At 44.0% G+C, this 57671-nt stretch carries 47 protein-coding genes, 1 other RNA gene and 1 pseudogene (2 of these 49 cut by a window edge); 18 read left to right on the top strand and 31 right to left on the bottom strand.

Features of this window, described 5'->3' with window-relative positions:
• Both ACSLP7_RS03310 and ACSLP7_RS03305 read right to left on the bottom strand, forming a co-directional pair.
• Nucleotides 1–108, bottom strand: the beginning of a protein-coding gene (locus tag ACSLP7_RS03310; protein WP_435577995.1) for a 3-hydroxybutyryl-CoA dehydrogenase. 780 nt of this gene lie to the left of the window's left edge; 108 of the gene's 888 nt are visible here — the first part of the coding sequence; it begins with the start codon at nucleotides 106–108; the stop codon falls past the left edge of the window.
• Between the two features lie 12 nt (nucleotides 109–120).
• Nucleotides 121–1086 carry a Gfo/Idh/MocA family oxidoreductase gene (locus ACSLP7_RS03305; RefSeq protein WP_435577994.1) on the bottom strand — a complete coding sequence of 322 codons (966 nt, stop codon included), beginning with the start codon at nucleotides 1084–1086 and terminating at the stop codon, nucleotides 121–123.
• 160 nt (nucleotides 1087–1246) lie between these two features.
• Between ACSLP7_RS03305 and ACSLP7_RS03300 the strand changes: the two genes are divergently transcribed.
• Nucleotides 1247–1888, top strand: coding sequence for a protein-L-isoaspartate(D-aspartate) O-methyltransferase (locus tag ACSLP7_RS03300; RefSeq protein WP_435577993.1), 642 nt, complete (start codon nucleotides 1247–1249; stop codon nucleotides 1886–1888).
• Between the two features lie 2 nt (nucleotides 1889–1890).
• Here the strand turns inward: ACSLP7_RS03300 and ACSLP7_RS03295 are convergent, their stop codons facing one another.
• Nucleotides 1891–2655: an XRE family transcriptional regulator gene (locus ACSLP7_RS03295; protein ID WP_435577992.1), complete on the bottom strand. Its 765-nt coding sequence runs from the start codon at nucleotides 2653–2655 to the stop codon at nucleotides 1891–1893.
• Nucleotides 2656–2706: 51 nt separating this feature from the next.
• On the opposite strand from ACSLP7_RS03295, the gene ACSLP7_RS03290 reads away from it, so the two are divergent.
• Entirely contained in the window at nucleotides 2707–5676 is a 2970-nt protein-coding gene (locus ACSLP7_RS03290; protein WP_435577991.1) for a DNA polymerase III subunit alpha, read from the top strand.
• On the top strand, nucleotides 5673–6890 hold the full coding sequence (gene dinB / locus ACSLP7_RS03285) for a DNA polymerase IV (protein WP_272832024.1): 1218 nt from the start codon (nucleotides 5673–5675) through the stop codon (nucleotides 6888–6890). The genes ACSLP7_RS03290 and dinB overlap by 4 nt, the downstream gene beginning before the upstream one ends.
• Nucleotides 6891–6902: 12 nt before the next feature.
• Here the strand turns inward: dinB and ACSLP7_RS03280 are convergent, their stop codons facing one another.
• Both ACSLP7_RS03280 and smpB read right to left on the bottom strand, forming a co-directional pair.
• Complete coding sequence (locus tag ACSLP7_RS03280; protein WP_435577990.1) at nucleotides 6903–9377, bottom strand: DUF5686 and carboxypeptidase regulatory-like domain-containing protein; 2475 nt, start codon at nucleotides 9375–9377, stop codon at nucleotides 6903–6905.
• A 79-nt stretch (nucleotides 9378–9456) separates the two neighbouring features.
• Nucleotides 9457–9924 carry an SsrA-binding protein SmpB gene (smpB, locus tag ACSLP7_RS03275; protein WP_291181894.1) on the bottom strand — a complete coding sequence of 156 codons (468 nt, stop codon included), beginning with the start codon at nucleotides 9922–9924 and terminating at the stop codon, nucleotides 9457–9459.
• Nucleotides 9925–10021: 97 nt separating this feature from the next.
• Between smpB and ACSLP7_RS03270 the strand changes: the two genes are divergently transcribed.
• Nucleotides 10022–10828 carry a DUF6503 family protein gene (locus tag ACSLP7_RS03270; RefSeq protein ID WP_435577989.1) on the top strand — a complete coding sequence of 269 codons (807 nt, stop codon included), beginning with the start codon at nucleotides 10022–10024 and terminating at the stop codon, nucleotides 10826–10828.
• 89 nt (nucleotides 10829–10917) lie between these two features.
• Nucleotides 10918–11586 (top strand): DUF6503 family protein, encoded by a 669-nt coding sequence (locus ACSLP7_RS03265; RefSeq protein ID WP_435577988.1) that lies wholly within the window; start codon nucleotides 10918–10920, stop codon nucleotides 11584–11586.
• Here the strand turns inward: ACSLP7_RS03265 and ACSLP7_RS03260 are convergent.
• The 5 genes from ACSLP7_RS03260 to clpB form a co-directional block, all read right to left on the bottom strand.
• Entirely contained in the window at nucleotides 11583–12098 is a 516-nt protein-coding gene (locus ACSLP7_RS03260; RefSeq protein ID WP_435577987.1) for a SixA phosphatase family protein, read from the bottom strand. The two genes, ACSLP7_RS03265 and ACSLP7_RS03260, sit on opposite strands and share 4 nt — an antisense overlap.
• Before the next feature lie 278 nt (nucleotides 12099–12376).
• A complete protein-coding gene (locus ACSLP7_RS03255) occupies nucleotides 12377–12862 on the bottom strand; it encodes an acyl-CoA thioesterase (protein ID WP_435577986.1) in 486 nt (161 codons plus the stop codon).
• 37 nt (nucleotides 12863–12899) lie between these two features.
• Nucleotides 12900–13493, bottom strand: a complete 594-nt coding sequence (locus ACSLP7_RS03250) for a TetR/AcrR family transcriptional regulator (RefSeq protein WP_435577985.1) — start codon at nucleotides 13491–13493, stop codon at nucleotides 12900–12902.
• Nucleotides 13494–13546: 53 nt separating this feature from the next.
• The gene (locus ACSLP7_RS03245; RefSeq protein WP_435577984.1) at nucleotides 13547–14407 is read right to left on the bottom strand and encodes a TraB/GumN family protein; all 861 of its coding nucleotides are present in this window, start codon (nucleotides 14405–14407) and stop codon (nucleotides 13547–13549) included.
• An 87-nt stretch (nucleotides 14408–14494) separates the two neighbouring features.
• Nucleotides 14495–17095: an ATP-dependent chaperone ClpB gene (gene clpB, locus ACSLP7_RS03240; RefSeq protein WP_435577983.1), complete on the bottom strand. Its 2601-nt coding sequence runs from the start codon at nucleotides 17093–17095 to the stop codon at nucleotides 14495–14497.
• Nucleotides 17096–17257: 162 nt separating this feature from the next.
• Here clpB and ytxJ point away from each other — a divergent pair, with 162 nt between their 5' ends.
• Both ytxJ and ACSLP7_RS03230 read left to right on the top strand, forming a co-directional pair.
• The gene (gene ytxJ, locus ACSLP7_RS03235) at nucleotides 17258–17650 is read left to right on the top strand and encodes a bacillithiol system redox-active protein YtxJ (protein WP_435577982.1); all 393 of its coding nucleotides are present in this window, start codon (nucleotides 17258–17260) and stop codon (nucleotides 17648–17650) included.
• 53 nt (nucleotides 17651–17703) lie between these two features.
• A complete protein-coding gene (locus tag ACSLP7_RS03230; RefSeq protein WP_435577981.1) occupies nucleotides 17704–19218 on the top strand; it encodes a poly(ethylene terephthalate) hydrolase family protein in 1515 nt (504 codons plus the stop codon).
• Between the two features lie 4 nt (nucleotides 19219–19222).
• Here ACSLP7_RS03230 and fahA read toward each other — a convergent pair whose 3' ends face one another.
• Nucleotides 19223–20497, bottom strand: coding sequence for a fumarylacetoacetase (gene fahA, locus ACSLP7_RS03225; RefSeq protein WP_435577980.1), 1275 nt, complete (start codon nucleotides 20495–20497; stop codon nucleotides 19223–19225).
• Nucleotides 20498–20607: 110 nt separating this feature from the next.
• Here fahA and glyA point away from each other — a divergent pair, with 110 nt between their 5' ends.
• On the top strand, nucleotides 20608–21882 hold the full coding sequence (gene glyA, locus ACSLP7_RS03220) for a serine hydroxymethyltransferase (protein WP_435577979.1): 1275 nt from the start codon (nucleotides 20608–20610) through the stop codon (nucleotides 21880–21882).
• A gap of 19 nt (nucleotides 21883–21901) precedes the next feature.
• On the opposite strand, the gene ACSLP7_RS03215 is transcribed toward glyA, so the two are convergent.
• The 4 genes from ACSLP7_RS03215 to ACSLP7_RS03200 form a co-directional block, all read right to left on the bottom strand.
• Entirely contained in the window at nucleotides 21902–23455 is a 1554-nt protein-coding gene (locus tag ACSLP7_RS03215; RefSeq protein ID WP_435577978.1) for a hypothetical protein, read from the bottom strand.
• A gap of 60 nt (nucleotides 23456–23515) precedes the next feature.
• Nucleotides 23516–24676, bottom strand: a complete 1161-nt coding sequence (locus ACSLP7_RS03210; protein WP_435577977.1) for a carboxypeptidase-like regulatory domain-containing protein — start codon at nucleotides 24674–24676, stop codon at nucleotides 23516–23518.
• A gap of 11 nt (nucleotides 24677–24687) precedes the next feature.
• Nucleotides 24688–25950, bottom strand: a complete 1263-nt coding sequence (locus ACSLP7_RS03205) for a carboxypeptidase-like regulatory domain-containing protein (protein WP_435577976.1) — start codon at nucleotides 25948–25950, stop codon at nucleotides 24688–24690.
• Nucleotides 25951–26043: 93 nt separating this feature from the next.
• Nucleotides 26044–27111, bottom strand: coding sequence for a glutaminyl-peptide cyclotransferase (locus tag ACSLP7_RS03200; RefSeq protein ID WP_435577975.1), 1068 nt, complete (start codon nucleotides 27109–27111; stop codon nucleotides 26044–26046).
• A 108-nt stretch (nucleotides 27112–27219) separates the two neighbouring features.
• Between ACSLP7_RS03200 and ffs the strand changes: the two genes are divergently transcribed.
• From ffs to fsa, 3 genes are all read left to right on the top strand, one after another.
• An RNA gene (gene ffs / locus ACSLP7_RS03195) (signal recognition particle sRNA small type) lies at nucleotides 27220–27318 on the top strand.
• A gap of 54 nt (nucleotides 27319–27372) precedes the next feature.
• Nucleotides 27373–28176 (top strand): SDR family oxidoreductase, encoded by an 804-nt coding sequence (locus ACSLP7_RS03190; RefSeq protein WP_435577974.1) that lies wholly within the window; start codon nucleotides 27373–27375, stop codon nucleotides 28174–28176.
• Nucleotides 28177–28277: 101 nt separating this feature from the next.
• The gene (fsa, locus tag ACSLP7_RS03185; protein ID WP_291181868.1) at nucleotides 28278–28931 is read left to right on the top strand and encodes a fructose-6-phosphate aldolase; all 654 of its coding nucleotides are present in this window, start codon (nucleotides 28278–28280) and stop codon (nucleotides 28929–28931) included.
• 12 nt (nucleotides 28932–28943) lie between these two features.
• On the opposite strand, the gene ACSLP7_RS03180 is transcribed toward fsa, so the two are convergent.
• Nucleotides 28944–30350 (bottom strand): TlpA family protein disulfide reductase, encoded by a 1407-nt coding sequence (locus ACSLP7_RS03180; RefSeq protein ID WP_435577973.1) that lies wholly within the window; start codon nucleotides 30348–30350, stop codon nucleotides 28944–28946.
• A gap of 157 nt (nucleotides 30351–30507) precedes the next feature.
• On the opposite strand from ACSLP7_RS03180, the gene ACSLP7_RS03175 reads away from it, so the two are divergent.
• Nucleotides 30508–32139, top strand: a complete 1632-nt coding sequence (locus ACSLP7_RS03175) for an ABC-F family ATP-binding cassette domain-containing protein (RefSeq protein ID WP_435577972.1) — start codon at nucleotides 30508–30510, stop codon at nucleotides 32137–32139.
• Here ACSLP7_RS03175 and ACSLP7_RS03170 read toward each other — a convergent pair.
• From ACSLP7_RS03170 to hisG, 9 genes and pseudogenes are all read right to left on the bottom strand, one after another.
• Nucleotides 32136–32855: a hypothetical protein gene (locus tag ACSLP7_RS03170; protein WP_435577971.1), complete on the bottom strand. Its 720-nt coding sequence runs from the start codon at nucleotides 32853–32855 to the stop codon at nucleotides 32136–32138. The genes ACSLP7_RS03175 and ACSLP7_RS03170 overlap by 4 nt on opposite strands.
• A 186-nt stretch (nucleotides 32856–33041) precedes the next feature.
• Complete coding sequence (gene hisIE / locus ACSLP7_RS03165; protein ID WP_435577970.1) at nucleotides 33042–33635, bottom strand: bifunctional phosphoribosyl-AMP cyclohydrolase/phosphoribosyl-ATP diphosphatase HisIE; 594 nt, start codon at nucleotides 33633–33635, stop codon at nucleotides 33042–33044.
• Nucleotides 33632–34384, bottom strand: a complete 753-nt coding sequence (hisF, locus tag ACSLP7_RS03160; protein ID WP_435577969.1) for an imidazole glycerol phosphate synthase subunit HisF — start codon at nucleotides 34382–34384, stop codon at nucleotides 33632–33634. The genes hisIE and hisF overlap by 4 nt, the downstream gene beginning before the upstream one ends.
• Nucleotides 34378–35090 (bottom strand): annotated as a pseudogene (hisA, locus tag ACSLP7_RS03155) (1-(5-phosphoribosyl)-5-[(5-phosphoribosylamino)methylideneamino]imidazole-4-carboxamide isomerase). The gene hisF and the pseudogene hisA overlap by 7 nt, the downstream one beginning before the upstream one ends.
• Nucleotides 35087–35674 (bottom strand): imidazole glycerol phosphate synthase subunit HisH, encoded by a 588-nt coding sequence (gene hisH / locus ACSLP7_RS03150; RefSeq protein WP_435577968.1) that lies wholly within the window; start codon nucleotides 35672–35674, stop codon nucleotides 35087–35089. The pseudogene hisA and the gene hisH overlap by 4 nt, the downstream one beginning before the upstream one ends.
• The gene (gene hisB / locus ACSLP7_RS03145; RefSeq protein WP_435577967.1) at nucleotides 35671–36765 is read right to left on the bottom strand and encodes a bifunctional histidinol-phosphatase/imidazoleglycerol-phosphate dehydratase HisB; all 1095 of its coding nucleotides are present in this window, start codon (nucleotides 36763–36765) and stop codon (nucleotides 35671–35673) included. The genes hisH and hisB overlap by 4 nt, the downstream gene beginning before the upstream one ends.
• Nucleotides 36762–37784, bottom strand: a complete 1023-nt coding sequence (gene hisC, locus ACSLP7_RS03140) for a histidinol-phosphate transaminase (protein ID WP_435577966.1) — start codon at nucleotides 37782–37784, stop codon at nucleotides 36762–36764. Before hisC ends, hisB begins: the two co-directional genes overlap by 4 nt.
• Nucleotides 37774–39066 (bottom strand): histidinol dehydrogenase, encoded by a 1293-nt coding sequence (gene hisD, locus ACSLP7_RS03135; RefSeq protein ID WP_435577965.1) that lies wholly within the window; start codon nucleotides 39064–39066, stop codon nucleotides 37774–37776. Before hisD ends, hisC begins: the two co-directional genes overlap by 11 nt.
• Nucleotides 39066–39923, bottom strand: a complete 858-nt coding sequence (gene hisG, locus ACSLP7_RS03130; protein WP_435577964.1) for an ATP phosphoribosyltransferase — start codon at nucleotides 39921–39923, stop codon at nucleotides 39066–39068. The genes hisD and hisG overlap by 1 nt, the downstream gene beginning before the upstream one ends.
• 297 nt (nucleotides 39924–40220) lie before the next feature.
• Between hisG and ACSLP7_RS03125 the strand changes: the two genes are divergently transcribed.
• Both ACSLP7_RS03125 and ACSLP7_RS03120 read left to right on the top strand, forming a co-directional pair.
• The gene (locus ACSLP7_RS03125; protein ID WP_435577963.1) at nucleotides 40221–40790 is read left to right on the top strand and encodes a fasciclin domain-containing protein; all 570 of its coding nucleotides are present in this window, start codon (nucleotides 40221–40223) and stop codon (nucleotides 40788–40790) included.
• A complete protein-coding gene (locus ACSLP7_RS03120) occupies nucleotides 40787–42097 on the top strand; it encodes a T9SS type A sorting domain-containing protein (RefSeq protein ID WP_435577962.1) in 1311 nt (436 codons plus the stop codon). Before ACSLP7_RS03125 ends, ACSLP7_RS03120 begins: the two co-directional genes overlap by 4 nt.
• A 2-nt stretch (nucleotides 42098–42099) precedes the next feature.
• Here the strand turns inward: ACSLP7_RS03120 and pheT are convergent, their stop codons facing one another.
• A complete protein-coding gene (pheT, locus tag ACSLP7_RS03115) occupies nucleotides 42100–44529 on the bottom strand; it encodes a phenylalanine--tRNA ligase subunit beta (RefSeq protein ID WP_435577961.1) in 2430 nt (809 codons plus the stop codon).
• A 166-nt stretch (nucleotides 44530–44695) separates the two neighbouring features.
• On the opposite strand from pheT, the gene ACSLP7_RS03110 reads away from it, so the two are divergent.
• Nucleotides 44696–45904, top strand: coding sequence for a TlpA family protein disulfide reductase (locus tag ACSLP7_RS03110; RefSeq protein WP_435577960.1), 1209 nt, complete (start codon nucleotides 44696–44698; stop codon nucleotides 45902–45904).
• Nucleotides 45905–46003: 99 nt separating this feature from the next.
• Complete coding sequence (locus ACSLP7_RS03105; RefSeq protein WP_435577959.1) at nucleotides 46004–47110, top strand: DUF2911 domain-containing protein; 1107 nt, start codon at nucleotides 46004–46006, stop codon at nucleotides 47108–47110.
• A 61-nt stretch (nucleotides 47111–47171) separates the two neighbouring features.
• Here the strand turns inward: ACSLP7_RS03105 and recG are convergent, their stop codons facing one another.
• Nucleotides 47172–49277, bottom strand: coding sequence for an ATP-dependent DNA helicase RecG (gene recG, locus ACSLP7_RS03100; protein WP_435577958.1), 2106 nt, complete (start codon nucleotides 49275–49277; stop codon nucleotides 47172–47174).
• Nucleotides 49278–49393: 116 nt separating this feature from the next.
• On the opposite strand from recG, the gene ACSLP7_RS03095 reads away from it, so the two are divergent.
• Nucleotides 49394–51454 (top strand): M1 family metallopeptidase, encoded by a 2061-nt coding sequence (locus ACSLP7_RS03095; protein ID WP_435577957.1) that lies wholly within the window; start codon nucleotides 49394–49396, stop codon nucleotides 51452–51454.
• Here ACSLP7_RS03095 and ACSLP7_RS03090 read toward each other — a convergent pair.
• From ACSLP7_RS03090 to ACSLP7_RS03075, 4 genes are read right to left on the bottom strand one after another with little or no spacing between them, the layout of a single operon-like run.
• Nucleotides 51446–51967 (bottom strand): hypothetical protein, encoded by a 522-nt coding sequence (locus tag ACSLP7_RS03090; RefSeq protein ID WP_435577956.1) that lies wholly within the window; start codon nucleotides 51965–51967, stop codon nucleotides 51446–51448. The two genes, ACSLP7_RS03095 and ACSLP7_RS03090, sit on opposite strands and share 9 nt — an antisense overlap.
• Nucleotides 51968–51971: 4 nt before the next feature.
• A complete protein-coding gene (locus tag ACSLP7_RS03085; protein ID WP_435577955.1) occupies nucleotides 51972–53537 on the bottom strand; it encodes an FMN-binding glutamate synthase family protein in 1566 nt (521 codons plus the stop codon).
• A 4-nt stretch (nucleotides 53538–53541) separates the two neighbouring features.
• Nucleotides 53542–54813, bottom strand: a complete 1272-nt coding sequence (locus ACSLP7_RS03080; RefSeq protein ID WP_435577954.1) for an amidohydrolase — start codon at nucleotides 54811–54813, stop codon at nucleotides 53542–53544.
• Nucleotides 54814–54838: 25 nt separating this feature from the next.
• Nucleotides 54839–55375: a DsrE family protein gene (locus ACSLP7_RS03075; RefSeq protein WP_435577953.1), complete on the bottom strand. Its 537-nt coding sequence runs from the start codon at nucleotides 55373–55375 to the stop codon at nucleotides 54839–54841.
• A gap of 183 nt (nucleotides 55376–55558) precedes the next feature.
• Between ACSLP7_RS03075 and ACSLP7_RS03070 the strand changes: the two genes are divergently transcribed.
• Nucleotides 55559–57671 carry the 5' portion of an ATP-dependent helicase gene (locus tag ACSLP7_RS03070; RefSeq protein ID WP_435577952.1) on the top strand. The gene runs 209 nt beyond the window's last position, so 2113 of the gene's 2322 nt are visible here — the first part of the coding sequence; its start codon is at nucleotides 55559–55561; the stop codon falls past the right edge of the window.

The raw sequence follows: 57671 nt of genomic DNA, 5'->3' as shown, positions 1-57671 counted from the left end.
AGAGGCCTGAGAGATATCAATCAGCTGTACTTTATAATCGAATTGGGCAAAAGTGTGGGCAATTCCATTACCCATAGTTCCTGCACCGATTACGGCTACATTCTTCATATATACTGTATTCTAGTTGTTAAAGTTTTCAATGACTTGCATGGCCAGGCGCAAAGCCTCTGTTCCTTGATGCAAGCTTACAATTGGTGTTTTATCATCTTTGATGGCCTGTGCAAAAGTATTGAGTTCATCCAAGATGGCATTGTTAGGAGTCACCTCCGGATTATCAAAATAGATCTGCTTTTTAAGCCCATCAGCATTGGTAAGGATCATGGCAAAGTCATCTGGAGTCTCTGGGGCGTCCATCATTTTAACCACCTCACATTTCTTTTCCAAAAAGTCTACAGAGATATAAGCATCTTTTTGGAAGAAACGACTCTTACGCATATTCTTGAGTGAAATCCTACTGGCTGTTAGATTGGCGATACAACCGTTTTCAAATTCGATACGAGCGTTAGCAATATCTGGAGTAGAGCTGATCACAGAAACGCCGTTAGAGGTCACACTCTTTACCGGTGATTTTACCACACTCAAGATCACATCAATATCGTGGATCATCAAGTCGAGCACTACAGAAACGTCTGTACCTCTAGGGTTGAATTCTGCCAAGCGATGACTTTCAATGAACATAGGATTGTCAAATCGATCCACAACCGCTCTAAAGGCTGGATTGAAACGTTCTACCTGTCCAACTTGTCCACGCACCTTGTGTTTTTTTGCTAAAGCTCTTAAGGCTTCAGCTTCTTCAACGGTGGTGGTGATTGGTTTTTCAATAAACAAATGCTTTCCGGCTTCAATGACTTTTTTAGCAGTGTCAAAGTGATAGAGGGTAGGCGTTACTACATCCACCATATCGCAGTCGGCGATAAGAGCGTCTAACGAAGGATAGGCTTTGTAGCCAAATTCTTCCGCGATGGCAGCAGCCTGCTTCGGGTCTGCATCGTAGAATCCCATCAACTCGTATTGATTGGATTCTTGCAATAGTTTTAAATGGATCTTTCCCAGATGCCCAGCACCTGCAACACCGGCTTTAAGCATAGTTTTTGATTGTTGATTTTGACGGCAATTAGAGCAGATTTGATAGCCCTATTTGCCTTAACAAAAATAGCATTTATTCCCCGAACTACACAGGATAAATCGGTCGCGATTTTTGCAGGAAAGCTTTTTGTTCGTTTTCTTTGTGAGACTCAAATTAACCGTGAAAGATTCCTTCAAACATCAAGGCAAACGCAAGCAATTGGTCGATGTGATCAAGGCCAAAGGCATTACCGATCCAGCAGTATTAAATGCTATTGGCAAGATCCCGAGACATTTATTCATGGATTCCAGCTTTTTAGATCACGCATATGCCGATAAGGCTTTTCCTATTGCTGCGGATCAAACCATTTCACAACCTTATACCGTAGCGCGTCAAAGCGAGCTTTTGCAAGTCAAGCCTGGAGATAAGATCTTGGAAATTGGCACGGGCAGTGGTTATCAAACTGCTGTACTTATGGAAATGGGCGCTACGGTCTTCACCATTGAGCGTCAAAATGAACTGTTCAAAAAAACGCAGCTCTTCCTGCCTAAATTGGGCTATCGCCCCAAACGACTGATTTTTGGAGACGGTTATAAAGGCTTGCCGGAATTCGCTCCTTTTAACGGAGTGATCGTTACCGCTGGAGCTCCTTTTGTACCTAAACCACTTATGGCACAGCTCGCCATTGGAGGCCGCTTGGTGATTCCTGTAGGCGAGAAGGTACAGATCATGACGGTATACACCCGCGAATCAGAAACTAAGTTCGTGAAGAAAGAATACGGCGAGTTCCGTTTTGTGCCGCTTTTGGAGGATAAGAACTAGTATTATCTCAAACTCTGCAATTCCACTTGCAATTCGGTAAGCATCTGTGCAATGCTGCTTATTTTTAGTTCTTGAGCGTCGTATTCCTGAGTGTTGATGGAACAAGTGAATTCCCAAAGTTCAACGATCTCTACGGCTGGAACCTCAAAGGCCTCATAGGCTTTGTTGTCAGAGACTAAACGAATGCTCCCTTGAGTCTTTAAATTGTTCTCTACACGTTTATAGGTGATCCCGTTGTTTAGGGTTACTACCACATAAGTGGTTCCGTTTTTAATGTCATCCAGGCTTTCCACAAAACGCGCCACGACATAAGATCCGTCTTTAAGCGGCAGCATGGAATCTCCTTTAATAGGGAAGGCGCGGTGCTTTCCGGTAGGCAAGAAGGGCAGTTTGATCTTTTCCAGCTGTTCTATGTATTCCGGGTCATCATAGCCCAACAAATAACCCGCAGAAGCCTTTACCGGCACTACTTCAATGACGTTTTCGTTGGCCTCGTCCACCTGAATGGGAAACAGTACCCGTTGCTGCCCGATCTCAATAAAGGAGTGGTCTTGGGCACTGGTCAAGTCGTTCTTGATCAAGATATCCACGGGAATCTTAAAGAAGTCAGATAAAGCTACCAACATAGCAATGGGCGGTTCCGAACGGCCTTCTTCATAAGAGCCGATACGCGAACGCGGTACTTGCAGCTCTTCCGCGAACTGTTCTTGAGTGAGTCCGCGGAGCTTGCGCAGGTGTCTGATGTTTTTGTGAATAATTTTATTCATTTACTACAAATATAAGCAATAATTACTACAAATGATAGCTAATTTTGAAATGTGTTTCTCAATACCCATACATACTACAGTTTGCGCTACGGTACTTTTGCTCCGGAACCCTTGCTGGAAGCGGCTTCCAGTCTAGGAATACAGCAAATGGCCTTTACGGACATCAACAGTGTTTCGGCCTGCTTTGACCTGCTCAGATTGGGTCATAAATACGGTATCAGACCGGTAGTTGGCGTGGATTTTAGAAACGGAGCCGAACAGCAATTCATCGCCTTGGCCAAAAGCCACAAAGGCTTTGCGCAGATCAACTGCTATTTATCTCATTTTTTGCATGAAGATCTACAGATTCCTGCACGGGCAGCTACACTTGAAGACAGTTTTATAATCTACCCTTTTGCGAGTTTTAAGGGAACCAAATTAGCCGAGCACGAGTTTTTAGGCGTCTGCCCTCAGGATCTGAATCGATTGAAATTCTCCCCCTGGCTCAAGCGCAAACACAAGTTGGTTGCTCTTTATACGGTGAGCTTTGCAGGTAAACGCAGTTTCAATACTCACAGACTTTTGCGAGCCATAGACAACAATACGCTTTTAAGCAAGTTACCAGAATCTGAGCAAGGTCTGGAGACACATATTTTGTGTGCGCCTCAGGCTTTACAGCAGCAATATGCAGCCTTTCCGTTTTTGTTGGACAATGCCACAGCTTTGTTAGAGGCTTGCCGTTTTGAGTTTGATTTTTCTAACGAGACGCCCAACAACCAAAGGACCTATACGGGCAATGCCGAGTTGGATTTTAGACTGCTCAAAAAACTGACCTATCAAGGTTTGGCCTACCGATACGAATCCGCGGACGATAAGATCTTAGACCGTATTCAGAAGGAACTGAAAATAGTTCGCGAGATGGGCTTTGTCTCGTATTTCTTGATCAATTGGAAGATCCTAAAATACGCCCGTTCTAAAGGCTATTTCTATGTGGGTCGAGGCAGTGGTGCCAACAGTATAGTTGCCTATTTGCTGCGGATCACAGACGTAGACCCCATTGAGTTGGATCTCTACTTTGAACGATTCATAAATCTGTACCGCAAAAACCCACCCGATTTTGATATTGATTTCTCTTGGAGTGATCGGGACGATGTGACTCAGTTCATCTTTAAACGTTTCCCGAACTGTGCTTTGCTCACGGTTTACAACACCTTTAAATACAAGGCCGCTGTCCGTGAATTGGGGAAGGTCTTTGGTTTGCCCAAGGCGGAGATCGACCTGCTTTCTGCGGGCAGCTATGTCTTTGAACAATTGGATTCCCTTTCTCGTTTGGTGGTGACCTACAGCAAGCGTATTCAGGGCTTTCCTAACTATCTGGGAATCCACGCCGGAGGCATTCTCATTGCGGAAAAGCCCATACATTATTACACCGCTACTTTCATGCCGCCCAAGGGTTTTCCCACCACCCAGTTCGATATGGTAGTTGCAGAAGATGTTGGCCTGTATAAGTTTGACATTCTGAGTCAGCGCGGGCTGGGTAAGATCAAGGAGACCGTAGGTATTGTGGCTTACAATCGCCCCAAACAAAAGCCCATAGATATTCACGACATCAAAGGTTTTAAAGAGGACGAACGCATCAAATACCTGCTGCGCAATGCCAAGGCCATTGGGTGTTTCTATGTGGAATCTCCAGCCATGCGGATGCTGCTTAAAAAGCTTCGGGTGGATGATTATTTAGGATTGGTTGCTGCCAGTTCAGTGATCCGTCCCGGGGTTTCCAAATCTGGAATGATGCGGGAATACATACTGCGCTACCGTTTTCCGGAAAGGCGTAAGGATGCCCATCCGATCTTACTAGACATCATGCCAGAGACCTACGGAGTTATGGTATATCAAGAAGACGTGATCAAGGTGGCGCACTATTTTGGTGGGTTGACTTTAGGTGAGGCCGATATGCTGCGCCGCGGAATGTCTGGGAAATTCCGTTCCCGGGAAGAGTTTGCCAAGGTAAAGGATCAATTCTTTATGAACTGCCGCAATGCCGGTAAACCCGATGCTTTAATCGCAGAGATCTGGCGACAGATAGAGAGTTTTGCTGGTTATGCTTTTGCAAAAGGACACTCAGCTTCTTATGCAGTGGAGAGCTATCAGAGTCTGTATCTCAAGGCCTATTTTCCTTTGGAGTATATGGTGGCGACCATCAACAATTTTGGCGGTTTTTACCGTACGGAATTCTATGTGCACGAGGCGCGTTTGCACGGCGGAATCATTGAGCCGCCCTGCGTGAACACCAGCAAACACGAGACCATCATCAAAGGCAAGCATATTTATTTGGGCTTTATGTTTTTGCACGCCTTTGAGAGCAATACAGCTAAGGCCTTACTCAGTGAACGCGCAGCTAATGGCCCTTTTAAAAGTCTGGATGATTTTATAGAACGGGTGCCAGTAGGTATGGAGCAGCTCGCCATTTTGATCAAAATAGATGCCTTTCGTTTTACAGGAGTCAACAAACGGGAACTGCTTTGGGAAGCTCATATGAAACTGGGTAAAACGGCAGTAGCAGAACCCATGCCTTCACTCTTTAAGGCAGAGAAGGTCAACTATCAAACCCCGGAGCTCAGCACCACGGTTTTAGAAGATGCTTTTGATCAGATGGAGCTTTTGGGCTTTCCGCTGTGTTCGCCTTTTTTCTTACTGCTGAATCCGGGTGGGAATACTTTGAGGGCCCGACAACTAATGGCCTACATCAGCAAGACCATAACCATAGAAGGCTATTTGGTGACCACCAAACGCACCAACACCACAGGTGGAAAGGGGATGTTCTTTGGCAACTTCTTAGACCGTGATGGCGATTTTATTGACACCGTACATTTCCCGCCGGTGGCCAAAAGATACCCCTTTAGGGGCAAGGGAATTTACCGAATCACGGGCGTAGTGATGGAAGAATTTGGATGTGTATCGGTAGAGGTGAGTAGGATGGAGCGATTGCCCATCATTGCGGATCCGCGTTATGCCGATTCTAAAAAAGGATTGCGAATATGAACAGTGAACGCGCGATAGTACATATGGATCTGGACACCTTTTTTGTGTCCTGTGAGCGGCTATTAGACAGCCGATTGGAAGGAAAACCGGTATTGATTGGTGGAACCACAGACCGCGGAGTAGTGGCCTCTTGCAGTTATGAGGCCCGTACTTTTGGAATACATTCGGCCATGCCCATGCGGATGGCCAAACAACTTTGCCCGGAGGCGATAGTGCTGCGGGGAAATTCTGGGGTCTATTCTAAATTCTCTGATATGGTTACCGATGTGATCAAAGAGAGTGTCCCGCTTTACGAGAAGACCTCTGTAGATGAGTTTTACATTGACCTTACGGGAACAGACCGCTTTTTTGGATGTCATAAAATGGCTTCGGAGCTGCGGGATCGGATCATCAAAGAGACGGGGCTGCCCATTTCCTTTGGGCTTTCTACCAACAAAACCGTTTCTAAGATTGCTACCGGAGAGGCCAAACCCAACAATAAGATCCGCATAAAGAAAGGCAATGAAAAACCTTTCCTCTCGCCGCTTTCTGTGCGGAAGATCCCGATGGTTGGAGAGGTGACCTACCGTTCGCTTTGCGATCTGGGGATCAAGCGGATTCAAACCATTCAAGAGATGCCTTTGGATATGATGGCCAGGGTCTTTGGCAAGAACGGACAGGTGATCTGGCGCAAGGCCAATGGGATAGACCCTTCACCAGTGGTGCAATACCACGAACGCAAATCCATTTCTACAGAACGCACCTTTGATCGGGACACCACAGATCCGCAGAAATTAAAAGGAATACTGACCGCCATGGCGGAGAATCTCATCTACCAACTGCGTCGGGGGGATAAGCTTACGGCTTGTGTTACGGTAAAGATTCGCTATTCAGACTTTCAAACCTATACCATGCAAAAGCGCATTCCCTATAGTGCAGCAGACCACAAGATATTGCCGGTGATCATGGAGCTGTACAAAAAGCTCTATCAACGCAGACTTTTGGTGCGTTTGATTGGTGTGCGATTCAGCCATTTGGTCTCTGGTGGACAACAGATCGACCTGTTTCAAGACAATGACAAGATCATCAACCTCTACCAGGCCATGGATAAAATGCGTGCCCGATATGGCGATCGGGCGGTGATCAAAGCTGCTGGGATGAATGCAAAGAGTATTGGGCGCTGGAATCCTTTTACTGGGGAACCGCCGCCGCTACTAGCCAACAGAAGGCAATAGTATTTAGAGATCTTAATCCAAGAAGTCTAAGAACTTCAGGCCAAAGACGAAAATACCGTCATTAACTCCGTTAAGACTGGAGCGTACGTAATCGATCCGCAGCAAACGATACTTGCCCCAACCAATATTATCCAAACCAAAAGAATACTCGTAATAAGGCTTGTTGCCCACGGTGCTCAGTACGTGTCCGCCTACCACTAAATTAAAGTTGAGTTGATTCAAACCTGGGATCTTTCCTAAAAGCCAACCGTTAAAATGATGCTCGGCATGGAATTCCATATACGAATCGTTAGTGCTCAAAGCGTAATAGGGCAGGTTGTTGAATACATTGGTATACACCCCACCATCATTGACTCGGGTCTGATTGCCGTTAAAGTGTTGGAAGTCTACAAAGGAGATATCTTCTCCATTGACAAAGGTTCCTCCTTTTAGGTTGTAACGGAATCGGCCTTTGTTGCCAATTCTAAAGCTCTGATACAAGCCCGCACTGAATTGGTGAAAGTTGTAATTCTCATTAGAAGCCGAGAATCCGCCTTCATAGTTCAGCTGAATTCGTGGAAAACGATTGTCACCACCCACATTGAACTTAAAGTCTGGGTAGCTCATGTATTTCTGCCCAATGGTGATAAAAGCGCTCACCCCAGCCTTGACAATATTGTGTTTATCAATCGCGGCATTTTCAAAGTCTGTGGGGTCTAGCGGATTGTTGGAGGTATATGAAACTCCAGAATTCCTAAACCAAACCTGATCGGAATTATTGAACAGCGGTACCCGTTCTTCATAAGCCAAGCGGCTGGTCAAAAATAAACCGTTCACCACTTCTTGTCCGTAGTTTATGGCTCCCGAGCGCAGCTCATAGGCTTTTAAGAAGTTACGTTCAAAGGCCAAACTGCTAATCGCGTTTACAAAGGGTGAAATGGGTTCACTGCCGTTAAACTGTTCTACGGTGACACCTCCGCTCACACTGAGTCGGGCGCGGTTTTTGGCGTTGAATCTATAAGTAGCCCTGGCGTTGAATCGGAAGCGGTCATCATCTATGCCGTAATTAAAGCGCGAATTAAAACTCAACCAGCGGGTATAATTCTCATCAAAGCCTTTAAAAAAGCTCAAGCCTACTTCCGGTGCATAACCTTGAATGGTATTGAATTGAAAGCTTGGGCCATCATAAGTGACGTTCCAACGCTTATAGCTGTTTCTATAAGTATAACCCGTAAGCGGTGCTAATAGTGAAGGCCTATTGTTGCCGGCGTCAATAGAATCTAAATAGGTTTTGGATTTGCGTAAGGTCTGAATGCTGTCTTTACGCACATAGTCGGAGATCTCTTCTGGCGTTAAAGGCACAGGTCTAACTTGATTCCAATACAAAGAATCCTTTTCATTGGCATTGTCCACAAAGGTGAGTACCTCATTGGTAAAGCTGGATCTGGTGAAGCCAGGGTCAAAGTTGTAATTGCTGTAAACTGCCGTAAAACGTCCGTCTCCATTCAAACCAAAGAGTCCAAAGCTAAAGTCAATGGTTTGGGATATCTTCACCCAAAACTCCTTTTGCTTATCATAGGTGAAGTTTTGTTTGAAGACCAATTCTTTGACAAAGGGAATTTGAATGGCCGTGCCTGAGGTGGTCAAATCAATTCCGTAGAACTCCCAATCGTCCTCAACAATGTAGACGTAACCTTGCCAAACCCGGTCCTGACTGCGTTTTGGAGTCACCAAGATCTTATTGATCAGTTTCCCATCTTCATAAAAAACACCTTCTAATTTATAGCGATAGTATTCCAAAGCATTACTGGCAATGGGTGATACCAATTGCGCGTTGATCTCAATGGTGTTGTTGTAAAAGGAGAAGTTCGCATCTCCGGCGCTGTTAAAACTAAAGCCATTATCGTTACCGCTCACTTTAGAAGCGATGATCTTTTCTTTAAAGTCCTTCGGTTCTTGATAGGCAATCTCGGAGATGGTCTCAGAAAGATAAATGATTCCGGTGCGCGTAGAATCCAAAGCGCCGCCAAAGTCGCCGACTTCCTCTCCCATGATCCGCTCAGGGGCTTCAGTAACCTTCCAAAGGCCTTTGGAGTAGAAATCTGCGGTATATGCGGAAATGCGTTGACTGTTCTGTTTTCTATTGGCAATAGCAGCTCTTATAATTCGATAGGCCGGATCTTCACTGGCATCGATCACTACTTCATCCAAACTCAAACTGGTCGCCTCCAAACTCACATCCAGCGTCTGAGATCCTCCTTTATAGTTCACGGTTTTGCTCAAGGTTTCAAATCCCAAATATTGGAACACTAAAGTGTAATCTCCAGAATTAGGGAGTTCTAAGACATAATTCCCCAATTCATTAGAAGTAGTTCCCAGATAGCTGTCTTGGACAAAGATGTTTACAAAGGGCAGGGGTTCTCCGGCTTTATCAGTTACCCGTCCCTTGATTTGTGCTTGGGATAAGGTGGTGACTAAAAATAGGAGTAGGAGTAGCGGTTTTTGCATGGTCAATGTTTTGAGGCAAATAAAATCAATGGCGCGCTATACACTTCTTAAAAAAGTGTTAGCTAACATAAATTTACCATTAATTGTTAAAGTTCTTCTTGATCCTGCTAAGGTTACGCTTGTTGTCTCTGTCTTTTATAGTATCGCGTTTGTCGTAGAGTTTTTTACCTCGACATAGGGCGATCTCTAACTTGGCAAGCCCACGATCGTTAGTGAACAATAATAGGGGGATGATCGTAAGTCCAGAGTTCTTCACCTCTTTTTCGAGCTTTTTGAGCTCGTTTCTGTTTAAAAGGAGCTTGCGCTCGCTCTTGGGTTTGTGATTGAAGTGCGTCGCATGCGAATATTCCTCTATGGTCATATTGATCGCAAACAACTCTCCATGGTCATTGAACTCACAGAAACTCTCCGCAATAGAGGCTCGCCCTTCACGAATCGCTTTGATCTCCGTACCAGCCAGAACTATCCCAGCGGTATACCGATCCAAGATCTCGTATTCAAAGCGCGCTTTGCGGTTTTTGATTTGTACTTGCTTCTGTAAACTCATGCGGCAAATTTAACACTAAATCTAATTTCTAGGGGTCTTATCAAAATTTTAAGAGCGGGGAACTGCGGCAGATTGCGTGTTCTGTGTATTTTGTTTAATGACCACATCAAGAATATTCCTTTTGCTCTGTTTTGTAAGTCTGATGAGTTGCAATCAGGGCGCGAAGAATCGAGAAGAACAACAACCCGATCCCAGAACGGTTAAGCCGAATTTTACTGCCCAACAATTGGTGGATCGTGCTATTGAGTTTCACGGAGGTGACAAGTTTGAAAGTGCGGAGATGACCTTTAAATTCAGGGATTACGAGTATCGTTCCCTTCAAGAGGGAGGACAGTTTACTTTAGATCGGATTTCATACAACAAGGCCATCGGCAAGATCACGGACCGCGTCACTAATGCGGGTTATACCCAAGTTCTGAATGATGAGTTTGAGATGAATATAGTCGATTCCATGAAGGTTAAATTTACCAACAGCGTGAATTCTGTACACTATTTTGCTCGTTTGCCTTATGGCTTAAACGATGCTGCGGTTCAGAAAAAACTCCTCGGAACGGATTCAATTAAAGGGAAGACCTATCACGAAGTAGAAGTTCGCTTTAAGCAAGAAGGTGGTGGTGTGGATTTTCAGGATGTATTTGTCTACTGGTTTGATACCGAGACCGGTTCTATGGACTATTTGGCATATTCCTATGAGACCGAGGGAGGAGGAATTCGTTTTAGAGCGGCAACGAATCCTCGTGAGATCAATGGTATCCGCGTTCAAGATTATATCAACTACAAGCCAAAAGGCCTCGATGTAGCTTTAGAAGACCTGGATTACCTTTACGAGCAAGGAAGCTTAATAGAAGTGTCTAAGATCGAATTGGAAAATGTAACTGTACAAATTACGGATGAAGCAAATTAAACTTTTTATAGCAGCCCTAATTACAATGGCAGCAATGGTAAGCTGCCAAGAGGTAGAGCCCCCAACAACAAATTCAGCCCAGAGCTTTATTGGATAGCGCAATAGCTGCCCATGGGGGAGGACATTATGACGGAGCTACCATTAGTTTTGGTTTGAACAATTACGATTTTAAACTCAAGCGAGAAGGTTATACTTATGACTATGAGATGTCTCAGGAAAAAGATGGCGTCTTACACAAGGTGAATACTTATAACGGCGGATTGACCTATAAAATGGGCGATAGTCTGGTTGATCATGGCGGCCGCCAAATGACTTTGATCAGAGAGCGCGTTAATAATGTAGCCTATGACTTCTACATTCCCTATTCGCTTACAGGGAATGATGTGATCCTAGAGTACATGGGGATGGAGGACATGCGTTTAAAGCCTTATCACAAGCTAAAGGTGAGTTATAAGCAGATTCCTGGAGGCGATCCTGATCACAGAGCTTATGTGCTTTGGATCAATGAAGATACCTATGAGATCGATTTCATCGCTAAACAAAATGATGAAGCCAGTGGCAGAAAGCAATTCATGGCCGCTGCTTATAAGCGTCGTGTAAACGGCATGCTCTTTTCAGATTTTGAACTTTATCAGACCGCAGGTCGCAATAAAGACGTGCGTATTGACTCTTTAGGAATTGCTTATAATACTGGAAATATGCAACGCAAAGCGGTCACTACCTATATGGATGTGGCAGTAAGTCTTCCAGAAAACTAATTGATCTGTACTATTTGCACAGACACCGTTTCTCCAACCTTGGTGACAATATAAAGGCCGCCGTTGTTGTTGTCTGCCATCCAAGGATACTTTTCTTCTCCTAAAACAGCATTGACAAATACGGGTGTGGTATTGCTATGCCCCACAACTAGGACCGTTTTGCCGGCTGTAGCTGTGGCAAAATCATCATTGTACAGATCACTTGGGTCATAGGACAATACTTCAAGCCCTTTAGAAGCTGCTGTAGGAGCCGCTGTTTGCTGGGTTCGGTTATAATCGGTGCTGTAAACGGCATCAAAATCAACCGTAGAAAAGACTTTGGCCCAATTTTCAGAACGTAGAAGGCCTGCTTGAGTTAAGTCTGGATTTTTATTGTTTGCGTTGGAGCGGTCCTTTTCTGCGTGTCTAATGCAGTAATAAACGGTTGTGGATTCCTCTTGAGCGGATTGCATCTGCGCGCTTAAAGGGCTGCAGAGCGTCAAAAAGAGAATTAGAGAGGCAATAGATTTCATACAGTTTGCTTTACAGCATTGGAAGGTATAAAATAAAATTGCCTAAAAGAAGCGCTGTGCTTCCTTTAGGCAACCACCAATTCAGGTTCTTTCTTACAACATGCTGACAGAAAGTGAGTAGAATAGTGTTACTAGTGTAACAACCCCAACGTAAACGGCTAAGGCGTGATTGCGTCTAGGTTGTATCTTTTTGCTGATTGTAGTTTCCATGATCTTCATTTTTTGGCGTTTCGTTTTTTAATTTGATACACCCATATGACGACCGAGAAAAATCTTTGTTACACCTTTTGCGACCGAAATGTCGAAATTCGCTGCTCAAATGTCGTTTCAGGCAGCGGATTTGCTACTGCTTCGAAAAGATTCATAAATTTTTCAGAATGTTGCTCTTTTTTCTGTGTTAAGAGGTTGAAATGCACAAAGTTACTCCACATGAAGGCTTTGAGGTCTCCTTTTTTCAATCCGCTCATCCGCATCTCAACTAGCAGTGAATTGTCTGAAAATTGCAACAATTGACTGCTTATTTTGACTTCCTCCATGGTAAAGGCAGGTTTGATATAAGCGATCTGTGTGCTACCTACAACCCAGCTCTTTCCTTCTTTGCGTCCCATTTCATAAATATCGATCCCGTAATGCTCTATGAGTTGATCCTCACGAGCGTTGATCATATAGTTGAGGTATTCGGCATTGTTGAGGTGATTGAAGGGATCACAATCTTGAAATCGGATCTTACTTACACTTTCGAGTACTTTAGGTAATTTCTCCATAATAAAATACCAATCGGTATATTTTTAGTTAAAAAAATTAGGTTTCGTAGTTTTTTATCAATTGATCCAAGGCATCTACAGCAGCAACCACATAACTGTGATCGTCCATAGTTTGCATCATAAAAATTGCGCCTTGAATTCGCGTATACATGAGTTTGCCAAATTCCATTTGGGCAAATTCTTCTTTAAGATCGCCTTCAGCAACAGCTAGTTCAACCAGGCCTTGTATGTGCTGCTGACTTTTTGAGATCACGCGCTGTACTTGTGCCATAAGTGGACTCTCATTGTGATGGGCATCCACGCCAATATTTAAAATAGGGCAACCGCCTAACTTTCTGCTAAACTGATAGTAAGAACGGTAAAATTCGGTGATCTTATAAAGCGCACCCAAAGCGGAATCACTTTCTTGTTGGTGTAAACTGATCTGTTTAAACAGCTCGTTTACGTTGTATTTAAAGGCAGCAATAGCCAAGGCCTCCTTGGATTCAAAGTTGCCGTAAATGGCGCCTTTGGTCAAGCCCGTGGCTTTGGTCAAGTCGTTCATAGAAGTAGCTGCATAGCCCTGTTGATTGAAAATAGGAGCTACAGTTTCAACAATGAATTTGGACGTTCGTTCTGCCTTGGTAAGCATAATTACTGTTAATTATACTACCAAAGATAATAAAAAATACCAAACGGTATATTTTATTCTTTTAAAGGCTTCAATGTATAGCCAGCTTCACGAAGTAAATTGATCACGCCATTTTCACCACCTAAATGTCCTGCACCAACTGCGTAGAACACACTTTGATCCTTGGAAAGCATTCCCATTTTAGGAATCCAATCCATGTTTCTGTCATCTATTATGAGGGGTAAATACTCTGCCGGAAAGATTGCAGGATCATTTATGGTGTATTCATACATCCCTTGTATGTCCTGAGCATTGTAAAGCTCCACCATAGTATAAAAATCTTTCTTACAACGTTCAACGCCACGCTCAGCCATAACTAAAAGGCAACGGGCCTGATCCGCGTAAGGAATTTCATCAAAAAGATCATTTTGAAAATCGAAGGTTTCCAAACCTTCAATCTCTTTTCTTCCTCCCAGATGGTTCATCAGTTTAACTTCTACGCCTTCTATATTACAAGAGAGTAGGGCCGTGATCAAAGCAAATTGGGTGTAATAGGGCTTTACATTTTTCAGCTGCTCATAATTTAGGCCTTCAAAACCATTTACAAAGTTTTTCACTTTGGCTTCTTCTTCCTCGGAAAAGAAATCGCTTAAACTCTGATTGTCAGCCATTATAAGACTGGCTGGATCAATTTGAGCGTATGCTGGATCGTCCATGTCAACTTCAAGGACTAAAAGGTCTGTATTGTCCATGGTGTTGTAGACAAGCTCAGGGAGCTGTAGTTTACAGCCTATATGAATGGTTCCTAGTAGGTAAGAAGGTTCTTCTAGACCATTTCCAGTGATCTCCCAGAGGTTAGAATTTTCAAGATTTTGTGTTTTACAACTAGATAGAATAGTGACCGCTAGACCAAGGCCAAGTAGAAATTTTTGCATACGATGAATTTACTATGGGTTGTATATGCATAGGGGTTGTTACAAAAAAGCCCCCCATTTTGGGAGGCTTTTAACGTTCAGGTCTCATTAAGAATTGACCAAATCGTTTTGATTTCTAAAGACCAATTTGCCGTCAAAACTGTCCAACAGGATGATACTTTCTGCGGATACAGTTCCGGCTAAGATCTCTTTAGATAGCGCATTGAGCACCTCTCTTTGAATAACTCGCTTTACCGGTCGGGCTCCGAACTGCGGATCAAATCCACGTTCGGCCAAAAAGGCGATGGCCTCATCGGTAGCATCTAAAGTGATGTTTTGCTTATTGAGCATTTTGATCACTGCTTTGAGCTGCAGTCCCACAATTTGAGCAATATCAATCTTTGTAAGTGGTGTGAATAAAATGATGTCATCAATTCGATTCAAGAATTCAGGTCGCACAGCTTGTTTTAAGAGACCGAGCACATCTACCTTGGCCGCTTCCATAGCACTGTCCAGATCTTTGATCGCTTCAAATCGCTCCTGAATAATAGTACTACCCATATTGGAGGTCATGATGATAATGGTGTTCTTAAAATCAGCGACGCGCCCTTTATTATCTGTTAAACGGCCTTCATCCAACACTTGTAATAAAATGTTGAAGGTGTCGGGATGTGCCTTTTCAATTTCATCCAAAAGGACTACGGAGTAAGGTCTGCGTCTCACAGCTTCCGTGAGCTGTCCGCCTTCATCATAGCCTACATATCCTGGAGGTGCTCCCACCAAACGGCTCACGCTGTGTCTCTCCTGATATTCACTCATGTCTATTCGTGTCATGGCATTTTCATCATTGAAGAGATACTCGGCCAAAGCCTTGGCGAGCTCGGTTTTACCAACTCCTGTGGTTCCTAGAAATAAGAAGGATCCAATCGGCTTTTTAGCATCCTGAAGCCCTGCGCGTGAACGTCTAATAGCATCACTTACCGCGGTAATGGCTTCTTGCTGTCCTACCACACGTTTGTGCAGTTCTTGCTCCAATTGCAGCAGTTTTTCGCGTTCACTTTGCAGCATCTTGGTCACGGGAACTCCCGTCCATTTAGCCACTACTTCAGCGATGTCCTCATGAGTGACCTCTTCTTTGATCAAAGCAGAACCTTGCTGGGCAGCCAATTCAGCTTGTTTGATGTCTAAAGCTTCTTGGGCTTCTTTGATCTTTCCATACCGCAGTTCAGCAACCTTTCCGTAATCGCCTTCGCGTTCGGCGCGTTCGGCTTCTAACTTATAGGCTTCAATTTCAGTTTTGATCTGCTGCACGCTATCGACCACCTCTTTCTCTTGCTTCCATTTGGCGTGGATCTCGTTGCGCTCTTCTTTGAGGTTGGCCAGATCTGCTCTTAGGATCTTAAGCTTGGCTTCATCCTTTTCGCGTTTAATGGCTTCAATCTCAATTTCCAACTGCATGATCTTACGGTCGAGTACATCCAACTCTTCAGGTTTGGAGTTGATCTCCATCCGTAGCTTTGAAGCCGCTTCATCCATAAGGTCAATGGCTTTGTCCGGTAAGAATCTATTAGTGATGTAGCGTTGAGAAAGTTCCACAGCACCTATAATGGCGTCGTCTTTGATACGCACCTTGTGGTGATTTTCATATTTCTCTTTGATCCCTCTGAGGATGGAAATAGCACTCTCGGTATCGGGCTCATCTACTTGTACCTTTTGGAATCGACGCTCTAGAGCCTTGTCCTTTTCAAAATACTTTTGGTACTCATCAAGGGTAGTGGCTCCAATGGCGCGCAATTCTCCGCGGGCCAAAGCCGGTTTGAGAATATTGGCTGCATCCATGGCTCCTTGACCACCTCCGGCACCTACCAGGGTGTGAATCTCATCAATGAATAGCACGATATCGCCGTCACTAGAGGTCACTTCTTTAATAACCGCTTTGAGGCGCTCTTCAAATTCTCCTTTGAATTTGGCCCCTGCAATTAAGGCTCCCATATCCAGGCTGTAGATCTGCTTTTGTTGCAAATTCTCAGGCACATCGCCGTCCACAATGCGGTGAGCAAGGCCTTCTGCTATGGCTGTTTTACCCGTACCGGGTTCTCCAACCAACATGGGGTTGTTTTTGGTTCGACGGGAGAGGATCTGCAGAATACGTCTAATCTCTTCATCACGACCAATTACCGGGTCCAATTTACCCTCTTGAGCCAACTGATTGAGGTTTTTGGCGTATTTGGCCAAGGAATTATAGGATTCCTCTGCGGAGGCAGAGGTTACGCGTTCTCCTTTGCGCAGCTCTTCTATGGCGGCTTCTAAAGTTTTAGTTGTCACGCCTTGATCTTTCAAGGCCTGAGCTATGGTGTTTTTGCTCTCAAAAATGGCGAGCAATAAATGTTCTATAGAGACGAACTCATCATCACGCTTTTTGGCGGTGATGGATGCATCATTGAGGATCTTGGCAGTTTCTCTGCCGAGCATAATGTCGGCTCCGCTCACCTTGGCTTTTCTCTGTAATTCTTTGTCCAGAATCTGCTCCAAGGCAGTGGGATTGACATTGAGCTTTTTAAGCAGGTAAGGCAGCACGTTCTCATCCACTTCAAGCATGGCCTTAAAAAGGTGCTCGGGCTCAATATGCTGCTGCGACAACTCTTGGGTAAGTTGATGTGCTTGCTGCACGGCCTCCTGCGATTTTATAGTGTAATTATTAAAATTCATTGTCTTTCCTTTGATTTGGATTCGCAACTATAGAATCAAAACTCAGACCAGAGTGAAAAACCGTCAAATTGACGTAAAGTCCTGCATTTTAGTACGACAGAATGGCAAGATCAGCCTTATAACCACTATGGAATCCTGATCTAAAACCTTTATTTTTGTGCTATGAGTCTGTTTAAAAAAATCTTCAATAGTGAATCGACCCCAAAAGAACCTCAATTTGAGATTCCTTGGATTCCACTAACCGACATCAAACAATTGGATGAGTTGGTTGAACTTTCAAAAACAAAACCCGTATTGATCTTCAAGCATTCTACACGATGTGGAATTAGCAGTATGACCATGCGCCAGTTCACAGGTTCCTATAAATACGAGGCTGCTCAGATCCAACCTTATTATCTAGACCTATTGTCTTACAGAGACCTCTCTAATGAGATCGCTATTCGATTTCAAGTGCTTCACCAAAGCCCACAGCTCATAGTGATCAAAAACGGATCAACGGTACACGCCGCTTCCCATTATGAGATTCAAGCTGCTAGTTTAGAGCGATTTATTTAAGAGTTACTGTAACAATTTTTTACTCGTAAGCTCTGTAGGGTAACACTATCCTTATGAGTAACTATTTTCTAGCACTACTATTTTTCATTTCGATTTCCGCCAAAGGACAAACCTCTGTAGCTGACTTAAATCTCGATTATGGCCCTTTTGAAGTAGGCTACCGCTACACAGAAATTGTGGACAATAGCCGGAGCTACAGCGTTAAAGGGAATTGGACCACAACAATGGTCGCACGTCCTATCCCTCTTAGTATTTGGTATCCAGCAAAGTCAACTGCCGCTTCAACTCCTATGAAGGTAATGGATTATATGCGTGTTCTCAAGTTGGAAGAAGAATGGGAACACTTACCAGATTCTCTAATCTTGAATTGGTTCTACTATGCACCAAATGCGCAGAACAAAGCCCATCTTTTGGAAGAAGTCAAGGCCGTAAACGATCAAACTGTGCGTCAAGGGAAGTACCCAGTAGTAGTATATGCCCCAAGTTATGGTGCGGCCTCATCGGAAAATTTTGCGCTCTGCGAGTATTTAGCCAGTCATGGTTATGTGGTTATTGCCAGTCCAAGCCGTGGTGCCTACAATCGCAGTTTCACGGGAGGTACGCTACTTGATTTGGAAACTCAGGCTCGTGATATTGAGTTTATCATTGACGCTTTGGATGATTTCAGTTATATAGATACAAGTAGAATTGCAACCATGGGCTTCAGTTTTGGGGGGATGTCTAATGTACTGGCAAGTATAAGAAACAAGCAGATCAAGGCAAATGTTAGTCTAGACGGAAGTGTAAAATATCAGTTTAAAACATTAGCAGCATCTCCTTTTTATCGTCAGGATGAATTCGCCATTCCTTTCATCCATTTTTCTCAAAAGGATATACCTGCGTTGGTTTTGGAGCAAGATGGAATTGATCCTGCATTGAATACAGATTTTGAGTTCTACGACCGTTTGAGCAAGGCTCCAGCCTATCAACTCAAGATGTTGGATTTGACACATGGCAATTTTAGCAGCTTTGGGGTCTTGTTTGCTAATCGCGATCAGCGACAAGACAAATCAGATCAACTCATTATGGAGTCTTATAGTATTCTTGCAGAGTACAGTCGCTATTTTTTGGATGCTTATTTAAAGACACAGGATGCAACAACAACAAACTTTGACGAGATTTTAAATAGTACCTCTCTCAGCTCCGAGCGGTTTACCTATCAAGCTAAGGCCAAGCAGTCTCCAAAAATGAACTTAGCGCAATTCAATGAACTTGCGGCAAAGCAGAATTACTCGGATCTTTTGAATTTATACACAAGCTTAAATCTCGAACAGAAATTTCACCAAGGAGATTTAAACAATTTAGGTCTACATTTATTTTTTAATCCAGAATTCCAGCAATCGGGAATCGCAGTACTCAAGTTTGCAACCGAGTTGTACCCAGAATCTGCCAATCTCTTTGACAGTCTTGGAGAAGCCTATTTCTTATCGAATCAATATCCCGAGGCCATTACTGCCTTTGAGCGTTCTTTGGTTCTGTATCCAGAGAATGTCAATGCAAAAAATAGACTTAAGGCCATGAAGCAGTAAGTTTCTATAAAGCTGGAAGTAACTTAGTACGGCATTCGCCAAAGCCAATGCGTACCTCACTATTCTGGCAATATCCTTTAAGGATCACAGTATCGTGATCTTCAATGAAAGATCGAGTAGTGCCGTCTGGCATTTCTAGTGGGTTTTTACCACCCCAAGAAAGTTCTAACATAGACCCGTAAGAGTCTGGAGTAGGACCAGAGATGGTTCCACTTCCCATCATATCACCACTGACTACATTACAACCGTTCACTGTGTGGTGAGCCAATTGTTGTGCCATATTCCAATACATATACTTGAAGTTGGACGTAGACACTTTGTGTTCACTTCCGCCTTCAGGTTGCAGGTAAACCTCTAAGTTAATGTCGTAGCTTTTCGGGCCGGTATATTGCAAATACGGCAATTGCGGTTTCTCTGGTTTTGGACCTTCCACTTTAAAAGGTTGCAAGGCATCTAAAGTGACTATCCACGGAGAAATACTAGAGGCAAAATTCTTAGCTAAGAAGGGTCCTAGCGGTACATACTCCCACTTTTGGATATCTCGTGCACTCCAGTCATTGAATAACACCAATCCGAAGATATAATCCTCGGCTTCATCCACAGCGATTGGTTCTCCCAAATGATTGGCATCCGTAGTGATAAAAGCCATTTCCAACTCAAAGTCAACACGTTTAGAAGGACCAAAAATAGGTGTTTCTGCTCCCGGAGGCATGGTCTGGCCATTAGGTCTTCTTATGTTGATGCCACTTGGGATAATGGAGGAGCTACGTCCGTGGTAACCCACAGGAATGTGCATCCAGTTGGGTAAAAGTGCCTTGTCCGGATCGCGGAACATACTGCCCACGTTCGTGGCGTGTTCCTTACTGCTGTAAAAATCGGTGTAATCCCCAATGCTTACGGGTAATTGCATCTCGATCTCATCCATGGTGAAAATAATTACATCACGATGCTCTGCATTGTCACGAAGTTTAGGATTGCGAGATTCAAACACTTCAGAAATCCGATTGCGAACCAAACGCCAGGTCTTTCTACCGTCAGAAATAAAATCGTTCAAACTGTCTTGCAGAAAGATATCGTCCGTAAGATCGATCCCCTCAAAATAGCCCAATTGATGCATCGCACCAAGGTCAATGGCGTAGTCACCAATGCGCGTTCCAATGGTAATGATATCGTCACGCGTTAAGAAAACTCCAAAAGGAATGTTTTGGATCGGAAAATCCGTTTGTGGTGAATGATCGAGCCAAGTAGTAAGCTCTGGGTTATTTGCTGATAAAGGCATGGTTGATTCTTAATAAAGTGTTGGTAAATCGTCTAATCAAAGATATGATTTTAGATGGTGCAAAAGCATCTAAGTTGTATTTTTGGTTTCGTAATTTTTAAGCTGATCAAATGCAACGCGATACCGAGATTTTTTCACTGATTCAAGAAGAAGAACAACGTCAATTAAACGGATTGGAACTCATTGCTTCTGAGAACTTTGCAAGCCCTCAAGTGATGGAGGCTACCGGTTCTGTACTCACCAATAAATACGCAGAAGGTTATCCTGGGAAGCGTTATTACGGAGGTTGCGAAGTAGTGGATAAAGTAGAGCGTCTGGCCATTGAACGCGCCAAGGAACTTTTCGGTGCAGAATACGCCAATGTTCAGCCGCACTCAGGATCACAAGCAAACACCGCTGTTTTTGCAGCTTGCTTAAAACCAGGAGACACTTTTATGGGCTTTGATTTGGCTCATGGAGGGCATTTGACCCACGGTTCTCCAGTAAACTTTTCTGGGAAGCTTTACCGACCTGTTTTCTACGGAGTGGATAAAGAGACTGGACTTTTGAATTACGATACCATTTTGGAGATCGCCAAGCGTGAGAAACCTAAGATGATAATTGCAGGTGCCAGTGCTTATTCACGAGAGATCGATTACGCGCGATTTAGAGAGATTGCTGATGAGGTAGGAGCGCTTTTAATGGCGGACATTGCCCACCCAGCAGGTTTGATCGCTAAAGGCCTTATTGCAGATCCGGTACCGCATTGCCATGTGATCACCACCACTACCCATAAAACTCTAAGAGGACCGCGTGGCGGACTCATCATGATGGGGAAAGACTTTGAAAATCCTTTCGGGATCACTCTTAAGAATGGAAACTTGAGAAAAATGTCTTCTTTACTGGACAGTGGAATCTTCCCAGGAAACCAAGGAGGTCCTTTAGAACACGTGATCGCCGCGAAAGCGATTGCCTTTGGAGAAGCCCTTTCTGATGATTTCTTACACTATATGGTCCAGGTTAAAAAGAATGCGAGTGTTATGGCACAAGCTTTTGTAGACCGAGGCTATGAAGTGATCTCTGGAGGAACAGACAATCATATGATGCTCATTGACTTGCGCAACAAAGGAATAACCGGAAAGCTTGCAGAAGAAGCGCTTGGTCGAGCTGAGATCACTGTAAACAAAAACATGGTTCCTTTTGATACGCAATCTCCATTTGTAACTTCTGGAATCCGCATTGGAACCCCAGCGATTACTACCCGTGGTTTGAAAGAAGGGGATATGGAAGCGATCGTGACGTTGATTGATCGCGTAATTCAAGCACCAGAAGATACTGCTGAACTTGAAGCTGTTGCTAAAGCTGTAAATGAAATGATGGCCGGACGCCCATTATTTAATGCATAGGCACTCGGTTCACTAAACCTTAATCGTCATCGGGAATTACCGCGCTTTCATAAGCTCCAGCATCAAATGGAGCCGTTCGGGCTACATTCAGAATATCAAAAGGTACAATCGGCGTTCCTGAAGTATCTAGGCCATTGGCCCCAGATTCGTCCGGAATATTGAGCTCATTTTCAAAAGGCGCCTTGAATAAAGGATCTTCATTCACCACAAGGTTGTTGTAGCGCGCCGTATTGCTGAAGTCATAAAGCGGGTTATCATCAAACACCCCTTGGGTATCGTTGAAGCGCAGTAGGGTATTGGTAAAGTTGAAGTTAAAGGCAGCTTCATCACTACCTAACAAACCGAGTTCAATGTTCTCGTTTCCGTAAATGATGCAATTGGTGAAATTCGCCTCAATGAGATCCATGGTTTGAATCTCTGTTTCACTCACTACGAAGATATTGTCTAGTTGTACGGCCGGGAAGCTTCTAAAGCTGTCATTCCAATAGTTCACAAAGGTACAGTGGCGGAAGTTATATCGCCCACCAAAGGTCAATGCTAAGGCCGATTGCCCTGCATTATTGATCACGACGTTCTGTCCGTCTACAAAGCCTGTGCGCGCCAAAAGCCCTACATTAGAACTGTTGTAAATCTGTACATTATTCAAACTCAAAGTAGGCGAGGAGGAACCGTCATTGCTGTCCATCAAAATACCTACGGTGGCGTTCTTAATAGTTGTATTGGTAAAGGTGTGGCCGGAACTTCCTTGGGTTAGCCAAATAGCGCCCCATTGACCTGGTACGTCAGAAAAACCAGGTTCCAAACGATCACCTTCAAAAATGACCTCATTTTCAAGGGCCACTGGATCTGAACTCGGAGCTCCGTTTACGATCATGGTCGCGGTATTGGCCACGAGAATCCCACTGTTGGCGTGAAAGTGTACACGCGCTCCCGGATTGACTGTCAAGACATCCCCTGCATTAACGGCTGCATAGCCGTAGATCACATAAGGCTTTTCATTGGTGAAAGTCAGCTCGTCGTCCTCCAAAATAAAACCTTCAATCAAAATCGGTTCTCCATCGGCATCAGTGCCTAGATTCAGCGTTTCAACTACGCCATCCGCATCGCGTTCAGGAAAAAGGAAAACTGCATCTTGAACCAAGGTGACGAGTTCCACGTCTTGCTGATTGCCTCCGCTGTCAAATTCAATCTGATCCGTATATAAAAACTGAGTGGCCGTAGCTGAGAATTCGGCGATATCAATAGTAGTCTCTACAAAGACAAAGATGCTGTCTTTGGCTCTGATCACTACATCTTCAAAGGTCTTGCCTGGAATTCCATCTACGTTCAAACGATATAGCGAGCTCTCTCCTTGTCCCAAACGCACTGTTGGAATGTTGATGTCTTCATCTCCTCGGTTATACACTTTAAGGTTATAGGTGCTGGAACCAATATTGGTGAAGACCGTGTCCAAAAAGACAGTGTCTCTAGAAAATTCCAATTGGCCCGTATTGGGTACGGTTTCAAAATCGTTACGACAACTGGAAAGGAGAACAACAAAGCCCAAGATAGTCAGGGCAAGTAAGCTTCGCATAAAGATCTATTTTGTGTAAAAATATAACTTTTTGCATAGCATCTTATTGTGCTGAGCGCCTTATTTGCGTTTTTTCCGCGCTTTGCGCTGCGCCCTTCTTTGCTCTTGCTGTAAACGTTGAAAGGTCACCGTGTTCTCATAACGGGCGCGGTCTCTTTGGAGCTGAGGATTTCCATTAAAATTGGTTGATGGATTGTAAGACGATCTAAAATCTACGGGTCTGCTGGGTTCATGCCATATCGGGATCCCAACAGTAATGTATTGGTAGAGTTCTTCGATCTCAGTATCCAATTGCATTTCAATGGTCTTTTCCTGCTCCACTACAGTCACTTCTTGAGTGACGAAGCCCACATAGCTGAGTTCTAGTTTTTGTCCTTGAGTAGCCTCGATTTCAAAATTACCGTCAAAGTCTGATTGTATGCCTTTGTCTGTTCCTTTTACTAGGATATTAACTCCTGGTAATGGCAGGCCTGTATCGTCTAAAACAGTGCCTTTAAACTTAATCACAGCAGTGCTGTCTACTGGTTTTTCTACAATAGGCTCCGGAGCAATTCTTCCCAGGATCATAGACTCGCGCTTAATTCCTGTAGCACAAACCACAACTTCAGGCATATGCTGTGGATTGTAAACCAGCGTGAAATTATAGAGGTCTTGATCTTGGTGTACTTGAATTTCTTCTGTGAGGTGTAGGTAATACGTAAATCTTAAAGTATGCCCGACACGTGCGCGCATGCGGTAAGTTCCATTGCTGTCGGTTTGAATTTGATCATTGGTCTCAACGATGGTCACGCGTACACCCGGTAAAGGATTCCCGGCAGTGTCTTTAACCACCCCTTTGATGTCTTTATAGTCTTGTTGCTGACTTCCAATGTTTAAGGAAACATAGGATTTATTGCTGACAGGCAGCGGCTCACCTTGGGAATAAGCAGAAGTACTGGCCAAAAGCGCCAATGGCAAAATAAAACTCGCCGCCAAGGGCGGAATGAGTGAATAGCTTTTGGTGCTGTATTCCATAGGTCGATTGAGTTGATCGTTCCTAAAACGACCACAAAGGTTGGAGTCACTCTTTAGCGCTTTAACAATGAAGGCGTCGGTTTTATTGGTGAAGTCCATAACGGTCTTTTCACAAACCTGACAATGGCGTCCGCGCTCTTGTGGGCTCATTTGGTTCCAATCTTCATGACAGGGTTCCGGAATTTGAATGCTGATCTTTTTTCCCATGATGCTTTGTTTTATTGCTGATTGTTTTTACGCGCTTGCTTTTTCTTTTCTCTTTGGATCCGTTCAAAGGCCACTGTGTTGGCGTTGCGCGCTTTTTCTGCCTGCAACCTTGGGTTCCCATTAAAGTTCTCTGAATGATTGTACCCAATACGATACCAAGGAATAACCCCTTCATAAGTGATCTCAATACCATGAATAACCCCACCCATGATCATTTTCTCCCATTTGCGGTCCAAGACGGTCTCGGCCTGAATTTCTGAAGCTTTAAGGGTTACAGACTTGAAGTTCGCTACCTCAAAGACGAGTTCATCAGTAGGGCGGAGGTCGGTTCTAAAGTGACCGTCTGCATCCGTATAAACTGCCGCCTGCGTGCCGGCAATAGCAATTTTAGCAAAGGGAATGACCGTGCCCTCCGCATCCATTAGAATGCTTTCTACTTTGATGATCTTTGCAGAAGGAGTGATTAGTAAACTGTCTTTGGCAATGGGTGCTACGAGATCAACCTCAGTGGGGGTTTCGTTTAATCCGCACACAGCCGCCTTGTTTTCCAATACTTCTTCTACCGTCGTTGTAGTTTCTGTCTTGGTGGAAACAACGGTGAACCCATTAATTGCCCGTACTTCACGTTTATAAGCTTGAGCTACAACAACTACTTCGGGTAAATGCTCAGGGCTGTATTGCAGGGCAAAACTATAAATGTCTTGATGCTCGTGTACTTGAATTTCTTCTGTGAGATAGAGGTAAGAGCTAAAGCGCAAAGTATGCCCTACTTGAGCCTTTAAGCGATAAGTTCCTTTATTGTCTGTTTGGATCTGATCGTTGGTTTCTAATATGGTGACTCTAACTCCGGGCATAGGATTTCCCGCGGTATCAGTAACAACGCCTTTAATGTCTTTATAGACTTGCTGTTTTTGACTGCCGATGTTTAGCGATACGTAATTGGAATTGATATTATTTGAGCTATGCTGCTGACTGTAAGCTGATCCTGCTGCGAGCATGGCCAAGGGCAAGATAAAAGATGCCGCTAGCGGAGGCAGAATGGAGTTTCTACGTACAGAGAGATCAATAGGTCTGTTGAGCTGGTCTGGTCTAAAGCGTCCGCAGATATTGTCGTGCTCTTTAAAATAAGAAGCGATGAATTTATCGGTGCGTGCCGTGAAGTCGACGACAGTCTTGGCACAGCTGCCGCAATGCCTGCCCAGTCCATTAGGAGACATTTGGTTCCAGTCTTCGTGACAAGGCTCGGGAATCTGAATAGTAATCTTCTTGGCCATAAGGTTGATTTAAGTGTTACTCAAATCACCTGCTTTTACAAGAGATTTAAAAGATAGAACGAGGGAACAGACCCTCTGAATGAGGGAACAGGACTATTGTACTTCCGCGATAGCGACTTTAAAGAGTTTTTCCCAACGCTTCCCAGTCAAATAAAGGATGTTCTCTTCGCCTTTATAGGCGATTCCGTTGAGTACGTTCTCATCTTCAGCCTCGGCGTATTGGGTTACCTGTTCTTTGAGAGAACTGGTGTTGATCACCCCTTCAACCACTCCAGTTTGTGGATTGATGATCGCAATGGCGTCACGCTGCCAAACATTAGCGTAGATCTTTCCGTTGATGAACTCAAGCTCGTTGATATTATCAATCTTAGCGCTGTGGGTGTATACCTCAATATAGTCTTCTTCCATAAGCGTCTCCGGATTGAGAATCCAGATACGAGAACTTCCGTCGCTTTTATAGATCTTCTCGCCATCATTGCAAAGACCCCAACCTTGTAGGCTGTTTCCATAATTGAAAAAGCCTTGCTTTTCCATACTGTCTCGGTCATAGATCAATCCAATACCGCGTTGCCAGGTAAGTTGGTAGATCTTGTTGTCTTTTACAGTAAGACCTTCTCCAAACTGATTTCCAGGCAGGGCTACAGAATTCCAAACTTCTCCCGTTTGATAATTCACCTTGCGCAATGTGCTTTGACCGTATTGCCCGGTACTTTCATAAAGAGTATCTCCAACAAATTCGATCCCTTGTGTAAAGGCTTTTATATCGTGTGGATAGGTCTCCAGGATTTCATAAGAATAGCCTTTGGGTGGATTCGCAGCCAAAACAGTAATGGATTTTTGAGTCACATAACGATTTTCACCACTATAAACTCGGGCCAAAATATTGCGTGTGCCAACCTTTCCATCCTCAATAGTAATGGAAGCATTGCCGTCTGTAGAAGCAGCAAAACGTACATCGTCTATAAAGTAAGCCACCGAATCAACTTGCTTTTGATTGGCGTTGTATAGGCTTACATCCATGCTGCCGTCTGCTTTCATGGTGGCTTTAGCATCTGAGAAGTTCAAATTGAATCCGTGAGCTTCTTTTATAGTAGGTTCTGCGCAAGCCCCTAACAATAAGGCGGTTGAAATAGGCAGAAAGAGCGTCTTGAAAAAGTTCATTCCAAATTTTTTGGCAAGTTATTTAATTTAGGTCAAAATCAACAGAAACAGATTTTAAATTCAACTTAAAATTCGTTGCAAATATTAAGAATGAGCGTATCTTTGCAGCGGCAAGTCCTACACAACCAGCTCCTGTTGAATCCCCCAGGGTGGGAACACAGCAAGGGTAGACGGTCGTAGCGGTGTGATGTAGGTAGCTTGCCATTTTTTTTTGCCCTTTGGTCAAGGATTTTTCATTTGCTATTTTTGACCGCAACATCTATGAGTAAGGTAGTTTTTATAACAGGAGCGTCGTCGGGTATTGGTAGAGCCATTGGTGAGCTATTGCACAGCAAAGGCATGGTGGTTTACGGAACCAGCAGAAATCCGTCCAAAGTTAAAGACTCGCCATTTCCTTTAATCCCTTTAGATGTAAACCAACCCGAGACCATTGAGCAGGCTGTAAACTGGATCCTTGCAGAAAAAGGTCGTATTGATGTTTTGGTCAACAACGCGGGCGTTGGAATCACCGGGCCAGTAGAAGAAACTCCAGACGATCAGATCCACCAAAATTTTGACACTAATTTCTACGGACCTATCCGTGTGATCAAGGCTGTTTTGCCCGCCATGCGAGAAGCAGGGCGAGGGCGCGTCATCAATATTACCTCGATTGCGGGTTATATGGGCTTGCCTTACCGCGGAATTTATTCGGCTAGCAAAGCTGCTCTAGGAGTTGTAACGGAAACCTTACGTATGGAGGCTCGTGAGTTCGGTATTTCTTTTACCACGGTTGCTCCGGGTGATTTTGCTACCAATATTGCAGCAGGCCGTTATCACGCTCCTTTAAAAGAAGATTCTCCCTATTACAAGAACTATAAGGTGTCTTTGGATCTGATGAATGAACACGTTAATGCCGGAGAAGATCCTGTAGCTATGGCAAATTTTGTTCACAGGTTGATCAATAAAAAGAAGGTCAAAGTACATTATCGTGTAGGCGCACCGCTACAGCGACTCTCTATAGTACTTAAACGTTTACTTCCGGATACTTGGTACGAGTCTATGCTAAGAAAGCACTACAAGCTCTAGCAGTTATTAACAGTTTTGGTCAATAATTTCTTGGTGCTATCGCTTTGCAGCGGGTAGAGGTTGCTTATTTTTGTACCCATAATCACTTCATCAGGAATTTTATGAAATTTTTTATCGATACTGCCAACCTTGATCAGATCCGTGAAGCCCAAGAATTGGGAATCCTTGACGGTGTTACTACCAACCCATCGCTAATGGCCAAAGAAGGCATTACCGGGGAGGCGAACATTCGTCAACACTATGTAGATATTTGTAATATCGTAGACGGAGATGTATCCGCAGAAGTTATTTCTACCAACTATCAAGACATGATAGAAGAGGGGAAAGCACTTGCAGCTTTGCACGAGCAGATCGTAGTTAAGGTTCCGATGATCAAAGACGGTGTTAAAGCCATTAAATACTTCAGTGATAACGGAATCCGTACCAACTGTACGCTAGTATTCTCTGCTGGTCAAGCCCTTTTGGCGGCTAAGGCCGGAGCTACTTATGTTTCTCCGTTTATTGGACGTTTGGACGATATCTCTACAGACGGTCTTAACTTGATCAACGAGATCCGTTTGATCTATGACAACTACGCTTTTGAAACGCAAATCCTTGCAGCTTCTGTACGTCACACCATGCACGTTATTGATTGTGCTAAGATTGGTGCTGATGTAATGACCGGGCCGTTGAAGTCCATTGAAGGTTTGCTCAAACATCCTTTGACTGACATCGGATTGGAGAAATTCTTAGCAGATTACCGCAAGGGTAACTAATCGTTTAAAATCCTATTGGAAAGGTGTTCTATTGAGGTAGCCTAAAAGCTGAACCTCAAAGTTAGAACCAAAGATGTTCGTGTTGTTTTCTATGATTACACCACGAGCATCTATTATAATTGCCTTATTAGGTGAGTTGAGAACAAGTGCACGTTCGGCAGTGGATGCGTCGTTGAAGCGGTACTCCGTCTTTTCATTGAATGTACGCAGTGCCATGGTCTTTAACCACTTTTCATGGTTTTGATCCACGCTGATCCCGATGAAGTCGAACTCTGGATATTTAGCGCGCATTTCTGCAGCCTTCTTGTGGATGCGTTTATTGTGAGAAGATGAACCTGCAGACCAGAAGAACAAGACAGTAGGTCTGTTGATCAAGCTGTGCAAATCCTTGATGGTATTGTCTGTAGTGACTACCATTTGATTAGGCAATGGATTTCCAGGGATCATTTTGTCGCAGGCAGACTGCAACATTTTCATCTCTTTTTGTTGTTTACCGCTGCTGTTCTTGTCCAAGAACAATTTATAGATCTCCCTGCTGCTTTCCTGATCCTTAGAGTTGATCAAATAGCGACGCGTAGTTGCATAGAGCAGATTGTTCTTTAAAGAGTCGTGGGTGATCACACTGTCAATGAGTCGAAGCTTGGCTTTGGTGTGCTCCGGAGAGGTACGGTCAAAGCGAGCAGCATTCATATAGGTTGTGTAGCTTACATTGTCTAAGTAAGAGGTAATGTAGCGGTAGTACGGATAATAAGTGTACAAATGCGCATCTCCATAGTTTACCTGATTGCGAAACGCATAAAAGTCCGCAGGTAATGAGTTTATATTTTCCAAGTGGTTGCTGCCGTAATGCGCAAATGGATACAACTCTTTTTTGGAATAGTAGTCAAAGTCGATACTGGCCTGGGCTACGGTATTGAATCCTGCCGAGGTCTCGTATTTTTCTTTGAATCGATTCAAAACCTCTAAACGGATATTTCGCATGCTGTCTAAAGATGCGTTAAATTCCTCAGGAGACTTTTGATAGAAACTCGGCATGAGTTTTTGCTCCTTCTCATTGTGCAAGAACATATCTATCAAATAATTATTTTTTGCCGCTCCTGTACCAGAATACGCCAAGGACTCATCAAAGTCCAAAGTGTTTACACGAAGCATGATGCTGTCTCCCGGTTCAATATAGACCAGTTGGTATTCCTTGTGAATAAAACTGTAAAGGCCAGGTACAAGACTGTCAAAACGGTACTTAAAGAAATTGTTCTTATCCAGGTAGATGGTATCTACCAAAAGAGAGTTCTTGGTCAACAAGACATAATCGTCCTTGGGGTTGATGATCTCGCCACCAAACCAAGTCGCTGTTTGCTCTTGTTTGTCCGTCTTACAGCCGGTTAAAAGTAAGGGGAGTAACAGGCCTAGGGGATACAAGTATTTTGTAAGAATATGCTCCATATACAATTCCATACAAAAATAAGCTCCTGCTGCAGAGAACAGTGTTAAGCGCTCGTTAAAATAATTGGGTTATAAAACCTTTATAAAGCCCGCATTTATGCCTATTTTTGCGGCGCATTTTAAGACGAGAATCATGCTTTCAGTATCTAATCTTTCTGTTCAATTTGGTAAGCGCGTTTTGTTTGATGAGGTAAACACCACCTTTGTCAACGGTAACTGCTACGGGATCATCGGTGCCAACGGTGCTGGTAAATCTACTTTTTTAAAGATCCTTTCTGGGAAAATGGAACCTACTTCTGGACAGGTTCACTTAGAGCCTGGTAAGCGTATGTCTGTCTTGGAACAGAACCACAATGTATTTGATGAGCAAACGGTTTTGGAGACTGTGATCATGGGAAATAAGCCCCTTTACGAGGTTAAGACGGAGATGGATCAGATCTATGCTAAGCCTGATTTTAATGATGCTGACGGAGAACGAGTTGGTGAGCTACAGGTGATCTTTGAGGAGATGAACGGCTGGAATGCAGACAGCGATGCTGCGGCCTTGCTTTCTAACTTAGGGATCAAAGAAGAATTTCACTACACGCCCATGGCGGATATGGATGGAAAACTAAAAGTACGTGTGCTTTTGGCGCAGGCACTTTTTGGAAATCCAGATGTATTGATCATGGATGAGCCTACCAACGACCTGGATTATGAAACAATTTCTTGGTTGGAGAATTTCTTGGCGAATTACGACAACTGCGTGATCGTGGTATCTCACGACCGTCACTTCTTGGACGCGGTATGTACACACATCAGTGATATTGACTTTGGTAAGATCAATCATTACTCGGGGAATTATACGTTCTGGTACGAATCCAGTCAGCTAGCGGCGCGTCAGCGTGCGCAGCAAAACAAAAAAGCGGAAGAGAAAAAGAAGGAGCTTCAGGAGTTTATTGCGCGTTTTAGCGCAAACGTTGCGAAGTCTAAGCAGGCTACCTCGCGTAAAAAGATGATCGACAAACTCAATATTGAAGATATTAAACCGTCTAGTCGTCGTTATCCTGCCATCATTTTTGAGCGCGAACGCGAAGCGGGAGATCAGATCCTAAACATTGAGAATCTATCGGCATCCATTGAAGGAGAAACTCTTTTTACTAATATCGATCTAAACCTCGCTAAAGGAGATAAAGTAGTGGTTTACGCGAAAGACTCTCGTGCGACCTCTGCATTCTATCAGATCATTAACGGTGAACAAGACGCAGATAGCGGAAAGTATCAGTGGGGAGTGACTACTACCCAAAGTTATTTGCCAGCGGATAACGATTCGTACTTTTCTGAGAAGATCTCTTTGGTAGATTGGTTGCGTCAATGGGCCACCACAGAAGAAGAGCGTGAGGAGGTTTACATTCGTGGATTCCTAGGGAAAATGCTTTTCAGTGGAGAAGAGGCTTTAAAGAACTCCGATGTGCTTTCCGGAGGTGAAAAAGTGCGTTGTATGCTCAGTAGAATGATGATGCTCCGTGCGAACGTGGTGATGTTGGACGAGCCAACCAACCACTTGGATCTGGAATCCATTACGGCCTTCAACAACTCGCTTAAGAATTTTAAAGGAACGGTTTTATTCACCACTCATGACCACGAGTTTGCTCAAACGGTGGGTAATCGTGTTATTGAACTGACACCAAAAGGCATCATAGATCGTTACACTACTTTTGATGAGTATATGTCAGATCCAAAGATCAAAGAACTGCGTGAAAAAATGTACGCGGTAAACGCTTAGGCGTTGTAGTATTTGGAATTCCAGATTGCCGTATTGAAGTTCTTTCCGGCAGCAAATCCGTAGTACAAGACAACAGCAGCTACAGCCTTGAACATAAAGAGGAACAGCATGACGTATTCTGGCATGCCTACTTCTTTATTGGTGAAAACACCCATTGGTGAGATCGCTGTAAGCAGGATACTCGCCACAAAGATGCTGAAGATCATATTGTCAAAGTTCTTCACAGGCCAGACCAATAGTTTTCTCAATCCGCTGAGGTCATTCCCCCATTTGTGGATCAAATAGTAGTAGCCGTTTCCAATAGGCGCAAAGAGTAATGGGTCGTCCGCATTCTCTAGTTTAAAGAGCTTGGATGGCGCCATCATCATAAAACCATTGAGGGCTGTGTCGTGGGTATCTTCTAATTCACGGATTTTACTGATCGCCTCCTCCGGAAACTCGCTTTTGAACAAAGCTGCATTCAAGAAACGCAAACGGTAGTCTACGCAAATTGATTTTATGGTATCGATATGATAGATCCGATCTGTCTCGAGTTGATCCAGATCAAAGGCATTCGCATCGCTGGTCGCTCTGCTTCTAAGACGGGTGTGGATATCCTGTCTTTGATCCTCGTTTGCAGTTAAAATGCCTTGAATTTGATCTAAAATAGATCCTTCTGGTGCATCTTTAGCTCTTCTTTTATTTAGTTCGCGCTCAATATTGGTGCTTAGTCTCATCCGATCAAATTTTTATAATTCTTAAAACGAATCAATCAAAATTGTGCTGCACTTTCTAGAGTTCGCTAAAGGATTTTTGAATTAGGTGGGTAAGGTGGTAAATCCTTTTTAGCTTAGCTCATACCCAATTTTTACTCAAAGTTACACGCTAAATGGCTACATTCCAAATGGCTGTATTGTTAAATTTTATTTTTTAGAACGTTGTTTAAGGATATCCTCTATATCTGCCAAAGAATGCCCTTTAACGTTCAACAAAATAAGCAGGTGATAGAGCAGATCTGCCGCTTCATTCTTAAAAAGCTCCTCATTATTGTCCTTGGCCTCTATGACCAATTCCACAGCTTCTTCACCAACTTTTTGAGCCACTTTATTGATCCCGCGCTGTACTAGAGCTCGGGTATAGGATTCCGCTTCATCACTGGATATCTTCTTTTCAATAGTTGCTTCCAATTGGCGCAAGAAGCCCAAGGCGCTATCGTTATTAAAACAACTTTGATTTCCCAAGTGACAGGTCGGTCCTGCAGGTTCACAAAGGAATAGCAAAGCATCTTGGTCGCAATCAATGAAATGTTCTTTGAGTTCTAAATAATTTTGAGAGCTTTCTCCTTTGGTCCATAGACGTCCTTTAGATCGGCTGTAAAAAGTTATGCGATCTTCAGCTATGGTCTTCTCGTAAGCTTCCGCATTCATATACCCCACCATAAGAACTTGGCGGGTATTGTAATCTTGTATTACTGCTGGCAATAAGCCGTCAGCAGGTTTTTGAAAATTTGGTGTCATCGTATGGCGATGTTTTTTGTTTTTAAAGCTGATTTTAATTCGGGTACTGGGATCTCTCCATAGTGGAAAATACTGGCAGCTAAGCCCGCACTCGCAGTGGTCTGCTCAAAGAGCGTTGCAAAGTGATCTACAGTTCCAGCGCCGCCAGAAGCGATCACTGGAATTTGAACACTGCTTGCAACGGCTTCGGTAATATCTAAGGCAAAGCCTGCTTTGGTTCCGTCATTGTTCATTGAGGTCAACAGGATTTCTCCGGCTCCCAGAGCTTCCATTTGCTTTACCCAGTCTAATGTTTTTATTCCTGTCGGAGTTCTGCCGCCACTGACAAATACGGTCCAGTCCGGATCTTCATATTTGGTGTCTATGGCTACCACTACGCATTGAGATCCAAATTCTGCGGCTAATTCCTGAACCAATTCCGGCCGTTTTACCGCTGCTGAATTCACACTGACCTTATCGGCCCCAGCTCTAATTAGCGCTTTGGCCTGAGCAACAGAGGTGATCCCGCCACCTACGGTAAATGGAATGTTGATATTCGCAGCGATCTCTTCTACCAATTGAATAAGCGTAGCACGGGCTTCGATTGTTGCGGTAATATCCAAGAATACCAGTTCATCGGCGCCTTGAAGCGCGTACTGTCTGGCAAGTGCAACAGGATCACCAGCATCTTGAATGTCAACAAAATTGACTCCTTTAACGGTGCGACCGTTCTTAATATCCAAGCAAGGTATGATGCGTTTTTTTAGCATAGTTTCTCTAAATCTTTTAATGCGATGGTACCTTCATAAATAGCCTTACCAACAATAGCACCTTCACAGCCCATTGCTAAGAGCTGCTCTAATTCCGATAGGGTGGTGACCCCGCCACTGGCAATTAACTTGATACCTTCTAATTCTAAAAGTTCGCGGTACAGATCAAAGCTCGGCCCTTGTAACATGCCATCTTTGGCAATGTCTGTACAGATTACATATTGCACGCCTTTTTTCAAGTATTGATTGATGAACTCCATGACCTCTAAACTAGAAGCTTGCTGCCAGCCGTGAGTGGCGATCATGCGATCTTTACAATCGGCCCCTAGAATAAGGCGCTCACTGCCGTAACGGTTTAGCCAACTTGAAAAGAGTTCTGGAGCACTTACGGCTATACTGCCTCCGGTGACCTGTTGGGCCCCGCTTTCAAAGGCAATACGAATGTCTTCGTCGGATTTAACTCCTCCACCAAAATCAATTTTTAAAGATGTTTTGGTGGCGATACGCTCCAAAACCTTGTGATTTACAATTTGTTTGCTCTTGGCTCCGTCTAAATCTACCAAGTGCAAATATTGAATGCCGTGTGCCTCAAACTCCTTGGCGACTTCCAAGGATCTTCATTGTAGACGGTCTTTTGGTTGTAATCTCCTTGAGTCAGGCGAACGCATTTGCCTTCAATCAGGTCTATGGCTGGTATGATTCTCATACGGTGGGTAATTTTAAAAAGTTGGCCAAGATCTGTTCTCCCACATCTGCTGATTTTTCAGGGTGAAACTGCGTGGCGTAAAAATTTCCTTTGGATAATGCTGCGGAGAAGGGCAGGATATAGTCACAGGCAGCAACAGTATCCGGGCCACTTTCTGCATAAAAGCTGTGGACAAAATAGACATCACTATTGGCCTGTACTCCTTCAAACAACGGGCCTTTCAATGCTGTGAGCTCGTTCCAACCCATATGCGGCACCTTTTCTTCTGGTGGAAAACGTTTTACGACCTCTGGGAATATCCCGAGGCATTCGGTATTTCCCTCTTCAGACCGAGCGCAAAAGAGTTGCAATCCTAAACAGATGCCAAGCGTAGGTTTAGTGCGCTCTTTGATCACTTGGTCCAAACCGCGCTCCCGCAAATAAGCCATGGCAGAAGAAGCTTCACCTACTCCGGGCAGGATCAGCTTATCGGCCGCGCTCAAGACCTCAGGATCATCACTGATCACACAGTCGGCTCCCAAGCGTTTTAAGGCGTTTTCTACGGAGCGAATATTGCCTGCATTGTATTTTACTATTGCGATCATAAACTTCCTTTCGTGCTTGGAATATCGTTAGAACCGCTTCTAGACACTGCCATGCGCAAGGCTCGAGCAAATCCTTTAAAGATCGCTTCAATCTTGTGGTGCTCGTTGTCTCCTTCCGCTTTAATGTTCAGATTGCATTGTGCTGTATCGCTAAAGGATTTGAAAAAGTGGAAGAACATTTCCGTAGGCAGATCACCAACCTTTTCGCGCTGAAATTCAGCATCCCATTCCAGCCAAGGTCGGCCTCCAAAATCAACAGCAACTTGAGCCAAAGCGTCATCCATGGGTAAAAGAAAGCCATAACGCATAATACCCTTCTTACTTCCCAAAGCTTCTTTAAAAGCAGAACCCAAGGCAAGCGCTGTATCTTCTATGGTGTGGTGCTCATCAATATGCAGATCTCCCTGTACGCGAATGTCCAAGTCAAATCCACCGTGTTTGGCAATTTGCTCCAACATATGATCGTAGAAGCCTAAGCCAGTTTGGATCACACTTTCACCTTTTCCGTCTAGGTTTAAGGCAATACTGATTTGCGTTTCTGAGGTGTTTCGGTTCACCTCAGCCTTGCGGTCTTGTCCTTTTAAAAAGCGGTAGATATCTTCCCAACTTTTGGTGGTGAGTGCTGCGTCGTCAAAGGGCTCATCAGCAATAAGAATCCCTTGACTCCCTAAGTTTTGAGCCAGCACAACATCAGATGTTCTGTCTCCAATTACAAAGGACTTTTCTAGGTCAAAATCTCCGTGAATGTATTCCATAAGCATCCCCGTACCTGGTTTGCGCGTCGGAGCGTTGTCTTCCGGAAGCGTTGGGTCAATATGCACACCGTAGAACTCGATCCCTTCATTAGAGAAGGCTTGCATTACCTTGTTGTGTGCAGGCCAAAAGGTGTCTTCTGGAAAAGAGTCCGTACCCAATCCGTCTTGATTGGTTACCATGACTAAGGTGTAGTCCAATTCTTGATTGATCTTAGCGAGCCATTGAAAAACTCCTGGATAGAATTCCAGCTTTTCCAAGCTGTCCAATTGATAATCTACAGGCGGCTCAATGACGAGTGTCCCGTCTCGGTCAATAAATAATACTTTCTTGCTCATAAGTTGTTCAATGCGTTGATGAGTATGTCGTTTTCTTCTGGCGTTCCAACAGTGATGCGCAAGGAATCTGCGATCACCGAACTTCTGTTTCTGGTTATAATTTGTTGCTCAATAAGTTGCTCGTAAAGGGCTGTTGCTTGAGGCACCTTTATCAAGATAAAGTTCGCCTGCGTAGGATATACCTTTTGCACCCAATCCAATTGTTCAAAATAGCTGATCAAGCGTTCTTTTTCTTTGAGGATAGCGTTCTTACGTTGGGCAAAACCTTCACGATCCTTTAAAGCCTCAATTGCTGCGGCTTGGTTGAGTCCACTTACGTTATAGGGAGGTTTGATATTATTCAACCATCCGATCAAAGCTTCAGAACTGTAGGCGACACCAACTCGTGCCGCTGCCAAGCCCCATGCTTTACTGAAAGTCTGTGAGATTATCAAATTGTCTAATTCCTCAAGTAAACGGATACAGCTCTCTGAATCGGCAAAGTCAATATAGGCTTCATCCACGATAACCAAGCCCTTAGTAGCTTGGGCAAGGCTTCTAATGATCGCTTTATCAATCAGATTCCCCGTTGGGTTATTTGGCGAACAGATAAAGATCAATTTGGGTTGCTGGCTTTCAATAATTTTTAATGCGGATGCTAGATCAATCTGAAAATCGGTAGTTAAAGGGCAATCCAACAATTCAATATTGTTGATAGCGGCCGATACCTTGTACATGCCATAGGTCGGGCTGAATTGCAGCGCTTTGTCAAATCCCGGCCTGCAAAAAAGTCTAAAGCACAGATCAATTACCTCGTCACTTCCATTACCCACAAAGATCCGGTTTGAGTCAATATCTCGGAGCTTTGCCAATTCGGCTTTGAGTGCTCTTTGATAAGGATCGGGATATCTATTTAGCGTTCCGTAAGGGTTCTCGTTGGCATCCAAGAAAACCCCATCTTTTCCCGTGTATTCGTCACGGGCGCTTGAATAGGGCTTTAATGCCAGCAGATCAGGTCTAATTACCTCTTTAATTTTCATTCTTCAAAGCATTAAGTCGTACCGTTACTGCATTCTTGTGTGCCTGAAGGCCTTCTGCCTCTGACATGGCTTCAATTACAGGTCCAAGGTTTTGAATGCCTTGGGCACTGATCTGTTGAAAGGTGACCTTATTGACAAAACTGTCTAAAGAGACTCCGCTGTATTGTCTAGCATAACCATTGGTCGGTAAGGTGTGATTGGTGCCTGAGGCATAATCACCAGCGCTTTCTGGAGTGAAATTCCCCATAAATACCGAACCTGCTACAGTGACCTTTTCTGCCCAATAGTCGTCTTCTCTTAAAGCGAGAATGAGGTGCTCCGGGGCGTACTTATTACTGAATTCCATACAGGTGTCTATATCGTCAAAAACAAGGGCTTTGCTGTTCTTTAGTGCTTCTTTGGCTAAAGCGACTCTTGGCAGTTTTTCTACCTGTTCATTGACGATCACTAAAACATCGCCTATAGTCTTTAGATCATCGCCTAAAAGAATAACTTGGCTATCACTGCCGTGTTCTGCTTGCGAGAGTAGGTCTGCAGCGACAAATTCTGGATTGGCATATCTATCTGCTACTACAAGTACTTCACTCGGTCCTGCAGGCATGTCAATGGCTAGGCCGTAATTGAGACTCATCTCCTTAGCTCGGGTTACGTATTGATTCCCGGGTCCAAAGATCTTATCCACTTTGGGAATCGATTCCGTTCCAAAAGTCATCGCTGCAACAGCCTGTGCACCACCAACCTTAAAAACCTGCTCTAAGCCCAATAACTGGCAGCAATAGGCAATCTCAGCGGCAATGCTCCCTTCTTGATTTGGAGGTGTACACACCACAATGGTCTTACAGCCTGCTAATTTGGCTGGAATGGCCAGCATCAACAAACTTGAGAAAAGTGGTGCCGTTCCACCAGGAACATACAGTCCTACCCGTTGAATGGGCAATTGCTTTCTCCAACACACGACACCGGCTGTAGTAGTGATCTTTTCTGGTTTGCTGCCTTGGGCTTTGTGAAACTTCTCAATATTTGCCGCAGCCTGCTGAATGGCCTCTTGCAAAGCTGGGGCTACAGTTGCCGCTTGTTGTTCTATTTCTGAAGGAGTAACCGATACCTCGTTTAGTTCAGCCTTATCAAATTCAAGTGCATAAGCCAACAATTGAGCGTCACCATTTTCTTTTACAGCCGACATGATGCTGCCCACAGTGCTGCTTAGATCTTCACGATCAATACTGGGCCGCTCACAAAGCTTGGCCCAGCGGTTTCTTGGAGGGTTAACATAGACTTTCATTAGCGTACAATTTTGTCAATAGGAACTACTAGGATGTCTTCCGCACCAGCGGCTTTGAGCTCTTCAATGACATCCCAGAACTGAGATTCGTCAATAACTGTGTGTAGGGAACTCCAACCTTCTTCAGCTAAAGGAAGAATAGTTGGGCTTTTTAAAACAGGCAACAGCGCAGAGACTGCTTCGATTTTGTCATTAGGAACATTGAGCAATACGTATTTTGAAGCTTTTCCACGTAAAACCGCATCCATTCTAAAACTCAGCTTATCTAAGATGGCTTCCTTTTCGGGGCTGAGGTCAGGTGATTTAGCTAATACGGCTTCGGAGCGCAAGATCACTTGAGTCTCGCGCAGACCATTTTTAAAGAGTGTGCTCCCAGAACTCACAATGTCACAAACACCGTCTGCCAAGCCTATGTTTGGAGCGATCTCCACAGATCCGGCAATTTGGTGAATGTCTGCTTGTATCCCTTCCGCATCCAAAAAGCGTTTTAAGGTATTGGGGTAAGAGGTTGCAATGCGTTTACCGTTGAAGTAGCTTAGATCATCTGTAGCCACTGACTTCGGTACGGCAAGGGAGACACGACACTTGGAAAACCCTAGTGGTCGGATCACGCTTACATTCTTTTGCTTTTCGATCAGTAAGTTCTCTCCAACAATGGCAATATCCGCAACGCCATCTTCCAAGTATTTTGGAATATCAGAGTTTCGCAAATACAAAATATCCAAGGGGAAGTTTGCAGCGCGGACCTTGAGTTGATCTTTTCCATTTTGAACGGAAACGCCACAATCTTTTAGTAATTCGATGGATTTGTCGTGAAGTCTACCGCTCTTTTGAATCGCAATTTTTAATCTGCTCATTTTTTTAAATAATGGTCTGAGCAATTAGCGGTAAAAAAATACCCGTCTGATTGCTCAGACGGGTTATATGGTTTTAAACAGTTTACAATACCATACTAGCTCGCCTGAAGGCCAGAGTGTGCATGGTGATGATGTAACTGTACTAAATTCATTGTTTCGTTATTGATTGCAAAGTTGAAACCTTTTTTTAATTCAGACAAATATATGCTTTGAAAATTAACAAATAATTAAATCCCGCAACTTGGAAGCCCTTTGATTCCTCTTTAGAATTGATATCTTAGCGTAAATTACTTTGCTATGAAAAAATTGCTTTCTATCCTTTTAATCGCCTTGGCAGTCAGTCCTTTAGTTGGGCAAGACTACCAAGCAGGAGTCGCTTCAAAATCCTATCAACTCATAGGGAATGATACCATCTTTCCCACCAAGAGTATTTATGAGAATATCAAAAACACCAGTCAATTTACGGTGCTTACTCAGATCTTTGAGCTTACCAATGCGCAAGAGGAGATCGATAAATTGGGTATGGTAACGGTATTTTTGCCAACGGACGCTGCTTTTTCTGCCTATGATGAAAAAGCGCTTAAAAAAATGTTGAATGCTTCTAACGCAGAAGCCCTCAAGGCAGCTTTGATGCGTCACGTCATCATTGGACGCGTAGATCAAAACAGTCTACAGCGCAACCTGCAGCAAAACGGAGGTTCCGCCTATTTTAGATCTCCCGCAGATATTGATCCAGAATTTAAAACGGGTGGGAGTCAGATCCAATTGCGGATCCCGAATGCGGCTGCAGCAACAATAACGGCAACGAATTACTATCACAAACTAGGCTTTATCCACGTGGTAGATGCCTTTTTAATGGAACAATGAATTTAAACCAACTGCTAATCGCACTGCTTTTGTGTTGCTCCGGATGGATGACAGCACAGACCAATTATACTTCTTATTTCACGGGTAATCCAACAGATGCTGAGGTTATAGGCGATGGAGGAACGGTCCTCATGGGTGGTGCAGGAGAGAACGATCCGGCCATGATTTGGTTTTTAGAGAGAGCCAATGGCGGTGATGTTTTGGTGCTTCGCGCGAGTGGTGCAGATGGTTATAACGACTATTTCTATTCAGAGCTGGGGGTAACGGTCAATTCCGTAGAAACCATTGTTTTCAATGATTGGACTGCGGCCAGTGAGCCTTATGTGTTAGACAAAATCAATCGTGCAGAAGCCATTTGGTTCGCGGGTGGTAATCAATGGGACTATGTGTCTTTCTGGCGCGGAACCGGCGTTGCTACTGGAATTAATAATGCTATCTCAGAACGCGGGGCAGTTGTTGGTGGTATCAGTGCAGGGATGGCTATTTTAGGCAGCATTTATTTCACTGCGGAAAACGGAACGGTCACTTCAGAAGAGGCCACTGCTAATCCCTATCATCCAAACATAACTTTAAGCGGAGCTCCCTTTTTAGATATTGATTATCTCTCAGGTGTGATCACCGATACCCATTATGATGACCCTGATCGGCGCGCACGCCACAGTGTGTTTTTAGCCCGCGCAATGGTGGATATGGGGGTGAACGCCCGTGGCATTGCTTGTGATGAATTTACAGCGGTTTGTATTGCTCCGGATGGTATTGCGCGCATTTTTGGAGAATATCCAAGTTTTGATGATAACGTCTATTTCATTCATTCCAACTGTAATCTAGACGTTCCAGGTCCAGAAATTATTGGAGCGGGCAACCCGATTACCTGGTCAAGAGGTGGGGAAGCCCTTTACGCTTACCGAGTGAAGGGAACTGAAACTGGAGAGCATACTTTTGATCTCAACGATTGGCAAACCGCCAGCGGAGGGGAGTGGCTCAATTGGAGCATAGAAGAAGGAGTCTTCAACGAAGCTTCGGGTAGTGATCCAGCCTGTAATCCCTTAAGTGTGGATGAGTTTGCTCAGGCCAATATCAGCCTCTATCCAAACCCTGTTCAAGATCAGGTCCAATTAAATACCAACGGTCTTGAAATCCAGAACCTCGCTATTTATAATCAGTTGGGACAGCAAGTAATGCAAGAGACAGTAACTACTGCTGTCAATCTACAAATAGATGCTGCGAATTGGTCAGCAGGGATCTTCTACCTGCGTGTAGTGACAGCAGGCGGGGAAGTACTGATCAAAAAGATCATTAAGAAGTAGGCTTAACGCAGCTGGGCTTCAAACTTCGTTTCAAAAGCTTGCTGCAAGCGTCCCATGATCTTATCGATCTGCTTATCCGTTAAGGTTTTGTTCTCATCAGCCAGAGTGAAACTCAAGGCATAGGACTTCTTTCCTTTTGGTAAGGATTTCCCGGTATACACATCAAAGAGTTGCACTTCTTTAAGCAATTTACGCTCTGTAGCAAAGGCCGTAGCGTGAAGCGCTTCAAAACTTACTCCTTCATCCAGAAGCAAAGCAAAGTCGCGCTTTACCGCAGGATATTTAGAAATGTTTTTGAAAAGAATTTCTCCAGTCGAAAGTGCTGCTAAGACAGCATCCCAATTAAAATCAGCATAGAAAACAGGACTGCTTATGGCAAAGTGTCCTGTGATCTTAGGATGCACAACACCAAGAGCTACCAGCTCTGTATCTCCCATTTTTAGGCTGATTCCTTCCGAGAAAATATCTGCAGAGTTAGGTTGTTCGGTATACTTTGTAAGGCCTAATCGCTCTAAAATCCCACTGACAACTCCCTTTAAATAAAAGAAGTCAATCTCTGTAGAACCGTTATGCGCCCAGTGGTCTGGATAAACCGTTCCCTCTGCAATAACCGCTAAATGTTTATGCTCTATACGGCTGTCACCTTCTTGGTGATAGGTCTTCCCAAACTCATAAAGTTTTATGCTTCCCGCCTTGCGATTCTTGTTGTACGCAACAGCCTCAAGCGTGGTGAACAACATGGATTGACGCAAAACAGAAAGGTCGTTGCTCAATGGGTTGAGCATAGCCACGTTTTGCTCCTCATCCAAAGTTGCCGTTAGATTGATATAATCTGGCTTGGTCAGGGAGTTGGCCAACATCTCATTAAAACCAATGGCAGTGAGCTGATTGGCCGTGATGTTTTGTATGCGGTAATCTTCAATGCGCTTGTTCTCCGAGATCGAGGCATTGAGTTTTTTGCCAAAGTCAATATTGTTATAACCGTAAACACGCAGCACTTCTTCCACCACATCGGCTTCACGAGTTACGTCATTGCGGTAAGCAGGAATAGTCATCCCAATACCGGTTTCGGTTACATTATTGATCTTGATGTCCAAAGAGGTCAAAATGGATTTAATGGTCTCTCTTGGTATTTCTTGTCCGATCAAGCGCGCTGCATTGTCAAAGTTCAATACTACTTGATGGTCTTCAATTTTCTTCGGATAGATATCGATCACATCACTGGTGATCTCTCCGCCCGCTAACTCTTTGATCAAGATGGCCGCACGCATCAAAGCGTATTCGGTGATATTCGGGTCAATGCCACGTTCAAAACGGAAGGAGGCATCTGTGTTTAGTCCGTGTCGCTTTGCAGTCTTACGAACGCTTACCGGATCAAAATAAGCCGATTCTAAGAAGATGGCCGTAGTTTGATCAGTCACGCCGCTTACCAATCCACCAAAAACCCCAGCGATACACATCGGTTTCTCTGCATCACAGATCATTAGATCGTCTTGGTGCAAACTGCGCTCTTCTCCGTCTAGAGTAGTGAATTTAGTTCCAGCTTCAAGGGTCTTAACTTCAACTACACCTCCTTGGATCTTTGCCACGTCAAAAGCGTGCAGCGGCTGTCCAAGATCGTGTAGCACATAGTTGGTAATGTCTACCACATTATTCTTTGGCGTGAGTCCAATCGCCTTTAAACGGTTTTGCAACCACTTTGGAGAAGGGGCTACTTGTAAACCGCTGATGGTAACCCCGCAGTAACGCGGAGCAAGTTCGTTATTATCAACCTTTACGTCAATCTTGTTGGAACGGTTGTCCACTCTAAAGTTGGTGTTAGAGGGCGTAATAAGTTCAATATTGATCTCTTGCTGTAACAGTCCAGCACGCAGGTCGCGAGCTGTTCCCCAGTGACTCATAGCATCTGCTCGGTTTGGCGTAAGGCCTATCTCAAACACATGGTCGATCTCAACGTCAACTACTGTATTCATTGGAGTTCCAGGAGTAAGCGCTTCATCCAGAACCATAATGCCGTCATGAGAGTCTCCTAGGCCGAGTTCGTCTTCAGCACAGATCATCCCCATGCTTACCTCGCCGCGGATCTTTCCTTTTTTGATCTTCCAAGGTTTTCCTTCAGCGTCATATAGGGTAGTGCCTACCGTAGCTACAGGTACCTTTTGTCCTTTGTCCACGTTTGGTGCACCACAAACAATTTGTACGGGCTCTTCTGCGCCGATATCTACTTTGGTGAGTTTAAGTCTGTCTGCATTAGGATGCTGGCCACATTCCAAAACGTGTCCAACCACAACCCCTTCCAAACCTCCAAGTACGGATTCAAAGCGGTCAATTCCTTCGATCTCAAGTCCGAGATCAGTCAATAAAGCTCCTGTTTTTTCAGGATCCCAATCAATATTGATAAACTGTTTAAGCCAGTTGTAAGATATCTTCATGCCCCTTAGCGCTGTTTAAGCTGCAAAGATAGCATTTACCCGTTGAAGTCATAGCGATTTCAAGCTTTGCTGCGTATTTTTTGTATTAATCCGATGGCCGGCTTTAGTTCATTGAAATTTGTAAGTACTTTTACATCTTTCGACCAATAGCTAAAATTTCAATATTATGCGTTTTTTGCTTCCCTTCTTTTGTGCTTTGATCCTTGTGTCTTGTGGTGATACCGAACCTCAAATAAAAACTGGAGATTGGCGCGCTACTTTAGAATTGGAAGACCAAATATTATTGCCATTCAATCTTGAATTTAAGGCAGATGGGACCGCAGTGATTCGCAACGCTGAAGAGCGCATTACTATTACAGACATTAGTATTCAAGGCGATACCGTTACCCTTGCGCATCCTGTATTTGCTGGAGTGTTTGAAGGAATTTTAAGCGATGATGTGATTGAAGGCGACTTTGTGATTGCCAATATGGAGCGTTCCATTCCTTTTCAAATGGTCTATGGAGATAGCCAACGCTTTAAGGAGCCTACGGCAGCGGTCGCTGATGTATCCGGTACTTGGGAGATTACTTTTATTGAAGACGATTGGAGCACTTATCCAGCTCAAGGGGTATTTGAGCAAAAAGACAATAGTGTAACAGGTACAATTCGCACAGAAACTGGTGATTATAGATATTTAGAGGGAGTGGTAGACGGCAGTGATCTCAAACTCTCCACCTTTGACGGAGCCCATTCCTTTTTGTTCACAGCCAAGGTAACGGACAGCACTTTGAAGGCTGGAACCTTTTACAGTGGAAATCACTATAAAGCAGGATTCAACGGTAAATTGAATCCGCAGTACGAATTGACAGATCCAGATTCTTTGACTTTTTTAAAGCCAGGCTATGATCGCTTTAATTTTGCCTTTCCAGATGCAGCTGGCAAGACCTGGACCTTGGATGATCCGCAGTTCAAGGATAAAGTAGTGGTCGTGCAGCTTATGGGAACTTGGTGTCCAAACTGTTTGGATGAAACGGAATACTTTGCAGATTATATTTCCAGAAACCCAGACTCTGAGGTTGAATTTATTGCTTTGGCCATTGACTTTTCAAAGACTCCGGAGCCTGCTTTTAAGGCTATTGATCGTTTGAAATCACGTTTTGACTTAAAGTATCCCATTGTTTTGGCGCAGTATGGAACGGATTCTAAAAGTGAGGCTAGCGAAAAACTTCCTATGCTCAATGCTGTACTCAGTTATCCGACTACCATTGTTGTGGATAAAAAAGGGGAGGTGCGTAAAATTCACACAGGCTTTAACGGTCCCGCAACGGGTGATAAGTATACGGAGTTCGTCACTTCTTTTGAGGCCTTCTTAGACGATCTAATCGCTGAGTAAGTGACATTAACAATCGTTTAGCTGTTAATTAACAGGTCCCTAACACCCTTGCTTTTGGGATGCCATTACCTTGGTGTCAACTAATTAAACAAAAGCAAAATGTCAAAGATCGTTACCCACCTGGTCATTGGGCTTACCTTATTGCTTATAGGTTCTGCTCAGGCTCAAATTCAAACTCCAAGAGCTGCCAGTCCTCAAGCTACACTTAGCCAAACCATAGGACTTACTGAAATACATGTTAATTACTCCAGACCAAGCGTACGCGGTCGTGAGATCTACGGAACACCTATAGCCCACTACGGTTTTCAAAATTTAGGTTTTGGAACCTCAAAGGCTGCACCTTGGCGTGCAGGTGCCAATGAAAATACAAAGATCAGTTTTACTCATGATGTGATCATTGGCGGAGGAGTAGTACCAGCAGGAACTTATGGCTACTTTATTGCTTTGGAAGAGAACGGTCCTGCGACGATTATACTTTCGAGTAATTCAAGTGCTTGGGGAAGCTTTTTTTACGATCCTAGTGAAGATATTGCTCGTATCCGCATCACCCCAGAAGCTATTACTCATCAAGAAACACTCGTTTTTGAGTTTAATGAAATCACTGCGAATTCCACGGTTTTAACCCTTAAGTGGGAAAAGATGGCTTTTCCTTTAAAGATAGAAGTTGATGTGGCTGATATAGTTTTAGCAGAGGCGCGTAAAGCCATGCAGGACCAACCGGGCTTTAACCGTCAAACCTGGGAGCAGGCCGCCGGTTACGCTTTGCAGAACAATACAGATCTAGAAGAAGCCCTTGGGTGGATAGATAACGCTATAGCAGGGAAATTTTATAGCCAAAAGACGTACACCAATTTACAGATCAAAGCGCAATTGTTGACTGCTTTAGGGCGTGGAGCAGAGGCAGAGGCTGTTATGGCAGATGCTTTGAATTTGGCTACAGTATTAGAAATGCACCAATACGGCCGTCAACTCATTGCTGCCGGACAAGTGGATAAAGCCATGGAGGTCTTTAAGCGTAATGCAAAAGAAAACCCCAACACCTGGCCTGTTCATTACGGTTTGGCAAGGGGTTATTCCGCTCAAGGTGATTACAAGCAAGCCGCTAAACACTTAGAGAAAGCCTTAGCCAATGCGCCTAATGACGCCAGTAGAGGAAGGGTAGCGGCTAATTTGGAGAAGCTTAAAAACAATCAAGACATCAATTAATTCTTTCTTTATATTTCTCGAAAAGCGCCTGTGGACCTCGGTTTGCAGGCGTTTTTTAATGCTAAGAGATAAAATTCCAAATGTTCCCGTACTTAGCCAATTCAATGTAGGTGCGGCGTACCGGCTCGTTTAACGGATGCTCTAAGTTAGGGTCATTCTTGAGTAGTTCCATTGCAAAAGAGCGCGCCATTGCCAAAATATCACGGTCTCGGACTACATCTGCTATGCGCAAGTTGAGAATTCCGCTTTGTTGTGTGCCCATCAAATCTCCAGGGCCGCGAAGTTTTAGATCGACCTCTGCTATTTCAAAACCATCGTTAGTGGCACACATGGTCTCTAAGCGGGTCTTGGCTTCATTGGAAACCTTTTGCCCGGTCATTAGAATACAGTAAGATTGATCGGCACCTCTTCCTACACGTCCACGCAGCTGGTGGAGTTGAGAAAGTCCAAAGCGTTCAGCACTCTCAATGACCATCACTGAGGCGTTGGGTACATTCACTCCAACTTCAATAACTGTGGTGGCGATCATGATCTGAGTTTCCCCTTTGACAAATCGATCCATTTCATAATCCTTGTCCGCAGGTTTCATTTTGCCATGGACAATGGAGATCTGAAATTCGGGCATTGGGAATGACCTGGAAATGGACTCGTGTCCATCCATCAAATCCTTGTAGTCTAAAGCCTCACTTTCTTGTATTAACGGATACACAATATAGACCTGTCTACCGAGCCTAATTTGGTCCTTTAAAAAGGCAAACATTTTGAGCCTGTTTGCGTCACTTCTCAAGACCGTTTTTACGGGCTTTCTTCCAGGGGGTAATTCGTCAATTACAGAGAGGTCCAGATCGCCGTATAAACTCATGGCTAATGTTCTTGGAATAGGAGTGGCGGTCATTACCAAAATATGGGGAGGGCGTTCGTTCTTTTTCCAGAGTTGAGCGCGTTGTGCAACTCCAAAACGGTGCTGCTCATCTATTACAGCAAGCCCTAAATTCTTAAAAACAACCTTCTTTTCCAAGACGGCATGGGTGCCAATTAGCAGGTCTAGTTCGCCATTTTCGAGCTTTTCGTGTATTTCTTTACGTTTTGAAGCTTTAGTTGAACCAGTTAGCAAAAAAACACTGATATTGAGTTTTTTACACCAAGGTAGTAATCCATTATAGTGTTGGACTGACAAAATTTCAGTCGGCGCCATTAAGCAAGCTTGAAAACCGTTGTCAAGCCCTATTAACATTGACATGAAGGCGACTATGGTCTTTCCGGAACCTACATCTCCTTGTAATAAGCGATTCATTTGAGCATTACTGCCCATGTCGTTGCGGATTTCTTTGATCACTCTTTTTTGGGCATCGGTCAAATCAAAGGGTAAATGGTCTTTGAAAAAAGTGTTAAAATAATCCCCTACCCGATCAAAGGTGTAGCCCTTGATTTTTTGTTTGCGCTGATAATTCTTGCGCAAAAGTTGTAATTGAATGTAGAATAATTCTTCAAATTTTAGACGATATTGAGCCGCTGCTAAAACCTTCTGATTCTTGGGAAAATGAACTGCAAAAAGGGCCTGTTTTTTAGTGGGCAATTTAAGGTGTTCTAAAAGGGGTTTTGGCAAGCTTTCTTGGAACTCATTTTTAGCCCCTAAAAAGAGCTGCTCAACCATGTTAATTATTGCCCGATTTGTAACCCCTTTTGTGCTTAACTTTTCGGTAGAAGGATAGACGGCTTGCATGCCAGATCGGAGCTTTTTTTCGTGCTCTGTGAGCAACTCAAGTTCGGGATGTGGCATGGAAAACTGCTGTTGAAATTTGTTGACGCGACCAAATGCGACATACTTTTTACCGAGTTTAAGACGCTCCTTCATCCACTTTTGACCTCTAAACCAAACCAGTTTCATGCTTCCAGTTTCATCTTCAAAAGTGGCTTCTAAACGATTGCCTTTTTTCTGAGAAACTGTTTTTAAGTGGGTGAGCATTCCTACAATTTGGACTTCGGCTCCAGTGTCCTGTAATTGTCCAATTTTGAAATATTGGGTACGGTCAATGTACTTTCTCGGGAAAAGATGGAGTAGATCTTGGTAGGTGTGTATGCCCAATTCAGAACGCAGTGAATCGGCCCGATTGGGTCCAACACCCTTCAAGTAAGCAATAGGAGTCTGTAGGTAACTCTCGTTCATTATTTAAAAATAATTGTTTCCATAGCCACAGCCTACCATTGTTAAAAAGTTCATAGGATTGTTAATGTTTCCTGCGTTAACTGTTGTTTGTGTTGGCTTTTGGTTAATTTGCAGTTATGCGTATTTCTCTTTGTATTTTTTTATTGTTCATCGGTTTTATCGGCTATGGTCAACAACAATCAGTTGCTGATTTTACTCGTATTGCAGCGAATTTGAAACCTGCTGTAAACTCAGCATACATCAGTGTGAACGCGCGTATAGAGTTCGATGTTCTAAAGGATACGGATTCCATTTTTATGAATGCGCATGAAATAGAGATTGGATCTTTTAGTAGTGAAGGAACTTTTAAGGCTGAGACTACTAAAGATAAGCTTTGGTTTGTCGGAGACTTCAAAGCAGGGAACAGTTATGCTGCTGATATCTATTATTTAGCCGCGCCTCAACAAACGATGTATTTCTTTAACGATCAGGTTTGGACCCAAGGTCAAGGTAAATATACCAGTCACTGGTTGCCGAGTTTAGATGATATGACCGATAAGATCATCTTTGATTTGTATGTAATGCTGAAGGATGAAGAGTATACCGCAATCTCTAATGGTCGTCTTGTTTCCAAGGACACTTTAAATGGAAGCACGCAGTGGGGTTTTGATATGACCCAGCCCATGTCGAGTTATCTAGCGATGATTGCCGTTGGGAAGTATGAAAAACAAGAGTTGCACTCCAGTTCTGGAGTGCCTCTTGAGAATTATTATTTTAAAGGGGACGAAGCCTACGTAGAGCCTACCTACCGCTATACCAAGGAGATCTTTGACTATTTTGAAAGAAAGATAGGCGTGCCTTATCCTTGGCAGAATTACAAACAAGTTCCGGTGCGTGATTTTCTCTATGCAGGAATGGAGAACACTACAGCAACGGTATTTTCAACGGCCTTTGTAGTGGATAGCATTGGCTTTAATGATAAGAATTATGTGAATGTAAATGCGCATGAGTTGGCGCATCAATGGTTTGGCAACTACGTCACAGAGGTCTCTGCTGCCGATCATTGGCTGCATGAGGGCTTTGCCAGTTATTATGCGCTTTTGGCGGAACGCGAACTTTTTGGGGATGATTATTACTACTGGAAACTCTTCAACACCGCAGAACAGCTGCGCAGTCGTAGCGATAATGGAAAAGGGGAGGCCTTGTCCAATCCCAAGGCGAGCTCGCTAACCTTTTATGAAAAAGGAACTTGGGCTTTAATTGCGTTGGATCAATTGTTAGGTACCTTTGATTTTGATCGGGTTATTAAGACCTATTTGGAGCGCTTTGCTTTTGATAACGCTACTTTAGACGACTTCTTTGGCGTGGTTACGGAGGTGACCGGAAAAGACATGACCGAATTCCGAAAGCAATGGATTGACCAGACTTCTTTTAAATCTGCCTGGGCGCTGGATTATTTGACACAGTCAGAATTTATAACTGCTTATCTATCTTTAGAAGCTTTGCGTACGCAAGAACTATCCGCTAAACAAAAACAGATCGCTACTGCTTTAAACAGTGATAACGAATACTTAGGGCAGGAGGCCGTTTTTCAACTTTCTGGAGAACCGATGAACCTTAGTTTGCCTTTATATATGGTAGCTTTGGCCGATGAGCATGTGTTGGTCCGTCAGGCTGTGGCGCAGAGTTTGGACAATATTCCTCTGGCCATTAAAGGAGATTTTGAAGCTTTGCTGAGGGATGATTCCTATGTAACGCAAGAGTTGGCGCTCTATCGTTTGTGGAGTAGTTTTCCGCAGGATAGATCGAAGTATTTAGACCGAATGGCCTCCGCCGTAGGCTTTAAAGAGAAAAATGTGAGACAACTGTGGCTAACCCTGGCTATAGTGACTCCAAACTACAGGGAGGCTCAAAAACGTGACTATATAGGTGAATTGATGGAGTACGCTTCAGACACCTATAGTTTTGAGGTCCGTGAATTGGCGCTCAATTATTTATCGGAGATTCAGATCATCAACGAGCAAGTCTTAAAATCCATGATCAATGCTTGTGTACATCCCAACTGGAGGTTCCGCAATCAGGCGCGAGAACTCTTAAAGCGACAATTGGACAACCCAATCGCTTTGCAATCCATTCAATCCTTTAAATCAGATTTACCCCAAAAGGAGCAAGATTATTTGCAGCGTGTTTTAGAATAGTTCAGAAACCTCTTTTCTGATATAGGCCAAAGCCTTTTGAGATGGAGTTACATCGTCCATAAAATTGGTCAATAAATACTGACGCAAATTGTCTGGAGAGCTGTCTTTTTCATGCATTACCCCTTGGCGAATCACGTGAATGGTTGCATTTTTAGCGGCATTGATCAAATTCCAGCATTCCTGAGAGACATAGATCTGCTGGGAGATGTTGTGATCAAATTCCTGCTCAATATTGCGAATCAACAGACTTTCGTAGTTCTCCAGGCTATTTCCAGCAGGTTTAACGCGTGTTAAAAGACGGTTTGGGTCTATGCGCTCCAAGAACAAGGTTAGACGCTCATAGGCTTGCAAACGCATAGGAATAGTGTTCTTCTGCGCTTCTTGCTGAATGAGGTAGCGTCTGCGACCTTCTTCATTGGCCGTATGACCTTTAAAAAAGTAATAGGCAACGATTCCAACCAAAATGGCGGGCAGTAAGTAGGCAACATAACCTAAGACCTGTTCAATTTCCATAGTATTAATTTGATGTTTGGTAGCTTCCTCCCAAATGTATGCAATCTTTTAAAGACTGCATTCCTTCAAAAGGAACGGGTTGTTTGATGTATTTAAAGGTGGATCGCATGTCTTGCGATAGATTTTTGTCGTCCATATTGAGTTCCACGTCCTCCATGGTAAACTGGCAGGGATGCTCATAGCCTGAGGCATGTGTGATCTCAATAAGTTCTTTTCTAAAGGTTTTAAAGTATTGATCCAGTCGATCTGATTTTAAAGGAACGTCTATACCGCGTTGTAACCACTTGGACTGCGTTGCCACACCACTCGGACAGCGATTGGTGTGACAGATCTGCGCCTGAATACAACCAATACTCATCATGGCCTCGCGGGCTACATTGATCACATCCACACCCATAGAAAAGGCCATAGCCGCTTTAGCTGGGAAGCCGAGTTTTCCACTTCCAACAAACACAATGCGTTCGGTGAGACCTGCATTTTGGAAGAGTTTATAGAGGTCTGCAAAACCGTAGATCCAAGGCAAGGAAACGTGGTCTGCAAAACTAGGAGGCGCTGCCCCGGTTCCTCCTTCACCACCATCAATGGTAATAAAGTCCGGGCCTGTGCCGCGTTCTTTCATCTCACGGGCCAATTCCTTCCATTGATCCAATTTCCCAATGGCAGCCTTGATGCCTACAGGAAGGCCTGTGTTTTGAGCAATATCCTCTACAAAATCTAAAAGTTCGGGAACCGTAGAAAAAGCAGAGTGGGTAGGAGGGGAGAGTACATCTTTCCCAATTTCAACCCCACGGATCTCTGAGATCTCTTTGGATATCTTTTTGCCGGGAAGCACGCCTCCTTTTCCCGGCTTGGCTCCTTGCGAGAGTTTGACCTCAATAGCTCTAACGTGTGGGTTGTCTGCAACCAGCTGCCTCATTTTCTCCATGGAGAAGGTCCCGTCAGGATTGCGAACGCCAAAATAACCCGTCCCAAAGTGGAAGACTACATCAGCGCCTTTACAGTGATACGGAGACAGTCCGCCTTCTCCAGTGTTGTGGTACGCATGTGCCTTATGCGCTCCAATATTAAGCGATTCCACGGCCTTAGCTGAGAGAGAACCAAAGCTCATTGCGCTGATGTTGATCACTGACCCTGGGCGGAACGGACGCTTGCGTTTGTTGTACGCTCCCATCACCTTGGCGCAAGGCAAGAAGCTTTTGTCAGTTTTGTTGGGATGATCTTTACCAATTTTATAGGGGATCATCGCATTATTAATAAACAAATGCTGATAGGCGTAGATATCTCTATCGGTTCCGAAGCCTTCATAATTGTTCTCCTTTTTAGCCGAGGCATAGATCCAGCCCCGTTCAATTCGGTTAAACGGGAGCTCTTCTCGGTTGTTGGCGACTAAATACTGCCGTAATTCAGGACCAATACTTTCCAACATATATCGGATATGCCCAATAACTGGAAAGTTGTGGCTTATGGTATGCTTGCGCTGTAAAACATCGCGTAAGGCAATCAATCCCAAAACGATTAAAACCCACGCCCACCAAGGGATTCCTCCTAAAAAATCTAAAAGAGCATCCATGTTTTTAATTGTTCAAATAGTCCATGCTGAGTTGAACAAAGGTCTTAACCCCCAACAACATTCCAGATTCATCAATTTGAAAGTCCGGTGTGTGATGCGGATAGGCTTGTTGATTGCCAGGTGCCTTTCCACCTAAAAAGAAATACAGGCCAGGAACTTCCTGAGCAAAGAAAGAGAAATCTTCTGCTCCAGTTACAGCTTTGGTCTCAATGACATTAGCCGCTCCTGCCGCCTCTTTCAGTGATGGTAGCATCTGCGCTGTTAAAGCTGGATCATTATAAGTGATCGGATAGCCGGTGGCGATCTCTATGCTGGCTTCCGCGCGATAAGCCGCAGCAATGGCTGGGACCATTTCCTTCATGCGTTTGTTGATGAAGGCTTGCATGTTTTTATCCAAGGTTCTCAAGGTCCCGACAATTTGAACTTCTTCTGGAATAATATTACTACGTACACCACCAGTGATCTTCCCAATGGAGAGTACTGCCGCTTCTTGGGTCAGTGGAGATTCTCTAGAGATGATGGTTTGCAGTCCGTCAATGATCTTTACGGCTGCCATGATCGGGTCCACGCCACCCCAAGGTTGGGAACCGTGAGTTTGTTTTCCTTTTACCGTGATCTCAAAACTTTGTGAAGCCGCCATGATTCCTCCAGGCTTATAGGAAATTAAGCCTACTGGTTGTTGGGAGGATATGTGCAATCCAAAAATTGCATCTACATCAGGATTTTTTAAGACTCCTTCTTTTACCATGAGTTCTGCACCGCCTTCTTCGCCAGGAGGAGCTCCTTCTTCTGCCGGTTGAAAAATAAATTTAATAGTGCCAGCAAAGTCATTGTTTTTTGCGAATACCTCCGCTACACCCATTAAAATGGCGATATGCGTATCGTGTCCACAAGCGTGCATGACTCCAGTTTCAACGCCTCTAAAGGTTGTGGTGACGGTACTTTTAAAATCCAGGTCATTGCGCTCAGTAACTGGAAGTGCATCAATATCTGCGCGCAGCGCCAAGACTTTTCCTGGACGATTACCCTTAAGAATTCCTACCACACCAGTTATTGCGATATCTGTCTGAACTTCCATACCTATGCTTGTGAGGTGTTCTGCAATTTTCTTAGCCGTGTTAAACTCTCTGTTGGAGAGCTCCGGATTTTCGTGGAAATAACGACGCCACTCGATCACTTTGCTTTCTATGGCTGCAATATCTGCATCCAAACTAGCCTGTGAAAAGCTTGGTAAAACGCTCGCAAGAGCCACTAGGGATAGAATTAAGCTACGCATATGATGGTGTTTTAATAATTGAGTTTTAATTGAAATTTATTATGGTATAGCCCTGTTGTTGCAATTGAATCATGGCCGTCATTGTAGAGAGTGCCATTTGGACGCCCGGGATTCGGCGGTCATCAGATAGGTTTCGGTGTCCGGCAGTCTGTCCACAGAGAATAATGTCCACATCGGCAGCCTGTAATGCCTGTATTAATTCCAAGTTTGGATTGTCTACACCAAATTTTTCTTTGTAGAGGTCATTTCGCAAAAGACTGTAACTCGCATTTCCGTGAAATACTGCAGCTACTTGCAACTGGTTTTGCGGTTTACCTGCCCCGACATGCATATTGATAAAACGGGCTACAGTGTTGATATAGCCGCTGAGTTGTCCGGGATCTTCTGGAGCTGCGCTTAAATCAAATAGCACTTTAAAGGTTTGCGTTGTATCCAAAGGAATATCGAGCTTGGGTACATTATAGGTGCTTCCAAACTCTGAAATGACAACACCTTCAATACGCGTATTCTGAGCTACAGCCAGAGTTAATCCGAACAAAAAGAAGATTAAAAACGATTTCATTTAGTATGATAGGATGCTTAAATATACGGATATCTCAGAACTCCAAAAAAGGAATCGAGCAGCTGCTAATTCATTCATAAATTACTGCGGTTATGTTTATAAATATTATCTTATCTCATTTAGAATTTGTCCCGAAATGCCTATTTTCACATTCCTGAAATTAGGACTTCCAAAGCGAGTATTTTGCAAGACTTTTTAAACGAATTGAATGATGCGCAGCGCGCGCCAGTGCTGCAGAAGGATGGAGCTATGATTGTGATTGCAGGCGCGGGGTCTGGAAAGACGCGGGTACTGACTTTTCGCATTGCTTACCTGATGCAACAGGGCGTTGATCCGTTCAATATTTTGGCTTTGACTTTTACCAATAAGGCCGCTCGTGAAATGAAATCGCGTATTGCCAAGATTGTCGGTGCTAGTGAGGCTAAGAATCTGTGGATGGGAACCTTTCACTCCATCTTTGCAAAGATCTTGCGCTTTGAGGCGGACAAGTTGGGTTATCCATCAAATTTCACCATTTACGATACTCAAGACTCGCAGAGTGTGATCCGAAGCATCATTAAAGAGATGCAACTGGATAAGGACATTTATAAATACAAGCAGGTTTATAACCGCATCAGTAGTTATAAGAACAGTTTGATCACTGTAAAGGCCTATTTTCAGAATCCAGAGCTGCAGGAATCAGATGCCATGGCCAAAATGCCGCGTTTAGGTGAGATCTATAAGGCCTATGTGGACAAATGCTTTAAGGCAGGCGCCATGGATTTTGACGATTTACTGCTTCGCACCAATGAGTTGTTGACGCGCTTTCCGGAGGTCTTGGCGAAGTATCAGGATAGATTCCGATACATTTTGGTGGATGAGTACCAGGATACCAACCACAGCCAGTATTTGATCGTTCGGGCCTTGTCCGATCGTTTTCAAAACATCTGCGTGGTAGGAGATGATGCCCAGAGTATCTATGCCTTTAGAGGGGCCAATATCAACAACATCCTCAACTTCCAAAAGGACTACGACGACGTCAAAGTATATCGTTTGGAACAAAACTATCGATCCACAAAAAACATAGTAGAAGCGGCTAATAGCATTATTGATAAAAATAAAACCAAGCTTGAAAAGACAGTTTGGACCGCCAATGAGGATGGCCCAAAGATCATGGTGAATCGCACCATGACCGATGGGGACGAAGGGCGGTTTGTGGCCAGTTCCATCTTTGAGCAAAAGATGCAGCACCAGTTGGCCAACAGAGATTTCGCCATTCTGTACCGCACCAATGCGCAATCTCGTGCTATGGAAGATGCGTTGCGCAAAAAAGATATTCCTTATCGTATTTACGGCGGATTGAGTTTTTACCAGCGCAAAGAGATCAAGGATGTCTTGGCGTATTTGCGTTTGATCCTCAACCCGAAGGATGAGGAATCGCTTAAACGTGTGATCAATTACCCAGCCAGAGGTATTGGACAAACTACTATCGACCGATTGATCGTTGCGGCCAATCACTACAACCGTTCGGTTTTTGAAGTGATGGAAAATATTGAAAAGCTGGAATTAAAGATCAATCGCGGTACGCAGCAGAAACTTTTGGATTTCTGTACCATGATCAGAAGCTTTCAAGTATTGAATGAATCGTATGACGCATTCCAGATCACTGAACACGTCACTAAAAAGACCGGTTTGGTACAAGAGCTTAAAAAAGATGGAACCCCTGAGGGGATTGCTCGGATTGAGAATGTAGAGGAATTGCTCAACGGTATTCGTGATTTTGTGGAAGAGCAAAAGGAACTGGCTGACGCCACCGGCGCTTTGAGTGAATTTATGGAAGATGTTGCCCTGGCTACGGATCTGGATCAGGACAACACCAATGAAGACCGCGTCTCTCTGATGACGGTACATTTAGCCAAAGGTCTAGAATTTCCATACGTATACATTGTTGGAATGGAGGAGGAGTTGTTTCCTTCAGGAATGAGTATGAATACCCGTGCGGAACTGGAAGAAGAGCGTAGGCTGTTCTATGTGGCTGTAACACGAGCAGAGAAGCAGGCCTATTTGACCTATACCCAATCGCGCTATCGCTGGGGAAAACTGATCGATGCAGAGCCCAGTCGTTTTATTGAAGAGATTGACGATCAATACCTCGAGTATTTGACGCCAATTACCGAGCATCGTTTTAAACCACTTATCGATGCTGATATTTTTGGGGAAGTTGATAAAAGTAAACTCCGTTTGCGTAAACCTACTGCAGGGGCACCGCCCAAAGGTCCAACTCAGCAGCAACTGGAAAAGCTACGCCGATTAAAAC

The sequence above is a fragment of the Gilvibacter sp. genome, assembly GCF_965601605.1.
Classification (GTDB): Bacteria; Bacteroidota; Bacteroidia; order Flavobacteriales; family Flavobacteriaceae; genus Gilvibacter.
This window is presented reverse-complemented; position numbering and strand designations above follow the sequence as displayed.

Excerpts from the sequence above, each read along its gene's own strand:
- ACSLP7_RS03215 (WP_435577978.1), bottom strand. The coding sequence starts at position 23,455 with ATGCGAAGCTTACTTGCCCTGACTATCTTGGGCTTTGTTGTTCTCCTT.
- fsa (WP_291181868.1), top strand. The coding sequence starts at position 28,278 with ATGAAATTTTTTATCGATACTGCCAACCTTGATCAGATCCGTGAAGCC.
- ACSLP7_RS03200 (WP_435577975.1), bottom strand. The coding sequence starts at position 27,111 with ATGAACTTTTTCAAGACGCTCTTTCTGCCTATTTCAACCGCCTTATTG.
- ACSLP7_RS03085 (WP_435577955.1), bottom strand. The coding sequence starts at position 53,537 with ATGGATGCTCTTTTAGATTTTTTAGGAGGAATCCCTTGGTGGGCGTGG.
- ACSLP7_RS03090 (WP_435577956.1), bottom strand. The coding sequence starts at position 51,967 with ATGGAAATTGAACAGGTCTTAGGTTATGTTGCCTACTTACTGCCCGCC.
- ACSLP7_RS03110 (WP_435577960.1), top strand. The coding sequence starts at position 44,696 with ATGCGTTTTTTGCTTCCCTTCTTTTGTGCTTTGATCCTTGTGTCTTGT.
- hisD (WP_435577965.1), bottom strand. The coding sequence starts at position 39,066 with ATGAAAGTCTATGTTAACCCTCCAAGAAACCGCTGGGCCAAGCTTTGT.
- ACSLP7_RS03295 (WP_435577992.1), bottom strand. The coding sequence starts at position 2,655 with ATGAATAAAATTATTCACAAAAACATCAGACACCTGCGCAAGCTCCGC.
- smpB (WP_291181894.1), bottom strand. The coding sequence starts at position 9,924 with ATGAGTTTACAGAAGCAAGTACAAATCAAAAACCGCAAAGCGCGCTTT.
- ACSLP7_RS03260 (WP_435577987.1), bottom strand. The coding sequence starts at position 12,098 with ATGAAATCTATTGCCTCTCTAATTCTCTTTTTGACGCTCTGCAGCCCT.
- ACSLP7_RS03210 (WP_435577977.1), bottom strand. The coding sequence starts at position 24,676 with ATGGGAAAAAAGATCAGCATTCAAATTCCGGAACCCTGTCATGAAGAT.
- fahA (WP_435577980.1), bottom strand. The coding sequence starts at position 20,497 with ATGCCTTTATCAGCAAATAACCCAGAGCTTACTACTTGGCTCGATCAT.
- ACSLP7_RS03120 (WP_435577962.1), top strand. The coding sequence starts at position 40,787 with ATGAATTTAAACCAACTGCTAATCGCACTGCTTTTGTGTTGCTCCGGA.
- hisG (WP_435577964.1), bottom strand. The coding sequence starts at position 39,923 with ATGAGCAGATTAAAAATTGCGATTCAAAAGAGCGGTAGACTTCACGAC.
- ACSLP7_RS03245 (WP_435577984.1), bottom strand. The coding sequence starts at position 14,407 with ATGCAAAAATTTCTACTTGGCCTTGGTCTAGCGGTCACTATTCTATCT.
- hisF (WP_435577969.1), bottom strand. The coding sequence starts at position 34,384 with ATGCTAAAAAAACGCATCATACCTTGCTTGGATATTAAGAACGGTCGC.
- ACSLP7_RS03305 (WP_435577994.1), bottom strand. The coding sequence starts at position 1,086 with ATGCTTAAAGCCGGTGTTGCAGGTGCTGGGCATCTGGGAAAGATCCAT.
- glyA (WP_435577979.1), top strand. The coding sequence starts at position 20,608 with ATGCAACGCGATACCGAGATTTTTTCACTGATTCAAGAAGAAGAACAA.
- ACSLP7_RS03205 (WP_435577976.1), bottom strand. The coding sequence starts at position 25,950 with ATGGCCAAGAAGATTACTATTCAGATTCCCGAGCCTTGTCACGAAGAC.
- dinB (WP_272832024.1), top strand. The coding sequence starts at position 5,673 with ATGAACAGTGAACGCGCGATAGTACATATGGATCTGGACACCTTTTTT.
- ACSLP7_RS03175 (WP_435577972.1), top strand. The coding sequence starts at position 30,508 with ATGCTTTCAGTATCTAATCTTTCTGTTCAATTTGGTAAGCGCGTTTTG.
- hisIE (WP_435577970.1), bottom strand. The coding sequence starts at position 33,635 with ATGACACCAAATTTTCAAAAACCTGCTGACGGCTTATTGCCAGCAGTA.
- clpB (WP_435577983.1), bottom strand. The coding sequence starts at position 17,095 with ATGAATTTTAATAATTACACTATAAAATCGCAGGAGGCCGTGCAGCAA.
- ACSLP7_RS03080 (WP_435577954.1), bottom strand. The coding sequence starts at position 54,813 with ATGCGTAGCTTAATTCTATCCCTAGTGGCTCTTGCGAGCGTTTTACCA.
- ACSLP7_RS03190 (WP_435577974.1), top strand. The coding sequence starts at position 27,373 with ATGAGTAAGGTAGTTTTTATAACAGGAGCGTCGTCGGGTATTGGTAGA.
- hisH (WP_435577968.1), bottom strand. The coding sequence starts at position 35,674 with ATGATCGCAATAGTAAAATACAATGCAGGCAATATTCGCTCCGTAGAA.
- ytxJ (WP_435577982.1), top strand. The coding sequence starts at position 17,258 with ATGAGTCTGTTTAAAAAAATCTTCAATAGTGAATCGACCCCAAAAGAA.
- recG (WP_435577958.1), bottom strand. The coding sequence starts at position 49,277 with ATGAACGAGAGTTACCTACAGACTCCTATTGCTTACTTGAAGGGTGTT.
- hisB (WP_435577967.1), bottom strand. The coding sequence starts at position 36,765 with ATGAGCAAGAAAGTATTATTTATTGACCGAGACGGGACACTCGTCATT.
- ACSLP7_RS03255 (WP_435577986.1), bottom strand. The coding sequence starts at position 12,862 with ATGGAGAAATTACCTAAAGTACTCGAAAGTGTAAGTAAGATCCGATTT.
- ACSLP7_RS03125 (WP_435577963.1), top strand. The coding sequence starts at position 40,221 with ATGAAAAAATTGCTTTCTATCCTTTTAATCGCCTTGGCAGTCAGTCCT.
- ACSLP7_RS03170 (WP_435577971.1), bottom strand. The coding sequence starts at position 32,855 with ATGAGACTAAGCACCAATATTGAGCGCGAACTAAATAAAAGAAGAGCT.
- ACSLP7_RS03075 (WP_435577953.1), bottom strand. The coding sequence starts at position 55,375 with ATGAAATCGTTTTTAATCTTCTTTTTGTTCGGATTAACTCTGGCTGTA.
- ACSLP7_RS03250 (WP_435577985.1), bottom strand. The coding sequence starts at position 13,493 with ATGCTTACCAAGGCAGAACGAACGTCCAAATTCATTGTTGAAACTGTA.
- ACSLP7_RS03095 (WP_435577957.1), top strand. The coding sequence starts at position 49,394 with ATGCGTATTTCTCTTTGTATTTTTTTATTGTTCATCGGTTTTATCGGC.
- pheT (WP_435577961.1), bottom strand. The coding sequence starts at position 44,529 with ATGAAGATATCTTACAACTGGCTTAAACAGTTTATCAATATTGATTGG.
- ACSLP7_RS03280 (WP_435577990.1), bottom strand. The coding sequence starts at position 9,377 with ATGCAAAAACCGCTACTCCTACTCCTATTTTTAGTCACCACCTTATCC.
- ACSLP7_RS03270 (WP_435577989.1), top strand. The coding sequence starts at position 10,022 with ATGACCACATCAAGAATATTCCTTTTGCTCTGTTTTGTAAGTCTGATG.
- ACSLP7_RS03230 (WP_435577981.1), top strand. The coding sequence starts at position 17,704 with ATGAGTAACTATTTTCTAGCACTACTATTTTTCATTTCGATTTCCGCC.
- ACSLP7_RS03105 (WP_435577959.1), top strand. The coding sequence starts at position 46,004 with ATGTCAAAGATCGTTACCCACCTGGTCATTGGGCTTACCTTATTGCTT.
- hisC (WP_435577966.1), bottom strand. The coding sequence starts at position 37,784 with ATGAAAATTAAAGAGGTAATTAGACCTGATCTGCTGGCATTAAAGCCC.